The 44,506-nt window shown below is 63.0% G+C and carries 41 protein-coding genes and 6 pseudogenes; 26 read left to right on the top strand and 21 right to left on the bottom strand.

Annotation, left to right across the window (positions count from 1 at the left end; genetic code table 11):
* Nucleotides 1-429 precede the first annotated feature (429 nt).
* On the top strand, nt 430-621 hold the full coding sequence (locus BST13_RS34525; RefSeq protein ID WP_083170221.1) for a hypothetical protein: 192 nt from the start codon (nt 430-432) through the stop codon (nt 619-621).
* 72 nt (nt 622-693) lie between these two features.
* Here the strand turns inward: BST13_RS34525 and BST13_RS34520 are convergent, their stop codons facing one another.
* Nucleotides 694-1,104, bottom strand: a complete 411-nt coding sequence (locus tag BST13_RS34520; protein ID WP_142282920.1) for a hypothetical protein — start codon at nt 1,102-1,104, stop codon at nt 694-696.
* Between the two features lie 252 nt (nt 1,105-1,356).
* On the opposite strand from BST13_RS34520, the gene BST13_RS34515 reads away from it, so the two are divergent.
* Nucleotides 1,357-1,695, top strand: coding sequence for a hypothetical protein (locus BST13_RS34515; protein WP_083170217.1), 339 nt, complete (start codon nt 1,357-1,359; stop codon nt 1,693-1,695).
* Nucleotides 1,696-1,802: 107 nt separating this feature from the next.
* Here the strand turns inward: BST13_RS34515 and BST13_RS34510 are convergent, their stop codons facing one another.
* Complete coding sequence (locus tag BST13_RS34510; RefSeq protein WP_083170215.1) at nt 1,803-2,645, bottom strand: chemotaxis protein; 843 nt, start codon at nt 2,643-2,645, stop codon at nt 1,803-1,805.
* Nucleotides 2,646-2,706: 61 nt separating this feature from the next.
* On the opposite strand from BST13_RS34510, the gene BST13_RS34505 reads away from it, so the two are divergent.
* Nucleotides 2,707-2,997 (top strand): hypothetical protein, encoded by a 291-nt coding sequence (locus tag BST13_RS34505; protein ID WP_083170213.1) that lies wholly within the window; start codon nt 2,707-2,709, stop codon nt 2,995-2,997.
* A gap of 1,174 nt (nt 2,998-4,171) precedes the next feature.
* On the opposite strand, the gene BST13_RS34500 is transcribed toward BST13_RS34505, so the two are convergent.
* From BST13_RS34500 to BST13_RS34490, 3 genes are all read right to left on the bottom strand, one after another.
* Entirely contained in the window at nt 4,172-4,627 is a 456-nt protein-coding gene (locus tag BST13_RS34500) for a hypothetical protein (RefSeq protein WP_142282919.1), read from the bottom strand.
* A 205-nt stretch (nt 4,628-4,832) separates the two neighbouring features.
* Complete coding sequence (locus BST13_RS39220; RefSeq protein ID WP_158087251.1) at nt 4,833-5,003, bottom strand: hypothetical protein; 171 nt, start codon at nt 5,001-5,003, stop codon at nt 4,833-4,835.
* A 155-nt stretch (nt 5,004-5,158) separates the two neighbouring features.
* Nucleotides 5,159-5,860 carry a hypothetical protein gene (locus BST13_RS34490; RefSeq protein WP_142282918.1) on the bottom strand — a complete coding sequence of 234 codons (702 nt, stop codon included), beginning with the start codon at nt 5,858-5,860 and terminating at the stop codon, nt 5,159-5,161.
* Between the two features lie 143 nt (nt 5,861-6,003).
* Between BST13_RS34490 and BST13_RS34485 the strand changes: the two genes are divergently transcribed.
* Entirely contained in the window at nt 6,004-6,279 is a 276-nt protein-coding gene (locus BST13_RS34485; RefSeq protein WP_029371178.1) for a hypothetical protein, read from the top strand.
* A gap of 1 nt (nt 6,280) precedes the next feature.
* Here the strand turns inward: BST13_RS34485 and BST13_RS34480 are convergent, their stop codons facing one another.
* On the bottom strand, nt 6,281-6,802 hold the full coding sequence (locus tag BST13_RS34480; RefSeq protein WP_245839922.1) for a helix-turn-helix domain-containing protein: 522 nt from the start codon (nt 6,800-6,802) through the stop codon (nt 6,281-6,283).
* A 310-nt stretch (nt 6,803-7,112) separates the two neighbouring features.
* Here BST13_RS34480 and BST13_RS34475 point away from each other — a divergent pair, with 310 nt between their 5' ends.
* The 14 genes and pseudogenes from BST13_RS34475 (at nt 7,113) to BST13_RS34410 (ending at nt 20,828) form a co-directional block, all read left to right on the top strand.
* A complete protein-coding gene (locus tag BST13_RS34475) occupies nt 7,113-7,535 on the top strand; it encodes a WhiB family transcriptional regulator (protein WP_029371176.1) in 423 nt (140 codons plus the stop codon).
* A gap of 18 nt (nt 7,536-7,553) precedes the next feature.
* Nucleotides 7,554-7,811, top strand: a complete 258-nt coding sequence (locus tag BST13_RS34470; RefSeq protein WP_083170207.1) for a hypothetical protein — start codon at nt 7,554-7,556, stop codon at nt 7,809-7,811.
* Nucleotides 7,808-8,662, top strand: a complete 855-nt coding sequence (locus BST13_RS34465) for a DUF6551 family protein (protein WP_083170205.1) — start codon at nt 7,808-7,810, stop codon at nt 8,660-8,662. Before BST13_RS34470 ends, BST13_RS34465 begins: the two co-directional genes overlap by 4 nt.
* Before the next feature lie 18 nt (nt 8,663-8,680).
* On the top strand, nt 8,681-9,664 hold the full coding sequence (locus BST13_RS34460; protein ID WP_083170203.1) for an alpha/beta fold hydrolase: 984 nt from the start codon (nt 8,681-8,683) through the stop codon (nt 9,662-9,664).
* The gene (locus tag BST13_RS39215) at nt 9,661-10,263 is read left to right on the top strand and encodes a hypothetical protein (protein ID WP_083170201.1); all 603 of its coding nucleotides are present in this window, start codon (nt 9,661-9,663) and stop codon (nt 10,261-10,263) included. The genes BST13_RS34460 and BST13_RS39215 overlap by 4 nt, the downstream gene beginning before the upstream one ends.
* The gene (locus tag BST13_RS34450; RefSeq protein ID WP_083170199.1) at nt 10,260-10,571 is read left to right on the top strand and encodes a hypothetical protein; all 312 of its coding nucleotides are present in this window, start codon (nt 10,260-10,262) and stop codon (nt 10,569-10,571) included. Before BST13_RS39215 ends, BST13_RS34450 begins: the two co-directional genes overlap by 4 nt.
* The gene (gene tnpB, locus BST13_RS34445; RefSeq protein ID WP_083170197.1) at nt 10,568-11,974 is read left to right on the top strand and encodes an IS607 family element RNA-guided endonuclease TnpB; all 1,407 of its coding nucleotides are present in this window, start codon (nt 10,568-10,570) and stop codon (nt 11,972-11,974) included. The genes BST13_RS34450 and tnpB overlap by 4 nt, the downstream gene beginning before the upstream one ends.
* 403 nt (nt 11,975-12,377) lie before the next feature.
* Complete coding sequence (locus BST13_RS34440; protein ID WP_142282917.1) at nt 12,378-12,779, top strand: hypothetical protein; 402 nt, start codon at nt 12,378-12,380, stop codon at nt 12,777-12,779.
* 128 nt (nt 12,780-12,907) lie between these two features.
* On the top strand, nt 12,908-13,108 hold the full coding sequence (locus tag BST13_RS34435) for a hypothetical protein (protein ID WP_083170193.1): 201 nt from the start codon (nt 12,908-12,910) through the stop codon (nt 13,106-13,108).
* Nucleotides 13,109-13,383: 275 nt separating this feature from the next.
* Nucleotides 13,384-14,631: a helix-turn-helix domain-containing protein gene (locus BST13_RS34430; protein WP_245839921.1), complete on the top strand. Its 1,248-nt coding sequence runs from the start codon at nt 13,384-13,386 to the stop codon at nt 14,629-14,631.
* Nucleotides 14,632-15,354: 723 nt separating this feature from the next.
* On the top strand, nt 15,355-17,223 hold the full coding sequence (locus BST13_RS34425) for a COG1361 family protein (RefSeq protein ID WP_142282916.1): 1,869 nt from the start codon (nt 15,355-15,357) through the stop codon (nt 17,221-17,223).
* Between the two features lie 397 nt (nt 17,224-17,620).
* Nucleotides 17,621-19,042 (top strand): glycine zipper 2TM domain-containing protein, encoded by a 1,422-nt coding sequence (locus tag BST13_RS38515; RefSeq protein WP_142282915.1) that lies wholly within the window; start codon nt 17,621-17,623, stop codon nt 19,040-19,042.
* 143 nt (nt 19,043-19,185) lie between these two features.
* Nucleotides 19,186-19,333 (top strand): annotated as a pseudogene (locus BST13_RS39560) (ATP-binding protein); the annotation flags it as partial.
* A gap of 235 nt (nt 19,334-19,568) precedes the next feature.
* Nucleotides 19,569-20,828: a sigma-70 family RNA polymerase sigma factor gene (locus BST13_RS34410; RefSeq protein WP_245839920.1), complete on the top strand. Its 1,260-nt coding sequence runs from the start codon at nt 19,569-19,571 to the stop codon at nt 20,826-20,828.
* A gap of 445 nt (nt 20,829-21,273) precedes the next feature.
* On the opposite strand, the gene BST13_RS34405 is transcribed toward BST13_RS34410, so the two are convergent.
* The 8 genes from BST13_RS34405 to BST13_RS34370 all read right to left on the bottom strand — a co-directional run bounded on the left by BST13_RS34405 (nt 21,274) and on the right by BST13_RS34370 (nt 27,763).
* Nucleotides 21,274-21,810, bottom strand: a complete 537-nt coding sequence (locus BST13_RS34405; protein ID WP_083170187.1) for a hypothetical protein — start codon at nt 21,808-21,810, stop codon at nt 21,274-21,276.
* A 298-nt stretch (nt 21,811-22,108) separates the two neighbouring features.
* Nucleotides 22,109-22,330 (bottom strand): antitoxin, encoded by a 222-nt coding sequence (locus tag BST13_RS34400; protein WP_083170185.1) that lies wholly within the window; start codon nt 22,328-22,330, stop codon nt 22,109-22,111.
* A gap of 112 nt (nt 22,331-22,442) precedes the next feature.
* On the bottom strand, nt 22,443-22,802 hold the full coding sequence (locus tag BST13_RS34395; protein WP_083170183.1) for a type I secretion protein TolC: 360 nt from the start codon (nt 22,800-22,802) through the stop codon (nt 22,443-22,445).
* Nucleotides 22,799-24,427: a PPE domain-containing protein gene (locus BST13_RS34390; RefSeq protein ID WP_083170181.1), complete on the bottom strand. Its 1,629-nt coding sequence runs from the start codon at nt 24,425-24,427 to the stop codon at nt 22,799-22,801. Before BST13_RS34390 ends, BST13_RS34395 begins: the two co-directional genes overlap by 4 nt.
* Nucleotides 24,428-24,440: 13 nt before the next feature.
* Complete coding sequence (locus BST13_RS34385; RefSeq protein ID WP_083170179.1) at nt 24,441-24,746, bottom strand: type VII secretion target; 306 nt, start codon at nt 24,744-24,746, stop codon at nt 24,441-24,443.
* A 69-nt stretch (nt 24,747-24,815) separates the two neighbouring features.
* Nucleotides 24,816-25,121 carry a hypothetical protein gene (locus BST13_RS34380; RefSeq protein ID WP_083170177.1) on the bottom strand — a complete coding sequence of 102 codons (306 nt, stop codon included), beginning with the start codon at nt 25,119-25,121 and terminating at the stop codon, nt 24,816-24,818.
* 10 nt (nt 25,122-25,131) lie between these two features.
* A complete protein-coding gene (locus tag BST13_RS34375; protein WP_083170175.1) occupies nt 25,132-26,652 on the bottom strand; it encodes a DUF4226 domain-containing protein in 1,521 nt (506 codons plus the stop codon).
* Between the two features lie 235 nt (nt 26,653-26,887).
* The gene (locus BST13_RS34370) at nt 26,888-27,763 is read right to left on the bottom strand and encodes a DUF2637 domain-containing protein (RefSeq protein WP_083170173.1); all 876 of its coding nucleotides are present in this window, start codon (nt 27,761-27,763) and stop codon (nt 26,888-26,890) included.
* Between the two features lie 590 nt (nt 27,764-28,353).
* Here BST13_RS34370 and BST13_RS34365 point away from each other — a divergent pair.
* Entirely contained in the window at nt 28,354-30,309 is a 1,956-nt protein-coding gene (locus BST13_RS34365) for a hypothetical protein (protein ID WP_083170171.1), read from the top strand.
* Nucleotides 30,310-30,334: 25 nt separating this feature from the next.
* Here the strand turns inward: BST13_RS34365 and BST13_RS34360 are convergent, their stop codons facing one another.
* Complete coding sequence (locus BST13_RS34360; protein WP_083170170.1) at nt 30,335-30,589, bottom strand: hypothetical protein; 255 nt, start codon at nt 30,587-30,589, stop codon at nt 30,335-30,337.
* Between the two features lie 130 nt (nt 30,590-30,719).
* On the opposite strand from BST13_RS34360, the gene BST13_RS34355 reads away from it, so the two are divergent.
* The gene (locus BST13_RS34355) at nt 30,720-31,046 is read left to right on the top strand and encodes an ArsR/SmtB family transcription factor (protein WP_425437091.1); all 327 of its coding nucleotides are present in this window, start codon (nt 30,720-30,722) and stop codon (nt 31,044-31,046) included.
* Nucleotides 31,047-31,175: 129 nt separating this feature from the next.
* Here BST13_RS34355 and BST13_RS34350 read toward each other — a convergent pair whose 3' ends face one another.
* Entirely contained in the window at nt 31,176-31,817 is a 642-nt protein-coding gene (locus BST13_RS34350) for a hypothetical protein (RefSeq protein WP_083170169.1), read from the bottom strand.
* A complete protein-coding gene (locus tag BST13_RS34345) occupies nt 31,814-32,794 on the bottom strand; it encodes a ParA family protein (protein ID WP_083170168.1) in 981 nt (326 codons plus the stop codon). Before BST13_RS34345 ends, BST13_RS34350 begins: the two co-directional genes overlap by 4 nt.
* 1,664 nt (nt 32,795-34,458) lie before the next feature.
* Between BST13_RS34345 and BST13_RS39555 the strand changes: the two are divergent.
* Nucleotides 34,459-35,041 (top strand): annotated as a pseudogene (locus BST13_RS39555) (IS3 family transposase); the annotation flags it as partial.
* Here the strand turns inward: BST13_RS39555 and BST13_RS34335 are convergent.
* The 3 pseudogenes from BST13_RS34335 to istA all read right to left on the bottom strand — a co-directional run.
* A pseudogene (locus BST13_RS34335) lies at nt 35,032-35,511 on the bottom strand (IS3 family transposase); the annotation flags it as partial. The pseudogenes BST13_RS39555 and BST13_RS34335 sit on opposite strands and share 10 nt — an antisense overlap.
* 465 nt (nt 35,512-35,976) lie before the next feature.
* Nucleotides 35,977-36,788, bottom strand: a pseudogene (gene istB, locus BST13_RS34330) (IS21-like element helper ATPase IstB).
* Nucleotides 36,785-38,309, bottom strand: a pseudogene (gene istA, locus BST13_RS34325) (IS21 family transposase). Before istA ends, istB begins: the two co-directional pseudogenes overlap by 4 nt.
* A 529-nt stretch (nt 38,310-38,838) precedes the next feature.
* Here istA and BST13_RS34320 point away from each other — a divergent pair.
* The 5 genes from BST13_RS34320 to BST13_RS34300 all read left to right on the top strand — a co-directional run bounded on the left by BST13_RS34320 (nt 38,839) and on the right by BST13_RS34300 (nt 43,737).
* Nucleotides 38,839-39,267, top strand: a complete 429-nt coding sequence (locus tag BST13_RS34320) for a nuclear transport factor 2 family protein (protein WP_083170167.1) — start codon at nt 38,839-38,841, stop codon at nt 39,265-39,267.
* Nucleotides 39,264-40,181 (top strand): NAD(P)-dependent oxidoreductase, encoded by a 918-nt coding sequence (locus BST13_RS34315; protein ID WP_083170166.1) that lies wholly within the window; start codon nt 39,264-39,266, stop codon nt 40,179-40,181. Before BST13_RS34320 ends, BST13_RS34315 begins: the two co-directional genes overlap by 4 nt.
* A gap of 172 nt (nt 40,182-40,353) precedes the next feature.
* A complete protein-coding gene (locus tag BST13_RS34310; protein WP_211296257.1) occupies nt 40,354-41,169 on the top strand; it encodes a mycofactocin-coupled SDR family oxidoreductase in 816 nt (271 codons plus the stop codon).
* 67 nt (nt 41,170-41,236) lie between these two features.
* A complete protein-coding gene (locus BST13_RS34305) occupies nt 41,237-41,980 on the top strand; it encodes an SDR family NAD(P)-dependent oxidoreductase (RefSeq protein ID WP_142282914.1) in 744 nt (247 codons plus the stop codon).
* A gap of 263 nt (nt 41,981-42,243) precedes the next feature.
* On the top strand, nt 42,244-43,737 hold the full coding sequence (locus BST13_RS34300) for an APC family permease (RefSeq protein ID WP_158087250.1): 1,494 nt from the start codon (nt 42,244-42,246) through the stop codon (nt 43,735-43,737).
* A gap of 565 nt (nt 43,738-44,302) precedes the next feature.
* Here BST13_RS34300 and BST13_RS40005 read toward each other — a convergent pair.
* Nucleotides 44,303-44,392: pseudogene (locus tag BST13_RS40005) on the bottom strand (hypothetical protein); the annotation flags it as partial.
* Nucleotides 44,393-44,506: the final 114 nt, after the last annotated feature.

Here is a 44,506-nt window from a genome sequence, read left to right as displayed (position 1 = left end):
AGCAGACAACACACGATCGACCTGCGCCACATACGCACCAACCGACCCGCCACTCACCCACCAAAACTAACCACCACCCACACCCTTACACCGCACCCAAACCAACCCGGCTCCGAACCACTTGCCGATGGCTGTCGCATAACCCGCCGCGCTCTGAGTCAATGAGCGATGAACGCCATTTCATCGAACATCCGGGGGGAATCATGAAACACCAAGTCGTCGACCGCATCTGGCGCCGCTTCCGCCGCTCACCACAACCAGACCCCGACCCTGACCATCGCCACACCCACCGAAGCCCTCGACACCGCAGCCCAACTCCTCAACAACGCATGCCCCCGCAGCGTCGCCGCCGCTCTGTGGGCCAACACGGCGTGCCGGCCACTAGCCGCCCTGCTCTACACCGCCTCACCCACCGGCAACGCCGGCGCCATGCCCTGGGTCCGCTCCACCGCAGCCTCCCTACGTCACCCCGACGGCTGGAACGTCGCCACCGACGCGTGCGCCGCGGTCAATCCCCTGCTCACCGAATGGCTCGTGCCGACCGGGTTCGATCAACGCCAGCGCCTCAGCATCGCTGAGGCCCTCACCGAAGCAACCCACAGAACCCAGCGACGGCAATAGCGACCAGAAACGAGATACTTCGTGAGATATCGCACGAGATACCTGCTGATGCGGTTGTTTCCGCCGAACCGACTACGAACGACCAGCCAGATCGCGCTCAGCGCAAGCGATCACCATGTCCTCATAAGCCACAAGCGCAGCACCCGTGAACTCATCATCACCGTCCAACGCATAGACCGCCGCAGTGAACCCCGCTATGACCCGCCCCAACGCTTCATCACCCAACCGGGACACCGCAACCGGACGAACCGCCATCAACAGCAGCTTCTCACTCAACTCGCCGACCGTCACACAGCCCAACTCCTCAGCGGCAACCACCAAATCCCCATCACAGACCAGAACATCAGCAACAACAGCATCGGCCGGATAATCGGCAATCTTGCCCAAATACGTGGCCACCACCGAATCGACCAGAGCACGCAACGAACTATCGGCGCGCTCAGAAACGGTGGGCCGCTGCGGATCTGCGCTATCTACCATCACCCAATCATTCCTCGGCTGCGCGCCTGCCGCGACATCCGAAACGGATTTGCCTTGACTGTTGTATAACGGTGAACCTGCACATAACTTCGAAAGTGCAGCGGCTGGTCCCCTTTGCCGCAGCGCACCGAGGCCCCGGCGAAACCCCTCGTTGCCGGGGCCTCACTCATGCCTGGCCGGAAACTAATGCCGGGCTCTTGTTTTCTCGCTATCTGAAACCCCTTGCTGGCGAATCACGTCCGTAAAATAGATCTCATGATGCTGACTAATCGCGGTGCCGTCGTCGACACCTGGGCGTCCTGGCGCTTCTATAACCGCGTACGCCCCCAATTCCTCGCCTGGAACCACGCCATCCTCACATTCGAAAACGGATCCGCTGGCGGGGAGAAAATGGTGAAGTTCGTCGACGACGCCGGCAACATCCTCGAACTCCACGGCATCGCCTACGGCTACGACGGAGGCACGCCGGGCGAACTGGCCGAAAAACTGATCAAAGAAGGATTCCAGAATCCGGATCGAATTCGCCATCTGGTGTACAACACCGGCGGCGGGCAGAAATACCCGATGACCATCTCCCGCGACTCTAGGATATAGAGGTCAACCGCAAAGCCCACTTACTCGTTGGCTTTGTCACGTCCCCGTCAGCGGAGCGGGCAAACACCGCAGTCGGCCGTACTCCCGCGGCTACATCACACACACCTCTACGCGTTCACCGGCGCGAACGACGGTGTCGGCACCCCAGCACACCAAGCCGCATACACCACATCCGCCGGAGTCATGTTCTCCCAACAGATCAGCACTTCCAACCGCCGGCACTCCGCGAAATCACGCTGATACGCCACCGACTGCTGCGGATCCTCAATACCAATCACACCCGGCCGCTGCGAACCAGCCATCAACCGCGCAGCCGAATACTCATCACGCAACGCCGACCACTCACCCGACGACGGCCACCGACCCGCCACCACAGCCCTGGCCACAGCCTGAGCCGCCGACGACAATTCCGGCCCGCAATTGAACACCGCCTGCTGAGTCACATGACGCACATACGCTTCCACCGCACCCGGATCGCCCTCCGTCAAATCCTGATACAAGCCCGGCGCAACGGTTTCCAACCGATGCGACCGACTCCGCAACAACTGCGACGCTTCAGCCTCATCCGGACCCCCAGCCGCCGGCACGCCGACCGCCACATCCGCGACACCCTCATCAACCAAATCCGACCGCGACATAAACGTCGTCGCCACCGCCGACACCGCATCACCGCGCGCCTGAATCGCCCTCAACACCGTCTCGGCCGGATTGAACCAACCGAACCACCGAGCATCAAACGTCGAATCGAACCGCGCAGCCAACGGCATCGACCTCGGCACAAACACACCGGCCGGCACATACCCGGCGCCCTCGTTCGTCGCAATCCACAACTCAGGCTGACCGGAAACACCACGCGCCACACCCACGGCCCACTCAAGACCCGGATACACCACGCTCGACGCCGCCGCGAGATCCGCGACAACCTTGCGCGCACTCTCCAGATCCGTCATCGAAATATCGCGGCCCAACCGGCCACTGCCACCACTGCCACCACCCACAGGTAGCAGCCCAGTGGCACCAGCAGCTCCAGGAGGCGGCGGCGGAACCGCACCCGGCGGAGGAGGCGGAGGCACCGCACCACCACCCAACGCCGGGGCCCCAGCCCCCGCAGCTGGCGGCAACACCGATCCATACGACGTCATCTGGGCACCAGGACCACCGGCCGCCGGCACACCCATCGGACCACCGGCAGCCACCGGAGCCGACGAAACCGCCGGCGCCGCAGGAGCACTCATCGTCGCCGGCGCGGCCGCCGGCGATGCAGAACCCATCGGCGCAGCCAACGGAGACGCCGGAGTCTGAGGAACAGGTTGAACCGGCGCCGCAGGCATCGCGCCAGCAGCATTCGACGCCGCAGCTAGACCCCGACCGAAATCACCACCGAACGCGGCCCGCATCGCCTGCGACGACTGACCCTGCACAGACGACGCCGGGCTACCCACATTGCTCGCCATACCAGCCGGATTAGCGCCACCAAGCAATCCCGACATCGGACCCATACCGCCACTAGCCGCACCACTCAACGGCGACGCGCCACCACCAGGCGCAGACGGTGCAGACGGCAGCGACGGCATCTTCGGCGAAGCCGGCGGAGGTGATTGGGTCGGCAGAAGACTAGTCGACAGGTCTTTGCCGAACGAAGAAGGAGAACCCGACGAAGATGCGCCGTGCCCGCTACCCGCGCCGCTGCTCATTTCTTTGCCGTAATCGCCCGGCGAGTCGGGCTTACTAGGTTGATGGTCGCCGCCGCTGGAAGGGTCAGTGCCAAAACCGCCGTCGCCCTTCGGCGGAGCCTCTGGAGTCCCGAACTTATTGGTGAGGCTTTGTGTTTCGGTTGTGACGAAGCCTCGCAGCTCTGCGGAGTATGAGGTGATTTGAGTGCGGTAGGTTGTGAGGATTGGTGCAACGGCCGCGATCCCTACCGCCGTGTTCGTCTTCAGGACGGCCTCAATCTCACGGTGCGCGGTATCGTGCGCTTCCCGGATGAGCCGCTTGGTGCGGCCGACGTCTTCACTAAGTCGACGCATGCCGGCCGAGCCCGTGCTGAGGACGTCCACTAGATGTTCGTGAGCTTGATGCTCACTCCAGTAATGCGCCTGCGCAGCTTCCGCGCCCTCGCCAGCTGTCCAGCTGTTTGAAAAGACCTGGTCTGATTGGTTTTTCGCCTCAGTCGATGCAGTGGAATGATCCCTCGCCAGTTGTGCGAGCTGGTCTGCAGCAGCTGCGAGCTCAGTCTCTGATTCAGTCGGCCACACGTCCGGGCCAATCAAAGATGCCGTGTACAAGCCTGGTTGGAGCTGCACGTCACCGCCACCCGACATCCCGTAACCAGGAACGAACGAGTCAGGCTTCGGAGGTTTCGCCGCGATGACCCGCTGGAGCAGGTGATCCATCTGCTGCTGGGAGGCCCCCGAAAGCTTCGGCGGCGCAACGGTATCCGGAGCCGGCGGCGTCGGCTTCGGGGTGACGGCCGCCATCAGCGCAAACCGCAGGCATCAGCCAGAGCGTACGTTGCGTCATTCGACTCTGATGTCAGCCGATTGACGTCATCAACGCTCCGATTTCCGGTCGCAGCGGCGGTCAGATCAAGCGATGAACTGATATAAGCGCGCGCCGCTTCGGCTAGGTCGTCTGGCACAGCGGGAGTCAGAGTATTCTGAACGGCCACAACGCTATTCACTGTTCGTACGACCAACGGCAAATTGACGTCGCCATTGACCACAACGCCGCCTTGGCCGCGCTGGCCACGAGCCGTCGTGTCGAACACGCTGCACAATTTCGCCTTAGCCGCGTTCTGCTCGGACGCGGTGAAGTGAGGCTCCGCCGCCCTTGCGGCTGGCGGCGCCGATGGCGGTGCGGCGTCGTTGTTCCGCACGATGGCGTACGTGATGGCTGCAGTCGCGGCCACTGCGATGACCATCAGAGCAGCCATGGCCAGCACAATCACCCACAGCCCAGGACGCCGAGCTGGCCGCTCGACCGGAGGCGGCGGTGAAGCCGGTGACTGTGGTGGAACACCTTGGTTAGGAGGCGCGGGCAGTGGCCGTTGATCGGCCGAGCCTTGAACCGGCGCGCCGGTTTGTGGTGCCCACGGCGACGTGGTTGTCATTGTCCGCCCCCTTCAGAAGCCGCTCTCGTTACGTCGTCAGTACGCCTGCGCTGAGTTCCTCGGTCGTTTCCACCGAGGTCACACTCGCCACCGATGTAACAGCACCGAACGCCACCTTTGCTGTCAGATTCGCTGACGCCGCCGCCAGCAGCAACGCCAACTCCGCGGTGTACGGAGCGATGTACGTTCCGACAGGCAACGCCGGCAACCCAGCCCCTGCTGCGCTCCCCCGGGCCGCCGCAGCAGCAGCGAGCCCACCAACGGTGTCAGGAGCTGACATATGCACGGATAACGCCATACGGCGATGCTACCGCCGACTTTCGCCGCTCACAGCAGTCAAGCAGAGCGAAAATCTCAGCCGAAGAGCTTTGCCAGACGGCTGTCCCTGATCCACCGATCACCAAGCACCGCCGTTGCCGTCCACAAACACAACGCCGGCGCCGCCGGGCCCGCCAACCGCAACGGCGCAACCTTGCCATCAAAAGCCAGCGTCAGCTGCCAACCGTCGAGATCCGGATAGAACTCAGTGATGCCGCCGTAGTAGTAGCTCTCAAAGCCAGCATCAAGCGTGTTGCACAGTAACCGATGGTTTGTCGCTGTCACGCGAATTTGCTGATGATCCCGCCACCGCTGCTCGGCAGCATGCTGAGCAGCTACCTTCCGGCGATGGTTCACCGCAGCGCCAACTGCCAGCGCGCCAACCATCACCGCAGGCCGGCCAACCACCAGCATGCTGGTCTTCTCATACCGACCGTCACCGGCCGCGTACAACCGGCTGTACGCCAAATCAGCCTCAAGCAACCCGAACTCGTCAACACCGAGAACAGGCCCGAAAACCTCAATCTCAGGCGGCGAAATACCCCGAGCGAAACGGTGCGCCGCGCCACGCGCATACAACCACCACCGCTCCCACTCATTCCGCGGCGACGCCACCGCATTGTGCTGCCGCTGCTCAGGCTCCTGACTCCGCCGTTCCGGAACTTCCGGATCGTAAACATCCGGCAGCGGCCGGGAATCAACCCCGGCAACCTGCTCCTGCCACCATCCGTCCAACATGCTCAGGATTATTAACCGCACCACCGACATACGCGACAGCAAAACGGGCGGCGAGTCATCCGCCCGCGCGAAAGTCGAAACGCTCTAGCCCGATTTGTTTTCAATGTGGCATATCCTTTCGACGCGACGTCTCATCGACAACCATGGACAACGACAAGCACGGCTGGCACAGCGATCCCGACGCCGAACTGCCCGACGAGACCGACCAAGACCTGCTCGACCAACTCCACACAGACCTGCTGGAGCTCGCCGAACTAGCAGATGCAGAAGCAGACCGCTGCGATGAGGACGTACTCGCGGAACTCGAAGCACACGTCCAGGATTTCGCCGACTTCGTCAACTCAGGGCAGGCGTCGGCCGATAGGCCACTGGCCCAGGTGATCAACCTCGCCGACCGCCGCATGGACGGTCGGCACTAGCTCAGCTGTCGGCCCGCAACTCCGCCAACAAACTAATCGCTTCACCACGCTCAGCCTCATCCAGCCAAGGCATCAGCGCGATAATCCCTTCCTCAGCCTCCCTGGCGGAACGGGTAATTTCTTCCGAAAGAGCCTCGCGCGCAGTTGGTTCCATCTGATCGCGGTGCTTGGTGAAAGTGCTCTTCATCGCGAGAACGCGCTTGGCCAGTGCAAACCGGTCACCGCCGATCTGCGGTGGTTTGTCTCGGCGGCCGCCTAAGGGTTGACGAGGTGGGCCGGCCAGCTTCGCGGTGCCGCCCTCGAGGACGACGTCGACACTGCCGGGCTCCCACTCGATCGCCCTTTCGAGAGCACGTCTCATGCGAGGACTCAGTCGGCCAGCCCGATTGTTTTCGATCGCGCGGAGTGTCTCCACCGCTGGACCCCCGCGCTCGCCTACCTCGATCTGGGTCAAGCCGAGGTCGGCGCGTCGGTTCCGCACCTCCACTGCCAACTTTTCCCACATCATGATGCCCAACATCATGCCCGACCATCCGGTATTTCTCGGTGTCCTGGCCCCAAAAACCGGTAAAACCCGGTTCCGATTTGCCGTGATCTGCGATCTGCTCCCCGAGGTTCGGCTGGGTTCGATTCCCGCCTGACCTGCAGGTTCCTCGAAATGTGCCCACAGTTGTGTGGCTTGCTCGTCTGCGCACTCTCCGCATACCTCAAATTCCTACCGCCGAGAACCGGTAAATCCTGCTATAGTTCCCGGTTAGTACCGGTAAATCCCGCACGGGACCGGCGAATACTTCCAAGTCAAGCAGGCGCGAACCAAGGAATGAGGGGTCCAAATGAGCGCTGATACCGGCCACACACCAACTGCTCGTCTTGCCGATGACTTCGGCCAGGTGCCGGCCGCGAGGCTTTTCGAAACCACGGAGCCTCGGCCATGCACGGCCACCAAGCCAGGGCCCGGCAACGACCCGTGGTTTTCCAACGACCGCAGCCGCGAACGCGCTGCCCGGATCTGCAAAACCTGCCCGTTCATCGGCCGCTGCGGCTACAACGCAGTCGCTTCCAGGGCCACTCACGGTGTGTGGGGTGGCGTCGTCTTCCCGGGTGACAAAGCCGCAGCACTCGAAAAGATCTACGCACAACTCCTCGACCAGTTCGAGGAGCGTCGACCAATCGAGCTGGGCCATGCACCGGCCCCTGAATTGCCGGCGGCGACCGCGCATCGCCGGCGCCGATCAGCCACCGCCACCGCCGCCTGAAGAGCAGGCAGCAACGCCGTGGAAACCAGCCTCAACCACACCTGCACAGGCGGGTGCGGCGCGACCGTATCCGACCCACGGCATCCCTGCGATGCCTGTAGGGAGCGCATACCTTCCGGGCTCAAACGCGATCTGCTGTTGAGCCTTGCCGGCGTCGAAATCAACACCGCCGTCATCTCTGCCGCCGAATTCTTCGGCAAGCCCATCCCCCAGTTTCTGGCCGGTGACTCCGGCCTGCGTGTCAACCAACCACGCCAAGGAGAAACCACGCCATGAACACCACCACCACTACCCGGCCTGCGCCCTACATCGCCGCGCTCGCTGTCTCCGAACTGTTCGTCGACCACAGCTACCAGCGGCCGCTCGATCTGCCCCGGGCACGGCGCCTCGCCGAATCCTGGGAACCACCACTGATCGGCGTCATCGAAGTTTCCGACCGCGGATCCGACCAACAGCCGCGGTACGCGATCGTCGACGGCCAGCACCGCTACGCCGCAGCCAAGCTGCGTGACCCAAAAGCCGTACTAGTAGCCAACATTCACACCGGCCTCACCCCACGTGACGAGGCGCACCTGTTCTACGAGATCGACGCCAAACGAACCCGCCTCACCGGATGGGACCGCTGGAACGCCCGGCGCGGCGCCGGCGACCCCACCGTTCTCGCCGTCGAATCGGTCGTCGAGGACGCCGGGCTGCGCGTCGAGGATTCTCCGACCAACGGTTCGGTCCGCTGCGTCTCGACCTGCGAGAAAGTTCTCAAGCTCGGTGGCCAGCCGCTCCTGCGTGAGACGCTGAGTTTGATCACCGAGGTCTGGGGTGTCGAGGTCGAGGCCTTCGACGCACCCCTAGTGCATGGAACGGCGTTGGTGCTGTGGCACTACGGCAAGACAATCAACGTCGAGCGCCTCGCGGACGCCATGGTCGACGTCTCACCACGGCAGTTCAAAGCCAAAGCCGTCGCGCTCCGCGAATACGAACGCGGCAGCCTGCCGAAGCTCGCGGCCCTGGTCATCGTCAACACCTACAACCGCACCAAAGGACCGAAACTCGATAAGCCCAAAGACTTTACGAAGCGATCGCCGCAAGCCGGCGTCCGCCGGCCCGCATCGTTGGCCGCAGCGTCCTGAGCCCGGTTGTGACAGATCATGGCCACCACAACCGGCAGCCCCAGTGACGTAGACACCATTCCGCCCGTGATCGAACGGCACGTGATCACTGCAGACGGAACCGCACTTGCCGTGTGCGATTACCCGAGCTCGGCACCGACCCGGCACACCGTTGTACTTCTGCACGGCTTCTGCCTCTCACAGGTCAGCTGGAGCATCCAGATCCGGCTCCTGCGTCACGCGCGGCCGGACGTGCGGATCATCAGCTTCGACTACCGAGGCCACGGCCGATCCGCTGCTGCAGCACTGCGCACCTACAGCATCGAGCAGCTCGCCGACGACCTCGCTCAGGTACTCACCGCGCTCGACGTCACCGACCCCGTCACCTTGGCCGGTCACAGCATGGGCGGCATGACGGCCATCACGTACCTCACGCATGCGTATCTGCGGCGGCCTGTCGCCCCGGTCGGTCTCGTCCTGGTGGCCACCGCCGCCGGCCAACTCGCACAGCGCGGCATCGGCCGACTCCTCGGCCTCCCAGCTGTCGGGATGCTCGGCACCGTCGTCGACCATGCTCCGCACCGCGGCGCGGACCACACCGTACGGACACTTATCCGGCCGGCGTGCCGAACATTCAGCCGCCTTGCCGGCCTCGGCAGCGCTGAACGAGCCGCGTTCGTCGCTACCGCGGCCGACGCGGTCCAACGAACACCGCTGGCCACCGCCCTCGGTTTCCTTCCCAGCCTGCAAACCTACGACCGCTGCAGCCAGCTCGCCGCCATCGCTGCACGCACCGTGGTGGTCAGTGGCGGCACGGACGCCATCACCCCGGTTGCCCACTCTCACGAGCTCGTCGCCGGCATCCCCGGGGCGGTTCACCTGCACGCGGCCGCCGGCGGACACATGCTCCTGCACGACGCGCCTCGCCTCGTCGTCGACGCGATCGCGCGCACCGTCACTCCGGCGGCGAACTCCACCCTCACAGATTGCGTGGGTGTGCCAAAACTCTTGGAGGCGATATGAATACACCGCTATCAGCGAGCACCAACGGTGTCGACGTGCGCTCGTTCAACAGCGGCGCTGTCACACGGGTGCGGTACCGCGGCTGGATCGTCGACGTCGACCGCGCCGGCACTATCACCGTGCCCCGCCAAACCGTCACCAGTGCGGCCGAGGACCTAGCCGTCTGCCTCGACGCCGCCCGCACCATCTCCGCGAAGAACGCGGCCGACACCAAGGCCGCCGCTGAGGCCGCGCGCGCGGCTGCGGCCGCGGCCGAACCCGCGGCGCACATCGTGGCGGCCGTACCCGACCGGCGGCCCCAACTGCGGCCGCTCGTCCAGGTGCTCCAGGCCGCGTGTGCCATCGCTGACCAACACTGGCACCGGGGCCGCAACGACATCTACACGTGCACCAAGCAGGCCTGGCTCGACCACGAGATGAGCGTGCCGTTCGCCTGGCTCCTACGAGCCCTGCGCGAAGCCCTGCCACCGAACACGACACTCACCGACTACAACGACCAGGCAGACCACGCCGGCGCCGTCGGCCTGTTCGACACTGCGATCCAGAATCTCACCGGTGCACAACGCCGCCCGCCGACCCCGATTCAGGCCGCCTCATGACCCCGAGCTTCCCGCGGTGGATCCTCCAGGAGGCACGCAGAACCTGGCAACAGGCCTCCACCGCGACCAAGCTGAAGATCGATCTCCTGCTGCTCAGCGTGGTCCTCGCCGAGCGGCTCCTACCTCCGTCCATCACCGTTCTCGGTGCCGGACTGTTCCTCACCTACATGTACCGCCTATACCGACGATCCATGAATCAGATGGCACGCGAGGATGATTCACAAATCCACGCCGACATCGGCGACTCCCTCTCCGACGACTCACTGCGCTGGGCCCTCACCGCCTGGTCGCGGAGGTACCGGCCATGAGTACACCAGCCATCCCGGCCATCGACGCCGCACGACCTACTGTGCTGCGGGCTTATCGATTCGCTCTCGATCCGACCCCTGCCCAGGAACAGCAGCTGCGATCACACTGCGGTGCAGCACGATTCGCCTACAACCACATGCTCGCTCTGGTGAAAGCCAACCTTGAACAACGCGCCGCCGAACGCACCTACGACATGCCCGAACAGGAACTCACGCCGTCGTTGAGCTGGTCGTTCTACTCGCTGCGGAACCTGTGGAACCAAATCAAGAGCGACATCGCACCGTGGTGGTCGGAAAACTCGAAAGAGGCCTACGCCAACGGCATCGCCAACCTCGCCACCGCCCTATCCAACTGGTCCACATCACGCGCGGGCCAACGCCGCGGCCGCGCGGTACGGTTTCCCAGGTTCAAGACCAAACGGGCCCGCCCATCGTGCCGATTCACCACCGGAGCACTGGGCCTCGTCGAGCGCGACCGCCGACACGTCCGGCTGCCGAAGATCGGCATCATCCGGACCCACGAGTCGACACGCAAACTCGCCCGCCGCGTAGAAGCAGGCGCCGCGCGGATCAGGTCGGCCACCATCAGCTTCGAACGTGGCCGCTGGCACGTCGCATTCAGCGTCGAACTTCTCGGCGACCACACCCAGCGTCACGGCCGCCGGCATCGCCGTGCGGTTGTTGGTGTGGATCTCGGCATCACTCACCTCGCGGTCCTCTCCACACCAGTCCCCGGTGTCTCCGACGAGCAGGGCATGGTCGCCAACCCGGATCACTTGGAAAAGGCCCAGAAGCAGCTGCGCCGACTTCAACGCCAGGCTGCACGACGCCGAGGCCGCGACAAACGCACCGGGGCAACACCGTCAGCGCGCTGGCTCCACACCCAGGCCCAGATCAACCGGCTCCACGCCCGGATCGCCAACGCTCGCACTGATGGCCTGCACAAACTCACCACCGCCTTGACCGAGCGGTTCGAGACGATCGTCATCGAGGACCTCAACGTCGCCGGAATGCTCGCCAACCACCGGATCGCACGCAGAATCAGCGGAGCCGGATGGGGTGAACTCCGCCGCCAACTCACCTACAAAACCAACGATCGCGGCGGCACGCTCATCGTCGCCAACCGGTTCTACCCCAGCTCCAAAACATGTTCCAATTGCGGCGCAGTGAAAACCAAACTGAGCCTCTCCCAACGGATCTACCACTGCGAGTCATGCTCAATCAAAATCGATCGTGACAGCAACGCTGCTGCCAACCTGGCCGCTCTGGCGGCCTCAGCCGCAGCTACGTCCTCCCCGAGTTGCGGGGCGACGCAAAACGAGCCCGATGGAAACCCGCAGAAGACCAGCACCGCTGGCAGCGGGTACCGCCACGGGAAGTCCGAATCGGACAACGCCGCATGAGCAATCACGCGGCTGGAGCTTTCGCTCTTTCTGGGAAAGCTCCAACGGACCCATCGATGTGTGACGCCCCTGGCTTTTCGAAACCACGGAGCTCGCGTCACCTCACGGCGACACCTAGCCCCCTCGCTCACCCAGACGACGCGCTGATGCCTTGGCTGGATGAGGCGGTGCGCCGATTCGATATGTGGTCCGGCGGCCGTTGAGTGGTGCGGTTCGGATACGGGCGCCTCGCATCCGCCTGTGCAGGTGTGGAGGCTGGTGTTGCCAAAACCGCTGTTGCCCTTCGGTGTTCGCGCGACTCTGAGCGGAGCGCGCGATGGATCGAAACCTATCGCAATAGAAGGATATACGTGCAGTTCGAGAGGATGTGTAGCGCACGATGGTGATGAATGTTGGCGCGGTTGTGACCGCGACTCGTGACCAGTTGGCGGCCGAGTTGCGTGAGGCGGGCCGGCCGTTGTCGACGATGCAGTTGGCTGCGCGGTGCGGGATTCCGTGGCATACGGTGCGGCTCGTCGACGCGAGCTGCTCGTGGGTGCAGGGCTTCGCGGAGCACCGTTATGGTGTGGTCCTCGACTGCTGCGATGGAGTGCATACGGTGGCGGTGCCGCCGCTGCCCGGTCTGGTTCATCCGCTCCTGGTCGATCTGGAGGCCGCTGGCACCATCACCCGCGTCGCCGGTCGCGGCATCGGTAAGCAGGCTGTAGAGGGCTTCGTGCGGCAGGCCAATCACGGCTGGATGACATGGCGATACACCGGTCTTGTGTCGGATCCGGAGTTCGATGCGATCGTCGCCGGCTACTGATTAACAGATGATCTGCAGTCCCGGTGGATACCGAATCACATTGATCTGTAGGTACTTTCATGCCGATTCCGCCTTCTCGTCGGCGTGTCTCGAATCGGCATCCGCTTCGTAATGACAAGGTCACACTCATGCCACAGCCGTACAAGGGCGAGCGCCACAAGATTCCGGTGCGTCCGGTCGATCGCGTTTACCGAAAACTGGAAGAAATGCGCGTCGAGGCAGGAGTCAGCTCCATGTCCCAGTACATGAGTGACGTCCTTGCAGTGTGGGCCGGGATGCCGGAACTAGCCCGCGAGTTGAATCAGGAGGTGTTGCAGATCAGCGCATAGCTCGTGCGGGTGAGTTTCCCGCTGCCACAGCACATCTGAATAACGCGCGATAACTGCTTCACAACGACGAACGCCCCCGGCTGGCGGGCCGAGGGCTTGCGTTCGTTGCGAGTGCGAAGTTCCGAGTTTGGCGGCTCGGTCCTTCTGTAGGCGACTCGCGCGCCTCTCCCCGAAGGGACTGTCTCTTGCAGGACAGGTCTCACGGTAGCGCACACCTCCGACAAGGTCCAGAGGACGCGCGACCGTGCTCTCAGCTACCCTCGCGGCCACCTGGTGTGGCCGAGCGTTTACGGCGGCCCTACCAGGGCTCCAGCCGTACGAAACGTCGCCGCGGTGTCATCCGTACCCGGCCACGGCCCACCTCGCAGCGTCGACGTCGCACTGCCCGGAAACCAGTCGCCCGCAGCCATGTTTGGCTGGACGGCGAGCTTGTCTACCTGGAGCTTCCCGAGGACGCCCATCTGGGCGTGCCGTGCTGGACCGGCAAGGCCGCCCGCTGGGTGCATTTCACCGTGGCGATCGCCTACGACCTGCACTACAGCGATATTCGGCCGCAGATGGTCAACGGCGGCATCAGCAAGCCAGCACTATTGGCGATCGCCGCGGCCCGTGCGCGCTACGCCGACCACGACACCGGACGCAACTGCCGGCCCACCAACGAGCAGCTCGCCGAAGCCACCGGGTTCTCTGTGCGCCAGGTGCAGCGGGCCAGCGAGGCGCTGCGGTTGTTGTCGGTGGCCACCGAGATCCTGCGCGGCAGGCAACGGACCCTGAGCGAGCGGTTGGCGTCATGGCGGGTTGGTGATCGCGGCCGCGGGTGGGCATCGGTGTGGGTTCTGCACGATAGTGCCTGGTTGGCGCCAGTTATTAACAGGTTGTCACCCCACCTCGGAGGGTCTCTTTTACGTAGTAACAGTTCTTTTAAGAACCCACTCACTACCTCAAAGCGGACGCCTGACGGCGCCCGTGGTCGCGGCGCGGGGCGCCGCAGATGCCCCGACGCCAGGGGTTCGGCCCTGGCACGGTCCTGGAGGGCACATCCGGGGGCCCCACCGTGGGCCAGACGCTACTCAGCCGACGCCTGGGCGGCGATCTTGGCCGCTCCGGCCCGGCACGGTTGGACCGCGCGTGATCTCAACCAGCTCATCACCGACTGGCTCGGGATCACCGGCCGTCGAATTCCAGATGCGCCGTACAAGCCGATCGGGCTGCTGGGAGCGATTCTGGCGTGGCACGGTAGTGAGAACCTAGACGACCGGCCGACGGCGGCTGAGGAAGCCCGTGAGGCCGAGGAACTCGCCGCTGCGGCCGTGCGGGTGGCCAGGGCCCGGCAGGTCACCGAGGTCACGCCCCCGTGCGGTTCGGGTGCAGGCGGTGCCGGCCGAGTCGCCGCGCATATCGCCGCGGCAGAAGCGGTGCGCAATGCTGCGCGCAAGCGAACCGAGAAGGCTGCGCGTCATGCCGCTCAGCTCGCGATTGCCGTGCGGCGTGCCCGTGGACTTGAGCAGGATGTTGAAATGTAGATGCGCAGCCGGCATGTACATCCGGTTCACGCTGGCAGACGCACCAGTTCGCACCTTGACTGGCGCCGAAAGCTCAACCGAGCCAAGGGCATGAGCCAATGGCGCTCCCGGTTACCTCGCCATGTCACCGCCGTAGGAACTGAAATACGCACAGCTGCAGCACAAACCGAAGATATGAGCTGGCTGTGGGCATAGCGGCAATATCCCCGACCGCGGCGGCTGACTCGGGAGCCCATTGGGGAGGAGCTGATCAGAGCCGCGCCCCAGCCCTGCAATCGGATTCGATCGCAGGGCTGCGTCCGTTCCCGGATCGCACCGCAATTCGAGTAGTGAACTACGCAATCGCCGCAGAGTGCTCAAATCTACGGTTAGACGATGACCGCCACCATGACAGGCGACCACGTCGATTTCGGCGTGGCCTACGGCACCACCGAGACTTCCTGGCACCAGGTCGAGGACCTCCCGACGCCGGTCACAGTGACCGCAGTCGCATCACAGGGATTCGGGGTGGTCCGCGTTGACCGCAGAACCGTCATGGTCCCGATTCCTCGAGATGAGTGGCCCCCGGAGTGGACAATGCCAGGGCACCACCCACCGAACCCACTGCCGAAGGTGCCCGACGTAACAGACACCGACGTTGACGCCGCAATCCCCGCGACCGTCGGCGGGAACACACCGCTGATCTACATCGTCAGCGCGGGCACCGACCCCACACCACCCTGCGTGCAGGTAACCGGCAGCCTCACGGTCACCGACGAGGCCGGTCAGGTGTTGCGCACCTGGCAGCTGAGCTATGTCAAGGGACCCGACATCACCCTCGACCGCAGCCCCATCACCGTGCGGCAAGGCGAGGCGTTCGAAGTGGGCTTCCAGGCCCGTTCTGCCTCGGGACAGCCACAACACTTCATCCTCGAAGCACCCGGTTGGGGCAGTGCAGCGGTCGACATCCCACCCAATACAACGGTCACCGGCAAGCTTTTCTTGACCGTCCCCACGGATGTCGCGGTCGGGACTACAGCGATGCCCGTGACGACTGTGCCTTTCGTGTTGAAAGGCGTGATCGCCGGGGCCACAGCCGATGGCACCACGATCCCCGCCACGATCGATGTGACGGTGACACATGCCCAGGCCTCGGTGATCGTGGTGGGATCCCCCGTCATTTCGGCCGCACCAGGCACGACCGTCCCGGTCACCGTCGACTTGTCTCTCAATCAGACCACCTCGAACACCACCATCGTGGTCGAGCCCTACTCATCCCCCTTCGCCAACATCCCCGGCCACACATTCGAACTCAACAACTCGGACTGGGTGCAGAACGGGATCCCGTTCGTCCGGCACACACGCAACCTCGACGCCTCCGGGACCCTGCGTGGACAGATCAACCTTCTGATCCCACCGGACACCGCCGGCTGCGCCCAAGACACGACAGTGCGGGTCAAATGGTCGGCCTACGACGGAGAACAGCAGGGTGAAGTCGACCTAGCTGTCACTGTGCCGTATCCGGAAATCACCTTCGACGCTCCGATCGTCAGCGGAGGACTGGCAGCGCTTGGAGGCCACATCTGGGTGACCCTTCACGGCGACGGCACCGTCGAGTGGAAAGGGCATGCACACGACAGCGGCGCTGATGGCTACGACTTCACTGTTAATGCGGTCGTGCCCGGTCCCGCTGGCGTCGCGGTCGCGCTAACTCATTCCGGACACGTCGGCGGCACGGTCACGACTGGCGCGCGAGATCACGACTGGGACGAACAGTATCCCAACGGCTTCGTGCGAGACAGCTGGCCGATCTTGGTAAAGGCGCAGCTGCAGACGGATCTCGAATACACCAGTGACATCGGCGAAGCATTTGAGTCGCTGCTGGATTGGGCGTTGAAGAGCGCTTTCGATGGAGCGTTTCCCGGAGGCGGCGCAATCATCTTCGTAGGCACCGAACTTGGCTCACTGTTCACAACGGGGTCGCTCGTTCCCGGCGCCCGCATCGTCGGCCCCGTTCTGTGGCTGGCCGGTCCCTCCAACACCTTGTTCGCAATGACCGCAGACGCGATCGCCAAAGTCGGGTCGTCTGAGCGGGAGGTTCACCAGGCGGAGTATGACTGGGCCAATAACGAGGTATTCGGTGGGGCGCTACCGCCTCGCGACACCCTGCGGATCACCGACACTGTCGGTGCCGGAGATCGCGCCTTCACGTTCCCTCGCTACGACGGCGCGACGGTGCTAAACCTGCGGCCGGACGGGTTCGCCGCAATTTACGATGGCGAAAGCGGGGCAACGCCGAACGCATATCTACAGCACACGTTCCTTCATGAACTGGTGCACGCCTGCCAGATTGCGCACAGCCATAACCTGTCGTATCTGACCAGTGCGCTCGCCGCGTCCGGCAGCTACGCCTACGGGCCGCCCGGACCGGATTATTCGAGTTTCAACTTCGAACAGCAGGCCCAGATCGTCAGCGACTGGTGGCTTGGACAAAACACCGCCACAAGCAACACGTCGGGGAACCAATCAACGGTCGCCAAAGATAAGAACAGTCCGTACTTTCGCTACGTTCTCGACGCAAGACTGGGCAGGTTCGGGTGGGAAAACTGGTAGGTGACACTCGCTGAACCCGCCGGTGCGGAGGCGCTGCGGCGGGCCCGTTGCTCGACGTGGTGTGGTTCTCGCCAGAGAGTTCCAGCTGCCGGGTTTAGCACTGAACTGACCGCGTGGTGCCACTCTACGAACCTAATGGCGAGTCTGCACTGCTTACAAATGAAATTCGCGTAGTCGGCTACTCTATGCCGCCCGTGGTCGATGTCGTTCGATGGAGTTGAGCGATCATAAAGCGTGGGTCGAGGGACGACATGGAGGTTATTTGCGCGTCCTTCCATAGCACCAGATAGTCGCTGCCGGCCCAGTCGTCACGGCCACAGCCGCTCATCCCGATACCTGAATGTTCCTTGCGTCTTTGAACAAGAAAAACGGTACGGCTATTACTTCTGGAGGTGCCATGCCGACCCAAATCGCGTTGCCGTCATGTCTCATGGATTGCTACAAGGTTATTTACCCCAAGCTCGACTTCTCTCGCATCCTCTTCTACGTCGGCACTCCGCCGGGCGTAGGCGCGCCCGGCTTCACCATGTCATCAGGTGGTCCGTCGCCCGATATCCGCATCTACGTGCAGACTTATGACTGCACAGAGGAAACCTTTTTGACCATCGGGCACGAATTGGTGCACGCCCTGCAAATTCAGGGAATGACCGGTGGTGGCCATATCCCCGGTTCGTGGGCCAGTTACTACATGTCGCACTACATAGGCTGCGTCGGGCATGGATCAGGGTGCAGTAATGACCTGGAGAAAGAAGCCTACGTCTTCGCCAATGGCCCTGTCCCCAGTGAGGGCTGCCAAGAAGTTGGACAGCTCCGCAATTTCATTGATACCCAGTTGAGGGGCAAGCTGCCTTGCGATTGCAGCGGGGCGTGGCCTGTTGCCACGACCGTCGGCGCGCAAAGCTATGTCGATGCGTGGAAGGCCGCTTCGGGTCCGACCAAGTCTGAGAGCGCAGTGGGGCGCACCTGGTGTTCGCTGCTCTGGTTTCCCGTGTTGTTTCTTGCCGGCGGCTACTCCATCTTCGGGTTCACCAACACAGGCGGCGCTATCGGTTCCGGCATAGGTGCTGTCGCGGGCGGGATCATCGGAGGGATTCTTGGAAGCGTCCTGGGTCCCTGGGGTGCTGTTCTCGGCGCGCTGCTCGGCGCCTATCTCGGCAGCATAGTCGGCGGCGCTATCGGCGCTGCGATTGACGGTTTGTTGTCCGGTCCATCGGCCCGCATCTGGTTCACGGCCTTCGACGGCAAAACCTGGGTCATCCCCGATATCCCTATTTCGAAACAGGGACACACGAGGACAAGTGCGAGCCCGACGGCGGCCATGGATAACAGTCTCAGCGCCCTCTATTTAGCCTACAAGTCCGCCAGCAATAACGATCTCTGGTACAACGTGTTCGACGGCGCATCGTGGCTTACCGACGACATCAAAATTTCTAAGCACGGTCACACGCAAACCGACGCGGCACCGACCCTCGCCGTGTATAACGGCGTGCTCTATTTAGCCTACAAGTCTGCCAGCAACAACGATCTCTGGTACAACGTGTTCGACGGCGCATCGTGGCTTACCGACGACATCAAAATTTCTAAGCACGGTCACACGCAAACCGACGCGGCACCGACCCTCGCCGTATATAACGGCCTGCTCTATTTAGCCTACAAATCTGCCAGCAACAACGATCTCTGGTACAACGTGTTCGACGGCACATCGTGGCTCACCGACGACATCAAAATTTCTCAGGGCGGACACGTGCACAGTAGCGCGGGGCCATCATTGGCCACAGTCGGGCAATATCTGTTCATGATCTACCGAGACGACAGCTGAGCCTCGCGTACTCACCCGGCTACCGAGGGTGATCACGGATAGTCAAAAGCGGAACGGGAACCGCACAGTCACGTTTTAGGGATTCGGGTGTGATCCATTCCTGTCTCACTCGGTAACCACGCTCAACCGGAAAGTGTGGCGATGATTTCGACGCCAACCCGAACATCAACCCCGGCCACCATCCACCCACTAGCCACCGGCGACTGGATCAGCAGAGGCCAACCGCTGTGCCTGATCGGCGACTCCGGCACCGGCAAATCACATCTACTCATCGCCTTGGGCACTGCCGCCACCAGGCGGCCACTCTGCCGTGTTCGGGGCGAGGACAGCCTTCCAATCGGTGTACTCATCGATGAGATGCTCGATCGTCGGGTGGGCCTGGGCCGGCTGCGCGGGCTATGCCATCACCGCATCGTATGACGTTCGCTCGACATCGACTTCTCGCCAACGCCTCGACCCGCCGAAAGAAATTTCGGATCAGTGGAACGGATCGTCGCCGAAGTGTCGTGAGATAGGTATGAGCATCATGTCTGACGACACAGCAACCGACTGGGGCCAAGACGACCCCCGCCAGGAGATTCTCCTGGACCCCGACCATGAACTTGCCAGCCCCGACAGCTATCCACGCATGTGGAACCTGTCCGCTGGCATGGCGTTCTTCCAAGCAGTCATCCGACCAGACATGCCCGAACGGCCCGAATTCGTACCCATCTTCATGCCCGCGATCGCTTCTGCTGACCGAGATACATACGGCGCCAGAATCTTCTCCATCGCACGCTGGAACTCACTCTGGGAAGCCGCCCAATACCGCCGCCGCTTCTTCGCCGATGACACCGACCCCGACGCCTCAGATTGGCAACGCCTGCCTGCCGACCTCGCACGCATCGCCGACCTCGGCGACAACAACATCGTGTTCATCCCCCGCACCAAAACTCGCTACTACGACTACGCACCCCTTTTCCATCTGCTGTCGCGCGCGACCCTCGACCGATTCGGGCTGCCGTTGCTCCATGCCGGCCAATGGCCATTCTGGACCGAGCTCGTCAATCCCGACCCCTACCTACCGGCGGACTTTCATCAGCGCCTCACCGACGCCTGGGGAGCTACCGTGTGGCGTCACCTGATGCCGAGTTCTCCCATCTCCCGGTTCACCAAAGATGACCCCATCCGAATCCTGGCGCACAACCTCGACTTCTGGATCCCCGCAGTCGCCGAGGCCATGGAAGACGAGATGCGCACATGGCCCATCGTCGATACCGGCATCACACCCGGGCCGGTGACGCTGAGCAACGGCGAGATCCTAGAAGGAACCACCATGGGCGGCCCCCGGAAAGGCTCCGATATCTGGTCAGGTGAGGACGAAGCTGCCGAATTCGTCGATCGCACTGTCGAGGCCGCCGACCACACTGGTCAGCTGCGCGGCATTCTCGATGCCGTGCGATCCCACCGCGCCCACGACGACTTCTCCGATCGATGGTCACACGCCAAAGAAGACTTCGAACGCAAGCTCAACCACACCCGCTCCAGAGTCAAAGTCGCCTTCATCGAGCTCGACGACACCACTCCCGTCCACGGACCCGAGACCGAAATCGTCGGTCAGCTCGCGTGCAGCGACTTCCTGACATTGCTCAACCCCAAGGACCGCGAAGTGGTCGTGGTCTTGCGTTCCGGTGTCACCTCGCTCACCGAGGTCGGCGACATCCTCGGCTACAGCAACCACAGCGCGGTCTCCAAGCGGCTCACACGCATCCGTGAGCAGGCCGCCCGCTACTTCAACGACAACTAGATATAATCAGCAAAGCTGCTGGACTGAGCCCGGTAAACCTGGGCTTGGCACTTGCCATGGCTGTGGCGGCTGTAGTTCTCAACGTCATTCCCAATGCCATCTCGCGGCTGCGAGACAACAAGCGGAAGGAGACGGTGCGTATGAACAGTGACTCCACAAAGAGCGTGGTGCTAACCGCATCTACATCTGTTGGTTCGGCCTTGATGACAAACATCGCCGCCACAGCTGTAGTGCCGAGCTGAGTCCAGCAGCACGTCAAGCCAGTTTTCAGTGAATACTGATCTCCGTATATGCGGAGATGCGTATCCCCCGTTGTGACTCAAGCATGCTGATCGTGGTGCTTGAGTCCGGTTAGCTGTAATATCAAGACAGCCTGTTGCGTTGAGCTTCAGGAAGTGAGCCCGAGACCCGGCCGGACGACCGTGGCGCTCGGGCTTCGCGCTTTCTACAGCTCGTAGACACCCGTGATAGCTGGCCTGATGAGTTGGCGCCAGCTCCCTCCTTTGCCCCAGCACCAGGCGATCGCGTCGGGGATTCCGAGCAACAGTTCAGTCTTGTCGCTTCGATGTTCGTAGCGCAGCGTGCCCCGACAGCCGGCCCTGCGGGTGAACTCGATGAGCTGCTGATTATCGAAGCTGACCAAAGTGTCGTCGCGATCAATAATTAGCAGGGTTTCCGGGCCGCTCGCGTGGTGTTCGACAAGCGCTTCAAGGCACTTAGCCCGGCGCTCGTTATTAGTGCGGTAGCGCTTACCCGCCACATAGACGTTCGCCTGGACCTGCGCGGCGACGATCTCCGCGGCGATCTCACGCTTCCGTCCCTCGCTCTCGTCCTTCATGTGCAGGTACCGCTGACCTGGCAGCAACAGCCTGCGAACGACCTGGCGCAGCGCCTGAACGTCGTCGGCGCCATGCACACTAGCCACAACTACATAGCTGCTCCGTGGCTTGGTTTCATCGACGTAGATGTGTCGGGCGGTCATCGGTTCTCTCTCATTGTCAGCGTTAGGCAGGTCTGTCCAGTCGCCCCTTCCGGGCTTCACTGGCCTGCCCGAATGGCTTGCCAACATGAGGTGGTGCGAGGGCCACGCCAACAGATGACGCGGAACACAAAGCCTGACAGCTCCTCAGAAAACCGATCCCGCCAAGCACCGCAATATCACCCCAGAGGGTACAAGACGGCCTACTTTCCGACTTCCTACGACGCGCCGAGAACGCACCCGATCCGGGTACCCGCTCTCCATCGTTGAATATGCCGGACAGGGAGATCCCTTTGGCTCGTCACAGGCCCGCAGCTTGGTTCGCTTGATAGATCTGCTGCGCGTGGTCGGCAATGTTCAGTGCGGGTACGGTGTGAGCTGTGTAGTCCTGCAGGGCAATTCGAAGATGCTCGTGACCTGGTGCCTGTTGATACTGCTCTGGCCTGTCGGAGCCTTTGGCCTCGGCGGCGGCGACGGCGTGCACCGCGCCATCCGACGTGACGGGCATTCTTTCCTTTGGCATACCATTCATCGTGCTAACAGTCGGACCTGTTCTACGTTGCGAAAACCGGGACATCCAGGGTCGTTGGGTTTGTGTGCAATGAACGGCGCGAGTGCCTCCGCCTAGGGAGGCGTCAGTCGGGTAGCTCGACGTACGGCACGCCAAGCACGTCCGGTTTGAACCGAGGGTCGCCGGGCGAGAGGTATTCCGCGTAGAGGTTGCGGACCTGCTCGGCGAACTGTGCGCGGGTTCGGCGCAGCGCTTCGGTCATGATGCGTTCGAGCTCGGTGTTGGTGTATTTCTGCAGGGCGTCGTCGTCGACCTCGAACACTTTCAGGTCGCCGTTCTCGTCGAACCGGACCGTCACATCGGGGTGGACCTGGTCGAGGGCGATTTTCTCGCACGCATCCATCCAGGCGCGGTTGCGGGCGCGCCAGTGCGCGATCCCGTCCTCGATGCGCGCTACGTACTCGTCGTCGGACAGCTGCGTCATTTCTTGTCCCCCTCAGACTGTTTGACACTGCGTGCCTCGCGGCGGCCTTTTACCGGTTCGGTGTTCGGTTGCTCCTCGATGTGTAGCCGACGCTCTGGATAGAGGCGTCGGTCATCGTCGGAGCCGCCGCCGCGGCCGCCGGGGGCTCCCATCATCGGTGGCATCATGCCGCCGCCCATCGGTGCCCCGGCCGTTGGGGCGCTGGCCGGTGCCGGTGGGCTGACCGTGGCCGGGGCCGCGGCGATGGGTGCGGTCGTGCTTGCGGTGGTGGCGGGTGCTGTCAGCGGGCCTGATGGTGCCGATGCTGGTTCGGTGTCGCCGGGCATTCCACCACCGCCGCCCCCGCCGCCGAAGCCGCCGAAATCTGGTGTGCTGCTGGATAGTTCGTCTCCGCTGCCCAGTTCGGGTGCTTTTGCGGACATGGCTGAGGTCAGGGCGCTGGCGCCTTGCGTGACGCCTTGGACTGCTTGGTTGCCGACTTCCTGGAGTTTCTGGCCGGCGCCGGTCACGGCCCCGAGTACTCCGCCGATGGCTCCGGATACGCCGCCGAGGACCGCGGGTAGGACGGTTTGCATCATTTGGGATGCGGTGTCGGTGGTGCCGTCTAGTGCGGGATCGGACAGCGGATCTGTCGCCGATAGCGGGTCAGCGGTGTCTGTGTCGGTGCCGAGCTCGTTGGCAGGGTCTGCGCCCGCGGTGGTCGTGTTTGGTGCGGCTGCGGTTTCGTGAGGCTGGTTTCCGGGTGGTTGTGGCGTGCCCGTCGGGCTGGTGTTGGCGGCCGCGGTGTACTCGGCGAATCCTCGGGTGGCTTTCTCGTTGGCTTCGGCGAGTTTGAGTTGCAGTTCGGTGATGGTGGCCGAGTAGCGGCCCATGCTGCCTGGTTGTGAGTTGGCGACGTTGGCCGCGTGCAGGCGGCGTTCCAGGTCGGTGAACGTTTCCGGTGTGGGGATGGTGGCTTTGGCTTGGCGGAAGTTCGCTGCCTGCGTCCGTGCGTGTGAGGCCAGTGAGCGGGCGCGTTCGGCGTGTTCGGTGTAGCGGGTTTGTAGGCCTGACATGTGGGTGTCGGCTTGGTCGGCGGCGGTCGACGACCAGTTGTTGGTGGTGTCGGTGCGTGCCGATCGGACGGTCGTTGCGGCGTTGTCGAGTTCGGTGGCCCGGTTCTCGAGGGTGGTCGCTGCCTGGTCGAGGCTGTCGGCGCCCGGGCCGCCGTGGATGAGTTGGGCGATCTCGTGGCCGGTGGTGGGGATGACTCCGGCTGGTGCCGGTACTGCCGGCGGGGCCGGAAGGTCGGGGGCGGTGAACGTCGGAATGTTGACCGAGACAGGGGCCGTCGACGCGGGGGTGCTGCTGTAGGACAGGCTGCGCGAGGACGCGGTCTCTTGTTCTTCGTATGTGGCCGCGGTGGTGGTCAGCCGCGTCGACGCGGCGGCGGTCCGCATGTTCGACGATGTCGTGTCGATGTCCAGGCCGCCCATCAGAGTGGCTAGTTGAGTGGTGACCAGCACCGAGGTCGCGTCCGCGGCCGGCGGCGTGACTGTCGCGCCGGACGGGGCGGTGGGTGCCTTGTCGAGAACGGCGCTCGCGCCGCGCACCCCGTCCGGATCGATATCGACGTTGTTGCCCATACGTTGCGCCGATCTAGGTCGACAACGCCTTGCTGTTGGCGTCCTCGGTGTCGCTGTAGCTTTGCAGGTCGCGGCGAATGTGCGAGGCGACACCCGAGGCGAAGGCGCTGAATCGGTCGCCGGCCTCGCTGCGGGCCTTGAGTGCCGCGGCGTACTCCTGCCCGATCGAGGACGAGCCCAGCCTGCCGAACGCGCCCTTGGCTTCGGTGATCGTGTCGTCGTCGACGTGCAACCGCTCACGGGCGGCGTCTGCTTCGGAATCCCACCACGCGGCGTGGTTGTTCCACTCGTCGGTGTCGAGGTGCAGCGACTTGCTCATCGGTTTCCTCCTGCCGTGCTCATTGGGCGCATTTACCTACCGTAACCACGGGTTTCTGGTTATGCCGTATCAGAAAGTGATGTTGCGGCGGCGGTATTCGTCGATCTCTGAGGCCATGGGGTAGGCGGCGGTTCCCGGGGCGATGTTGGCGCCGCGCTCGTTCATCGCCGCCAGTGCGTCACAGCGCACCCGCATCAACGCCACTTTGTACAAGTGCAGGACGCGTTCGGAGAGTTCTTCGGCGGTCCAGGTGGCGTTGACTTCGGGCTCGATCTGCACACGAGGCACTTCGTTGGCGTCGAGCTCGACCATGAGCGCGCCGTCGCGCGAGGACTCCACGTAGGTTTGCTCGGTGGTCGTGGCTTCAGGGTGCATCGGCGTTCTCCTACACGGATCCGGCGCCGGTGGGTCGCGCGGATGCGCCCGGCGCCTGGGTCCAGCCTAGAAAGTCTGTGCGGCTGCCGAGTGCACTAAGTGGCTGTACCTGCCCATCCAGCCAGATTTTTCGGTTGCCGAGCGCCAGGATCGGTTCCTGGGCGTCGAAGTAGCCGAGCTCGCCGCCCTTCATCAGGTTCGGGTCAACTGGTGCGGTCACGGCGGTGCCCGGGGGTGGCAGCTGGATGTTGTGCGCGGCGTACGCCGCGGTCACGCCCATGCCCTTGTTGATCACGTCATCCATGACCGCTTTGGTGGTGGGGTCGGGTGCCTTGAACACTTGGTCGCCGGCTCTGACGGTCAGGTCGGGCTCGGCTGGCTGTGCCTTGGCGGTTTCCGGTGCGGCGGTTTCCGGTGCGGTTTCGTTCTTGGCCTTCGGGTCGCCGGCGAGCGGGTCAGTCGGTTTGGTCGGCGGGGTCGGCGGCTTGTCGTCCTTGAACTCTTCTTTGGGTTCGTCCGGTTTCTTGTTTTCGTCGTCTTTGAAGTCGTCATGAGGTGACTTCGAGGCCTCGTCGGCCGGTTTGTCGGTGAAGCCGTCTTTGGCGAGGCCGGCCAGGCCGCCACCCAGCGACCCGAGCAGTGAGCCGAGATCGCCGCCCGGTAGGCCTCCGCCGCCCATTCCTGGCATCATCTGCGGCAACGAGCTCAGTCCAGCCAGCGCCGGGCTCAGCGCTGACAGCGGATCCATCATGCCGCCGCCCAGTGGGCCGAGGCCGGCCAGCGGATCCTGCACGGGGTCGCCACCGCCCGCCGGGGGTGTGCCGCCGACCGCCGCGGGGTCGCCACCTCCCCCACCGGAACCGCCACCGCCGCCAGAGCCGCCGCCCTGGCCGCCGCTGCCGCCGGGGTCGTCGTGCTCATTGCCCTTGGGCCCGGCTGTGCGGTATTCGTCGCCCAGTTCCTTGAGGATCTGAGCTTGTGTGGCCGAATCGACGTGTGCATCCGCGAGGATCTTCTGGACCTCGGCGAGTTTCTCGTCGAGGAATTTCTGGAAGGTCAGCAGTCCGGCCGGGTTGTTCAACGCGTCCGGGCCCATCTGGGTCTGCTTGTCCTCGATCTCCTTGAGGATGCCCATCACCTTGTCGTACGAGGCCTGATTGGCCGCGAAGATCTCCTTGAGCTTGGCTGCCAGCTTCTCATCGATCGCTGAAACGCCCGCGGTGCCCTTGCCGTAGTCGTTTCCGGCTTGATTCGCGCCAGCTGGGAGGCCACCGCTGGGCTGGCCGGGCGCCGCGGGCGGCGGCGGAGGTGGTGCGGCTGGTGGCGGTGGAGGGGTTGCGACCGGAGCATGGCCCGGGGGCAGTGGATAAGTCGGATAGGTCGTCCCCCCTCCCCCGCCGCTGCCGCCCCCGTCGATCGTTGGTGCGACAACCGGTGACTGTGGAGGTGGTCCGAACAGGTTCCCCGCCGCGCCCACCAGCTTGGTCACATTCGAAACGGAGTCCATCACGACGTGGTCGAACGTCACCACAGACCGTCCTTTCGGCTTAGACAGACCAGCAACCGACGAGCACCGGTGCTGTTGTCATGACGCTAAGGACACATCACGGGTTATACGACAGTCGTCGACCACGAACTTTCGAATACTCCGCAGCCAGGTTGACAGATAAACACGTAATCGCCCGCCGTATCTCATGAGACGTGGCGCGCAATAGCTTTGGTGGTGCGGTGGCCTGGATATCGCCACGGATCCTGCGTGTGATTTGTCAGTCGGCAGCCTCTGCGGCCATACCCACCCCCAGCACGGCGGACACCTCGTCGCGCACCCTGCCCACCACGTCATGGTGCCGATCGACCATCCTGCCGATCTCGCGCAGCTTCAACGGTGGTTCAGTCTGGAAAAGCAGCCGAACTATCTCGGCGACCTTCTCCTCTGGATAGCTGGTCAGCCTGCCGCCAGCCTGAATCCGCGCCGCCACCGCGTGTGACAGTGCCGTCACTGCTCCGGCTGAATCCGCCACGACAGTGTGCGCAACGGCCGCCGCCGTCGCGAAGTCCTCATCCTCCGGGCTGAACGCCCACAGTCGAGCCAGCAGATGGGAACACGCCAGAAGTGCGATCGGAGGGATGCAGGACATGCCGGCCCCCAGCCACATGCCCGCCGTCACGGGCCCCTGCGCCTGTCCTGTCATATGCGGCAACAACGGGTGAATGAAGTTGGCGCCCATACTGACCACTGCCCCGAAGACGAGGACGGACCACGAATAGACCACGTTGGCTTTCTGTCCGGTGTATCCACCGAAGGCCACCAGCGACATCGTCGCGACGATGATCATTCCGTCGACGATCAGCGGCCACATCCATGCGATGTAGGAAGGCCATGCGAGCTGGGACGCCAAGTCCCACAGCGACCAGAACGACAAGAAGAACGACCCGGCCGCGATGAACACTGTCACCGTGACCGCGCTCTTGCGGGCGCGCCGCAGCATCAGCAGCTTCTCGGCTGCCCGGTCGACCTTTCGCGTGGCTGCCGCCGTCGGCGTAGCGTCTTGCGGCGTCGCTGCGGGCTTCGCGTGTGGAGACGGCGTCGGTTCTGCCGGAACGTCGAGTGCCGGTGTGGGCCGCTCATTGAGGAGGGTCATTCGGGCTTCCCTTGCGTAGCTCTGATCTCGACTCGAAGTGTCAGCTGTAACCCAGGCTTACGCGACAGCCAAAGCAGATCTGCAGCGTTCCAATGGCGGCCGTGATGAGTTCGGGTTCCTGGGCTGGTCATCCCGCCGTTGCTGGGGCACCACGCGAAGGAGCCCCAGAACCCTCGGAGCGGGGGCTGCGTACGTCCCCTGTTCGACAATTAACGGGCATGACCAGCGTGTCTGACCGGTTTAACCGGTAATTCGTGCCAAACTCTGCGTCAACACGAGCACCAGGAGGCACACCTATCACTTCACGATGCGCCGAACGCGGCCCCCAGCGTACGGCGCCACAGGGTCCAAAAACCAGAAATCCCCGCCGAAGCGGGGAAATCCGAAACCTGAGCTGAAGCGCCAACTTCCGTTCAGGCGACCCGTCACAACCGAATTCTCAGACACCGATTTTGGGGCCAGCCGCAAAAGGCTGGCTCCAGGATAAAGGACGCCCTTGTGAGCCGCAATGAACGACACTCCATCGTAATACTGGCGCGGTCAGTTCGGCCCAATCAGCCTGCCCCGCAACCGCTTTCCGTCACCAGCCCGTGACCACGGCGGTCCTCCCAGCTGACCGCAGGCCGCTGGCCTGCCCGCCGGACCTCGTGTGGAAACGGCTGGCACGACTCCTTGCTGCGCCCGGGCGCAGCCGGATGCGACTGTGGAATCCCGGCACGGGGAAGTTCAGCGATACCGCGAAACACTGCGAGCGACTTCCGAGCCGGCCCGCTGCGCTCTATCTCTACTCACGTCGCCGTACGCAGACGCTGTGGTTGGACTTCGATGCCAAAGTGCACGGTCCCGCAGCCGTGGCCGCAGACCTGGCCAAGGCCGCCGAATGGATCACCGAATGCGGCGGTGTCGTGCTCACTGATCGATCCAGCAGCGGCGGCCGACACTTGATCTGCCCACTGGCCATCGGAACATCCGCGTCACTCGACGAAATGAACCACCTGGTAAGGCATCTCGCCGCCCGGCTCCCCACTCTCGACATCACCCCGAACACCAACGCCGACACAGGGTGCATGACGCCGCCGGGATCACCATGCCGCGAAGGTGGCTACCGCCAGCTCGACGGAACCCTCGACGCCGCGGTCGAGGCCTTCACCACCCGATCCGATCCCGCCCTACTGCCACGGTTACTCGTGCTCCTAGGTGCTCTGAACCCACCAGAGCGCCAGCGCGCGACAACCACCCCAGACACGCCGTCCGGCGCGATCGAATACACCGTGGGCGCCGGCGACGACCAACGAATCAGTGCACCCTACGTCCGCCACGACCCACTGCCGGCCGACGTCGCCGCCTACGCCACGCACGGAACCATCAACCCAGCGCGAACCACATGGCAGTCCAACCACGAGGCCCGCCAATCCGTGGTCGTCAACGCCATCGCCCGCGGCCACAGCCTGGCCACCCTGCGCGACATGATCAGACCGAACGGCCCCTGGAGCCAAGGGCTCGGAGCCGCCTACGGCCGCTACGACCACCGCGGCGACCAGGCCCTCGCACGCGATGTCGCCAAAGCATTCGACTGGTTGATCAATAACGTCTTAAAGTCCTCTCCCCCGCGGCACAAGACAAAGAACTCACCGGGGGGATACACCCTCGGACCGCGCGGACCGAAGGATCTTCGGGACTGGCTCGCCAACGCAACCGCCTGGGCGGACCGTGAATTCGCGGGCAAGAGGTATCGCTGGACAGTGCACGCCGTTCTGCAGAGCGTCGCCTTCTATGCTGTGGTGGCCGGAGAACAACGATCAGGCACCTGGCTGGTAGGTGTTGGCGGCCGAGCGCTCTCATTGAGCTGTGGACTCCTGAGCGAAGACACCATGTGGCGCGTCCTCGCAGACCTTCGGGAAAGACCCGGCGCGCCCCTAGTCCTGGTCAGACACCACATTGGCACCGAGGCAGACGTCTACGCCCTGACCACCCAGAACCGCGTAACCAACGACCCCGCCGCCGCGGAACGGATACGCATCGAACCAGTGCATAACGCATGGCTCGTCCTGGGACACCACCTGCGCCGGGTCTACGAACTCGTCGCCCACCACGGACTGACCAAGAAGGCCGACATCTACGCGGCGGCCGCGGTGCCCAGAGCCACCGGCGACGCCATGGTGATCGACCTGGAAGTAGCAGGCTTACTCAAACGCACCGGCCGGGGCGCGGTCACGCGGGGGCCCGTCGAACTCGACACCATCGCCAACAGCCACCATCTGGACGAATACCGGACTGCTCGGCTGCAACGGCATCAGGCAGAAAGAGCCGCCTGGAAAGACTGGCTTGATCAACGCGAGCAAGCCCGCAACGGCGCACCCGACGCGGACACCCATGAACACATGGTCGCCCCTGGAACGTCGCAGGTTCACGACGAACCAACTGAACACGCCTACCTAGATCTCATGATGTCCAACGGTCCCCCACCGATGGACGACATCGACATCGAGCGAGAAGCGATACACATGATCGCCGACCTGCTAGGCGGCCGCGTCGTCGCCGCGTAGAAGACTGGGCTGACCCGCTCGTCTTTCAGGACGCCTTGGCCGTCTCCAAGGCTTCGCCGTTCTTCTCGCAATACTCGTGAGCCTGCTTGATCAGCTCCGTGACGAACGGTTCGAGCAGCACAGAGACCTTGACGCCCTGGGCTTCTGCGAACTTTGTGAGCGCCTGGTGATCGAGTGCGCTGACCCGCTTCGCCACCGTTTTCTCGCTGGCACGAGTCTCGTTGTGTCGCCAGTTCCTCCGGCGACGCGGCGCCTTGGCGACGCCCGGTGTGTCCGGCATATGCGCACTCCCCGTTCAAAGTCGCGATACTCTGCGTAATACCCGCTCTGAACAGGTATTACACGATCTGTGTAACAGAATATCAGTAACAAGTAATCTGTAACAGAAATCCTGTAATAGCATGTCAGGCGTGTCGTCGTACGCCCAGTCCGAGAGAGTCCAAGAACTCTCCCGGGTGGTGTTCGGCCAGAAACATCGCCTCGCCGTCATGGCCGCCATCGCCCAGAGCGACGGCCTGGTCAACCCCAGCGACCTCGCGATGGAACTCGGATTCGCCGCACAAAGCGCCATCCAGCAGCCACTCAAAGACCTCACCACTGCCGGCCTGATCACCCGACAAGACGGGATGGGCCGCGTCTACTACCGCCGAAACCCACACACAATCTGGGACGCCGCCATCGAATTGCTCGGCCAAGCCCTGGCCGTCGACGTCAACCCGCACGCCGTACAGGGTTGATCGGCCCGGACGCAAAGCTCATCCGGTAGATACGACGCCTGATCCAGATCCGTCGACAACCTCAAACACCCATGGGCGACCGGATCCAGCCCGCAGCCCAAAGGGTAGGCGGGCCGGATCCCCCTGGGCTCACTGAGCTTTCGCGTCTTTCTTGCCCGGCAAGAACGCGTTGAGGACCGGGGCAATCCACGTCGAGCGCGTATCGAACCCCAAACCTTTGCCGATCTGGTCGATCACCGCTTCCTGCTCCGGCGTAGGGCTGAACGAGATCTGTGAACTCCCCCCGCCCAGATAACGCACCGCCGACGGATCAGCCGGGAACAATTCGTTCACCGGAGCAGTACTGTAGCGCGACTCCCTAATGATCTGATCGAGCTTGTCGGCCTTGTGCATGGCACTGATCGCCTCCAAGACCACCTGCAAATTGGTCGATTTGTTGTCATGCCGGTACTTCTCGAACCGCTTCTTAACACCGGCCGTCACGTACACAGCTGAGGCCGGCTTCGTCCGCGTCCGGGGCCGGCCAGGCTTACGTGTGGTCGGAGCTTGAGGTGGCACCCGAACCGGCGCCACTGCTGCAGGCGGCGGCAAGACCGGTTCCGGATCTACTTCAGGAACCGGCTCACTGCGCTCCCGACGGTCCGGCACAGGCGCCAGCGGAGGGGCCGCAAAGTCTCCGACAAGATCAGCCAAACCGGCACCGCGGCTCTTCGGTTTCGTGATGTCGCCGAGGTCCTCCGCAGGAAGCTCCTGCCGGGTCAACTTACTCATGGCCAAACTCCTTCTTGGATCATTTCGGCGCGGATCTGCGACCCGCGTCTGAGAATCTCGCCCGTCAACTCTGCAAAGTCCTCGGCCACTCCGACAGACGTCTTACTCACGACGGCATTGGCGTCGGCCTTCCCTCTCCGGATAGCCGACCTCGACGGATTGTTCGCGACTTCCAACTCGAGTTCGTGTGCCAGTCGACCAAACTTCGGCACGTCCCGGCCGACAGCTTCCGAATGACGAATGAATGCTTTGAGCATCACATCCTCGTTCTGCCCCAGGTCCGCCGCGACATTCTTACCGTGTTCTTCGCGGATCTTCTTCGACGAGATCCCTGACGCGAACACGCAGCAGCCCAACAACATCACGTACGGGTTGAGCTCCCGCATCGCCCGCAAGTCACCGGCTACCTCCCGCAATCCAATTCTCGACAGGTCATCGGTCTTCATCGGGATTACCACGAAGCGTGCCGCACATAGAGCTGCCTGTAGCAACAGCTGGTTCTCCGGCGGCGAGTCGATGAATATAACCCCGTACCGATGACTGATCTCCTGAAGGGCCATGGCCAGTGACATCAACACTTGCTTGGCTGACTGCGTGTTGCCCATCTCGGCGGCCATGACTGGCGCGATGCGCCGGACATAAGGCCCGCCAGGAACCACGTCCAGCCCAGGCCGAACATCGCGCACCGGGCTCAGCGCAGCGCCAGCAGTGATAGCACTGTAGAGATTTCTGCCCTTGTCGTCAGCCTCAGTATTGGCGAAGCCCAACATGGTCGCGACATTGCCCTGTCCATTGAGATCGACCAGGAGAACCCGAGCGCCGTCAGAGGCCAGAAGCGCCGCGCCGTGCGTCGAGCATGTCGTTTTGCCTACCCCACCCTTGCCGTTCGCGAACAGATAAACGTTGCCTAGCCTGCTCCAATTGACCGCGGGTTCTACGGTCCCAGAATCATCCCAAGGGGCTACGCTGCTAGTCATGTGGGCGCCTCACTCTGCGAATATCGGGAGTTCCGCGCGCCTGCTGAACCGCACCACCGAAGGTGCTGCACACCATTCACGCTCATGGTTCACAAAGTCTAAGGCCACAAACGCGACACACCGGGCGACGCCACGCGTGCCTCAGTGCATGACATCGGACCAGACCGCCAATCAGTACTCGACTGTTGCCTTGCCCACGTCGCACTGCAGCAAACATGACGGCCAGCCACGTGAGGCCCGACATGACCAGGCATGTACGGGCACCCATCGCAGCCCACATGACGACGCCGACCCGGGTGCGTATCCGTCGAAGGCCTCGCATCCATGCCACGCCACGAGCCTCTGTGTCCACTCCCAGGCGCACGCAGCGCTCAGTTCGATGCAGTGCCTGATCCAAAATCATTGGCAAATCCCCATGTCACGCCACGTGTGCAACCCGGAACGATATTCAGATACATACCTGACTCAATACCTGACCAGATACCAGCACTCATACCCGCTCTCGGGTATGGCCACATACCTTCGGGGATACCGGGCGCATCGGTCGGTTGCCCACCTTTCTCCATGTTTGGCGACGCCTGGCACAGGGTGTCGCGATGGATAACAGCTATCAGATTTGTCATCGCGCATTGGATGCAGTCGTTGCTGCAACAGCGTGGCGGGTATTCGGGAAGATACCTTTTACAATTCGGCGTGTCGCGTGTGTTGCAACGCCGGTCTGCGCCGTTAGGAACGCACTGCTCGTCACCCATCTAGCGATGTCCATTCCCATCCGTATTCAGACTTGCCAGAGAATCCCACAATTGATAGTTGACCCGACCACGCCGCAGATACTGTCTGGCACCTGCACAGCGGTATTCGGCGCAATAAGAGGACGGGCAGGCGACGCGGTTCGGCTGCTGATGGCATGCGATGTGCGCTCGTCCGCTGCGTGCCTGACACGGCATCACGTCGCGCATCGCAGTGAACGCGCAATGCGACAGCCGGTCCGGATCCATGTTGTTCATCACGCCCGTGTGCCTACATGGCGCGCAGTCCAGCTACACATCCGGGTGGACATCAGTGCAGCCATATCATGGTTTGTGCGCCGAGCCGACCGACACGAAATGTGATCCGAGATTCGAACCGCCGCCTTCGCCAAAACGGGCGACTCTGCACAACAACGCGTTGTGCAGACCGTCTGCTGGGCTAGGGGAGTGGCCAGCACTCTGGACGGCACCGCCCACTCCCACCAGGCCTTTTGTCAGGAACGGGCACTCCTCCAGCCTCCTGTAAAGCACGGAAAGGGTCCTGGCATGCCCTCAGCCGCGCCGAACAGCTCGCCGGGCATCAGCTATCACCCACCGCGACGTTTGGGCCTGTACGTGGCCACCAGAAAGTTTTCCCAGGTTGCCGGAGCAGACCCTCGGGCCGGCATTGGGTCGGCAGCCGTCCCGAATCAACTGGTGGCAGGGAACGAATGAGCGTGCGGGGCGCCCTCTGCGCATCCTCTGGGGAGGAGGGGAGCGGCCCGTCACGCGACGTGCTCCAGGTCGTACCCATCCCACGCGCCGAAATGCAGCTTGAATTCGCCAACAGGACTTCGTGCGAAAGAACGGGACCGGCCCCCGGTTTGGTTGACTCCTGACCTTTGAAGATTCGTCCTTGCTGGAAGGATCAATCTCGTGTCGAAACCGTTTCCCGCCGAGTTCCGTGCTGACGTGATCGCTGTGGCCCGCAAGGGTGAGGCGCGGTTGCGTCAGGTCGCGAAGGACTTCGGGATCTCGGAGGCCTGCTCGCATCGCTGGTTCTAGATCGCTGATCGTGAGGACGGTGTCGATAAGCCCGGGTCTGAGCTGCGGGAAGTGCACAAGCGATCGAGCAGGATGCCGAGGTGATGCGTCGCACAGCGTGCTACCTGTCCCGGGGTGCCAACCCAAAATGACGTACCCGCTGGTTCTCGACCTTGCCGACGACGGTGTGCCCGTCACGGTGACCTGCCGGGTCCTGGGGTTCTCCGCTCAGGCGTTCTACAAGTGGCGTAAAGCGCCCGTGTCACACGGGGGTTGGGATATGCGCACTCGATCAACGCCGCGCGTGACATCCATGCTGATGATCCCGCTTTCGGGTACCGGTTCATCGCCGATGAGTTGCTCGGTCGCGGGATCACCGCAGGCGAGAACCGCGTTGCGCGGGAGTGCTCCCAGGAGCGCATCTGGTCGATCTTCGCCAAGAATCGTGGACTGAACCGTCGATCATTGCGGGCGGCGCCGGTGGTAGGTGCGCTCGATCCACGACACGATCGCCAGACGCAGTTCGGCTCGGGTAGCCCAGCATCGTCGGTCGAGTACGTTGCGTTGTAGAGGGCGAAGAACGACTCCATGGCGGCGTTGTCCCCGCACGCGCCGACACGACCCATCGATCCATGTAACCCGTTGCGCGACAGCGCTTGAACGAACTTTCGTGACCTGACCTGACTGCCCCTGTCGGAATGGACAATCGTTGCGACCGGAGAGCACAATGCCACGGCATAATCCAGGGCCGCCACCGCCAGTGAGGACTTCATCCATGAGTCGATCGAATAGCCCACAATTCGATTGGAGAACACGTCCTTGATGGCGCACAGGTAGAGCTTTGCCCTCACCGGTGCGGTGCTCGGTGATGTCGGTCAGCCATACCTGGTTGGCAGCCTCAGCGCTGAACAGACGCTCGACGAGGTCGTCATGGACCGATGGGCCCGGCGCTCTCGGCAAGCTCATCCCGGTAGAGTTCGAACAGCTCCACACACCAGTCGCAACCGGCGACCTGAAATCACACCCCGCGAGTCGACTGAAGTCGGGGCAGTCCCGGGGCTGATCACAATCGTCTAGCGGGCCCTTTAAGCTGGGCGGCCGCTCGCGCTGGCGCCGACCACCATGGGGGAGGCCCGGGATGTTCGGTCCCGCCCGCAGACGAAGCCCACGGCCGCCGAAACAAACAGTTGGGCAATGCGTGGTGGCAGGCGAGTTTGAGGTGTGAGCACCCCAATGCCGCTGAACCAGACGTTAGGTGTCAAGTTGCGAGACCGCTTCGGGGCCAACCAACGAAGCCAACAGAATCGAACGAAAAGGAGCGAGGGAGTGGTGGAGCCGACTCGGTGTCAATGGCCAGGTTGAAGTATCCGCTGGTGGCCAGATGAAAGTATCCACCCCGTGCGGTAGTTCCTAAGTTGGTGTGGGCTGCTCCTTTCGGTGTTTGGCGTCTTTCATGCGGTAGGAGTCACCGTTGGTGAGGATGACGGTGGCGTGGTGCAGCAGCCGGTCGAGGATGCTGACGGCGGTGGTCTGTTCGGGCAGGAATCGGCCCCACTGTTCAAAGGGCCAGTGTGACCCGATGGCCAGGGAGCGGCGTTCGTAGGCGCCGGCGACGAGTCGGAACAGCAGTTGGGTGCCGGTGTCGTCGAGCGGGGCGAAGCCAGTTCATCGAGGATGATCAGATCGACTCGTAGGAGTGATTCGATGATCTTGCCGACGGTGTTGTCGGCCAGGCTGCGGTAGAGGGTTTCGACGAGGTCGGCAGCGGTGTAGTAGCGCACCTTGAGCCCGGCGTGGATCGCCGCAGTCCCCAACCCGATCAGGGTGTGGGACTTGCCGGTGCCGGCTGGGCCTATAATCGCCAGGTTCTGTTGTGCCCGAATCCATTCCAGACTCGACAGGTAGTCGAAGGTCTTAGCCTGGATCGACGAGGCGGCCACATCGAAGGACTCGAGGGACTTGGGAACGGGAAACGCCGCGGCCTTGAGACGGTTGACCACGTTGGAGGCGTCACGGGCCGCCAGTTCGGTCTCGACCAGGGTGCGCAGGACCTCCTCGGGTGTCCAGCGTTGGGTCTTGGCGGTGATCAGCACCTCTGGTGCGGTGCGCCGCACCGCGGCCAGTTTCAACCGCCGCAGCCCCGCGTCGAGATCGGCAGCCAACGGTGGAATTGATTTCGGTGCAACGGGTTCGGTGTCTGTTATGGGTTGGGTCTTGGTCACGGGATCACCTCGCCGTCGGTCACCGCTGGTGTGATCTTGTAGGCGTCCAGGGACCGGGTCGGGGCGACGGGCAGGTCCAGGATGAGCGCGTCTCCGGCGGGGCGGGGCTGGGGTGCTCGGGTCCCGGCGGCCAGGATGGAACGCACGTCGGCGGCCCGGAACCGGCGAAACGCCACGGCCCGGTGCAGCGCCGAAATCAGGGCGTCGGTGCCGTGGGCGGCACCCACTGCGAGCAGGATCTCCAACTCCGAGGCCAGCCGGGTGTTGCCGATCGCCGCGGCACCCACCAGGAACGCCTGAGCATCGGCACCGAGGTCGCAGAACTGCTTTTCCACCGTGGTCTTCGGGCGAGGGCCGCGGATGGGAGCTGGCCGTGGTCCGTCGTAGTGGTCATCGAGGATCGAGGTGCCGCCGGGTGCGACGAGTTCGTGTTCGGCCACGATCACCCCGGTCGCCGGCTCCAGCAGGACGATCGCGCCGTGGTCGAGCACCACGGCCACCGTGGTGCCGATCAACCTCATCGGCACCGAGTAGCGGGCCGACCCGTACCGGATACAGGACAAGCGGTCGACCTTGCGCAGCACCGACGGTGCCCCGATCTGCAGCCGCAGTGATGGGAGTGGTTGCAGCAGTTCACGTTCGACGATCAACCGTTCGTCGGGGATCGCGCAGATCTCCGAATGGGTTGCGGCGTTCACTTCGGCGCACCACACCCGCGCCGCGGCGTTCGCATCACGCGCAGAGTAATCGGCCTCCCGGTGACAGCGCCCTCGGTCAACAAGGGCACGGCCAGATCGTCCTGGGCGTACCCGCACAGGTTCTCCACGATGCCCTTGGACTGCGGGTCGCCGGCGTGACAGAAATCGGGGGCGAACCCGTAGTGACCCGCCAACCGGACGTAGTCCGGGGTGGGGACGACGACGTTGGCCACCACGCCGCCCTTGAGGCAGGCCATCCGGTCGCGGCCAGCACCCGCGCAGGCACCCCGCCGATCGCCGCCAGCGCTTCGGCGATCAAAGCCAACGTGGTGGACGCCCGCTGATCGGTGGCGAAACACACGAACCGCCACCGCGAGAACGCCAGCACCGCACAGAACAGGAACAGCCCCGGCGCGACCTGGGCCCAGTCGATCACCAGATACTCACCCGGCTCCCATACCGCCGGGCGCCGGCCTCGATGATTAGCGCTGCGCCACAACGCTTTCGCATCGGCTACCAGGCGGCGGAAGTTACGCGCGGACCCCTCGTAACCAGCGGCCCTCGCGATCGGCAGTAGCCGCTTGGCCGAGATGCGACCCTTCGATTTATCTACACGCTCGGCGACCAGATCGGCCACCGCATCGTAGTTGTGTGCCCGTTCGGTCCGCGGTCGCGGCGGCACGCCGGCCTGATCGGCCTCGAACCTGTCCACGACCTTCTTGACAGTGCGGTGGGTGGTGCCGCACGCCTCGGCGGCGGCTCGGTAGGACCCGAGCTGGCGATAGGCAGAAATGATGTCCATACGGTCCCTCGCAGACTTCAATGGAACTCCCCGGTGGTGATGGCAATTGGTTGGCGCCTTCACCGTCACCATCGGGGCCCGCAGTTCCTGATCGACATGACGAACACGGGATGGCCACTTTTACGTGGCCAAAATCGGATACCTCGACTTGGCCACCAGTGGGTACTTTTTCATGGCCACGGACACTCGGGGGCGGGTGTCCACACGGATACGCGCAAACAAACGACATCCGATCGCGCCCGACGGGAACTACCGCTCCACGCACTCACCGAGGACAAGGCTGCACTCGCTTTGCCGCCCAGTTCGGTAGATCAACCCCATTTGGGGAGGCGACCTGGCGGTCGTGCTTCATCTTGTGAGTAAGCGCTTAGTATGGTACCGTGAAGCGGTCAGGCCACGCGAGCAGCGTTGGCTAGCTGATACGGGGGATTCCGGCCGTAGTCGTCGATTGGTGCAGGGCAATTGCATGTATACGTGATGGGAATTAGCGCTGAATGGTGACAACTGAAAAACGGAACCAAGATCGCTACCGCAAATAGGAGAGGCGAGGATGGCTGACCAGTCAGTGATTGAAACTTTCAAGGCCCAGATCTCCGCAGTCGTGACTGAACGGGACCTCGATCTATTCAGCACACTGATCTCCCCAGGCTGCGTGTTTAGGGATATCGTCGAATCTGAACCGCGGGTCGGGCGTGATAAGTTCCGCGAGTACCTCAGCGGATTCCTGAACGATCTCAACGACATCAAGTACGAGTATGTGAGCCTATTCTGCGAGGGCGAATTCGTCGCTGCCGAGATAGACGTTGACACGCTATACACCGGGGAAGGTGCAGAGCCGGGCGGTACTCGGGTGACCATTCGTTACTGCATTGTTGATCAAATTCGTGACGGGCTGGTGCAGCGCGAGACGGTGTATTGGGACCCGGAGCAGTTGGCCCGCCAGCTTCCCGCGACGACAGATAGTGGAGGAACCGCATGACGAAAGTGCAACAATCGTCGGAATCGAACACCAGCGTGACGGTCCTCGGGCTGGGGGCGATCGGTGCCGCCGTAGCGCGGACACTGGCCTCCGCTGGCAAGACGGTCACCGTGTGGAACCGGTCGGCGGACAAGGCGCAGGCACTCGCCGAAGCCGGTGCGACCGTTGCCGCCACGCCTGCAGAGGCGATCGCCGCCAGTCCGATCACGGTGGTCTGCCTGTGGGACTACCAGTCAACTGATGACATCTTCCAGCAAGACGGTGTGGCGGAAGCGCTGAGGGGCAAGGTGATTGCTCAGCTGTGCACCGGCAGCTCGGAGGAAGCGACCCGTCAGGCGAACTGGGTCGAGGCACGCGGTGCGTCCTTCCTGGCCGGAGGAGTCATGTGTTTTCCTCGGGCAATCGGCGCTGAGGACACGCGCATCCTCTACTCGGGCGACCCGGCCGTGTTCCAGCAGCACGCTGATCTGCTGAGCGTAATCGCGCCGGCGCAGAAGCATGTTGGCAACCGGGCGGGAGACGCAGCGCCGGTGTACCTCGCACTGTGGACCTTCTATTTCTCCGGACTGGGCGGATTCCTCGACGGTCTTTCCCTTCTCGCCGCTTACGATCTGACGAAGGACAACATCCGGGAACTGGTGGCGCCGATGGCCGCCAAGTTGGTCGACGGAGTCCAGGATCTGGTTACTCGACTAGATTCGGGCAACTTCGTCGGAGACCAAACGAACATCTCCAGTATGGCCAGCGGACTCAGCTTCTCATGCGATCAGATTCGAGAGAAGGGTATCCAGCCCCGGATGCTGGATTCCTTTGTGGAACTGTTGAAGGCCGCAGAAGATCTCGGACGAGGCCAGGAGGACGTCGCCGCGGCCGCGGACTCGTTCGTGTCCCAAGCCGCCAGTGCACGAGTGTGACCCTGATCTGACGGCTGGTTAACTCGGTTGCCGTGCGGCCGGGCCGAAATGCCGACGGCAGACTCAACGATGCATTTGCCGTAGGCATTTCGATATCCGCCACGACGCTAGCGGTAGCCAGGCATTGCCGAACATTGTCATTGCTGAATAGTTCCGTGACGAAGCTGAGAGGATCTTCGTGGGGCGAGTCGAAGGCAAGGTCGCGCTGATCACCGGTGCGGCGCGAGGCATGGGGCGCGGCATGGCACTGCGACTGGCCGAAGAAGGCGCGGACATCATCGCCTTCGACATGTGTACCGACTACGACGTTCTGACCTATCCAATGTCGACCGAGGAGGATCTCGCCGAAACCGCGCAGTTGGTCGAACGGCGCGGGCGCCGGGTGATTACCCAGAGGGTCGACACCAGGAATTTGGAGCAGCTCAAAGTTGCGGTTCGCTCAGCGGTCGGACAGATGGGAAAGCTGGACATCGTCTGCGCGAATGCGGGCATCTGGGGCTGCCAAACCTGGGATGGTGTAACACCGGAACTGTGGACGACGTTGATCGGGGTGAACCTCACGGGCACGTGGCATACGTGTCAGGCCACGATTCCTCATTTAATTGGCACAGAGCCTGGTTCGCTCATCATCACCGGGTCCACCTCGGCGGTAAAAGGGCAACCTTTCCATGTGGCCTATGCGGCGTCAAAGCACGGCGTGGTGGGCGTCATGCGCTCGCTAGCCAATGAGCTTGCGAGTAAAGGAGTCCGGGTCAACTGCGTGCATCCGACCGGTGTCAGTACGCCCATGCTCGCCGGTGGCGCATCCCTCGAAGAGCTCATCGCAGGTGACCCGCACATTGGGCCGATCTTCGCCAATGCATTGCCCGATGTCGAGGTGGTGGAAGCAATCGACGTCAGCAATATGGTTCTGTATCTCGCCTCCGACGAAGCCCGTTATTTGACTGGCGGCGAATACCGGGTTGATGCGGGAAATCTGAATCGATGACAACAGGACCCACTTGGCATCAGGCCGAGGGCCGCACTATCCGTAGACGCCAATCGAGGTGGATGCGATGAAGGTTGCCCTGGTTACTGGTGGAACCAGTGGCATGGGCCTTGCCATCGCGGAGCGGTTGCTCGCTGACGGGTACTGTGCTGCAATCGCCGGTCGCGACCCGACTCGGCTCGAGAGGGCGATCCAACAACTCGTCAGCGAGCACCTGATCGGGATCTCTGCAGATGTCGCCGTCCCAGCCGACTGCGAACGGATCGTGGCAGATACTGTGGCTCGGTTCGGACGGATCGATGCAGTGGTCAACGCGGCCGGAATCTACGACTACGCTGCGCTCGAAGAGATGACCATTGACACGTGGGACCACGCTTTCAAAGTCAATGTTCGAGGCAGTTGGTTGGTTAGCCAGGCAGCGCTTACGCATCTCCGCCATGCCGGTTCCGGTGTGATCGTCAACATCTCATCGATCAACGGGCTGATGGCCGAGCCCAGATCGTCGGCATATAACGCATCCAAAGCGGCATTGATATCGTTGACGCACAGTATGGCCGTGGAATGGGCGCCCTACAATGTCCGCGTCAACGCGCTGGCGCCTGGCTTGATACGTACGCCGATGAGCCAATCCTGGATCGCCGCTATGACCGATAGCCAAATTGCTTCGATGTTTCCCATGCCGCGCCTGGGGGAGTCCGCTGAAATAGCTGACTTGGTGGCGTTCCTGTGTTCTGGTCAGTGCCAGTACCTCACTGGGGAGGTCATTCGTGTGGATGGCGCGATGCTCGCCCGTATTCCCGGGATTCATTGACATGTTCTGGGGTGGGAGAAGTTGTTCGTTGGTGCCGAGGCTAGAACCCGTGCATCGAGGGTCAATTGGACGATTGTCGCGTGGAAGTAGAATTTCAGCAAGTAGTGACATAATAAGCGCTCAGTGCCGGATGGCTGGGGGTTCATCGTGGCAGCGGAACTCGTTCCGCCTAATCGCACAGGCAGATCGCTCGAATTGCATATCGGTGGGACCCGGATCGGGCCATAGCGGGACTAAAAATGAGCGATAGCCGCCCGAGAGCCGTGTGCCGATCGTTCAGTCCAGAAGGAGAGTTGATGGAGTTTACTGGTGCTGTTGCCAACGGTGGGCCCGCGGCCGATGTAGATGTGAACCCGCATGCACTCCGCGGAAATCTCAGCACATTCCACATCCTGTTTGGAGTGCTTGCCTTTCAGGGCCCGCTGGTGTGCGTAGTGGCGTTCATACCGGTGGTGATCGGGTACGGCAACGGTCTCGGCGCACCGGTCGCGTACCTGTCTGCGGGAGCCCTAATTGCTATGTTCTGCGTCGGGTTCCTGAAGATGTCACGGCACGTCAAGAATCCCGGGGGGTTCTACTCGTACGTCACCGAGGGGCTCGGGAAAGAGCTCGGCCTTGGCGCCTCGTTCTTGGCGATTGTCGGCTATACCGCATTCCTCCTTGGATTCTATCCGTTCGTCGGCGTGCTGCTCAACAGCTTCGTGACCGAGGTCTTCGGTGGGCCGGACATCCAGTGGTGGGCCTGGGCAATTCTGTCGCAGTGCCTGGTGGGCATCCTCGGCTACTTCAATATCCAGGTCGGGGCGCGAGTACTCACTGTGCTCATGGCCTTGGAAGGCGTCGTGATCGTGGTCTTCGATGCCGTGGTGATCGCCAAGGGTGGCGCGACCGGGCTGTCGGGGGAGTCATTCCTTCCGGAGAACGTGCTCTCCGGAAGTATCGGTGTCGCGCTGATGTTCGCCGTGATCGGCTTCAGTGGCTTCGAGGTCACGGTCGTCTTCCGCGACGAGGTCCGCGACCCCGAGCGCACCATTCCGCGCGCAGCGTTCCTGTTCACCGCGGTGGTTGCCGTGGGTTACAGTCTGACCGCCTGGGTGCTCATCGAGGCGGTGGGGCCGGCGAAGATCCTCGCGGACGCCGCGGCCGACCCAGCCGGTACAGTCCTCGGTGCGATCGAAACCTACCTGGGGACCATAACCGTGCACCTTGTCGCTGCATTGCTCTGCACCAGCGCCTTTGCCGCGCAGTTGGCGATCCACAATGTGGTCGCGCGCTATGGGTTCAATCTCGCGGTGGACGGCGTGGCACCCAAGCGTATGGGCTTCCCGCATCCCCGGCACGGTTCCCCGCATCGCGCATCCATCGTTCTGTCTGTCCTGATTGCGCTTGGGTTTGTGACGACGGCTCTGTCTGGTGCCGACCCGACGTCGGTCTACGCTCAGTTCTCGGGTGTCCTCAGCTATGCCCTCATCATGTTGCTGGTCATGACTGCATTGTCGGTGCTGGTGTTCATGAAGCGGAATAGTGCCGCTGCCCGTGGGTGGCGCCGTTGGATCGCGCCGGCACTGGCGCTGGTCGGTCTCGCAGTTGTGCTGTGGCTGGCGACTACCAATATCTCGCTGTTGATCACCGGCGGTCCTGGAGTCGTTGCGGTGGTGTTCGGCATTCTCTACGGCTGCCTGGTGGTGGGTGCAGTATATGCCAGGGTGCTGAAGCGCCGGTGCCCCGAGACTTACGCCAAGATCGGCCGACGGTAACTAGGGGACCGTCCCGACGCGGGCGGCCCATGGGTTCTGGGCGGCGCAGCTTCACCGACTGCAGACGACGGTTCGGCGTTGTGGCTGGGTGATCGATTTTTGCGAGCAGGTCACACTGAGGCGTGGCGAGCAAGCTCCGATAGATCGACTGCGACGACGTCAGGTCAACCGAGACCAGCGAGGCCAATGGATCGTTGAAACCGGCGAACCGTCACGTCGTCGGCACGCGGCGATCAGAACGCGATGCCGCGCGTTGCCAGCGGATCATGGAACGCAGCCAACCGCTCCGACCCCGGTGATCGTTTCAGCCGGTCCGGCTACCACTCCCATCCACATGTGACCTAGCTCGACCAACAAGTCGGCTACCAGTCGCGCCCTTCGGCACTGTCGGGGGACGATCGCCGACCAGGTCGCCAAGGTGGCGTTAAACTCCTGGTGACGTGGCCCGGCAGTGGACTCGACACCATTTCTGCGTCGTGGCACTGGCGCGCCGGGCTCTGAATCAGGCCAGCGACTCGGTGTTGATGGCAAATCGGTAGCGCACGTGGCTGGCCAGCACCCCCTCTTATGCCTCGTTGATTTAGTTGGGTTCGATCACTTCCCTATTGGCCTGAACGCCGTGTTCGGCGCAGAAGTCCAGCAATTCCTGGATTTCTGTCGGCGGCAACTGAATACTGACCAGAGCGCGGCAAGGTGAGTTCTAGTCAACGTCGCAACAACGGCGGACCACTGGAGGCTAACAGCGCCGCGAATAGGTCTGCGGGGCAAC

Source organism: Mycobacterium aquaticum (genome assembly GCF_002086485.1).
Taxonomy (GTDB): domain Bacteria; phylum Actinomycetota; class Actinomycetes; order Mycobacteriales; family Mycobacteriaceae; genus Mycobacterium; species Mycobacterium aquaticum.
This window is presented reverse-complemented; position numbering and strand designations above follow the sequence as displayed.

Excerpts from the sequence above, each read along its gene's own strand:
- BST13_RS34525 (WP_083170221.1), top strand. The coding sequence starts at position 430 with ATGCCCTGGGTCCGCTCCACCGCAGCCTCCCTACGTCACCCCGACGGC.
- BST13_RS34515 (WP_083170217.1), top strand. The coding sequence starts at position 1,357 with ATGATGCTGACTAATCGCGGTGCCGTCGTCGACACCTGGGCGTCCTGG.
- BST13_RS34510 (WP_083170215.1), bottom strand. The coding sequence starts at position 2,645 with ATGACGGATCTGGAGAGTGCGCGCAAGGTTGTCGCGGATCTCGCGGCG.
- BST13_RS34500 (WP_142282919.1), bottom strand. The coding sequence starts at position 4,627 with ATGGCTGCTCTGATGGTCATCGCAGTGGCCGCGACTGCAGCCATCACG.
- BST13_RS34490 (WP_142282918.1), bottom strand. The coding sequence starts at position 5,860 with ATGTTGGACGGATGGTGGCAGGAGCAGGTTGCCGGGGTTGATTCCCGG.
- BST13_RS34485 (WP_029371178.1), top strand. The coding sequence starts at position 6,004 with ATGGACAACGACAAGCACGGCTGGCACAGCGATCCCGACGCCGAACTG.
- BST13_RS34480 (WP_245839922.1), bottom strand. The coding sequence starts at position 6,802 with ATGATGTTGGGCATCATGATGTGGGAAAAGTTGGCAGTGGAGGTGCGG.
- BST13_RS34475 (WP_029371176.1), top strand. The coding sequence starts at position 7,113 with ATGAGCGCTGATACCGGCCACACACCAACTGCTCGTCTTGCCGATGAC.
- BST13_RS34465 (WP_083170205.1), top strand. The coding sequence starts at position 7,808 with ATGAACACCACCACCACTACCCGGCCTGCGCCCTACATCGCCGCGCTC.
- BST13_RS34460 (WP_083170203.1), top strand. The coding sequence starts at position 8,681 with ATGGCCACCACAACCGGCAGCCCCAGTGACGTAGACACCATTCCGCCC.
- BST13_RS39215 (WP_083170201.1), top strand. The coding sequence starts at position 9,661 with ATGAATACACCGCTATCAGCGAGCACCAACGGTGTCGACGTGCGCTCG.
- BST13_RS34450 (WP_083170199.1), top strand. The coding sequence starts at position 10,260 with ATGACCCCGAGCTTCCCGCGGTGGATCCTCCAGGAGGCACGCAGAACC.
- tnpB (WP_083170197.1), top strand. The coding sequence starts at position 10,568 with ATGAGTACACCAGCCATCCCGGCCATCGACGCCGCACGACCTACTGTG.
- BST13_RS34435 (WP_083170193.1), top strand. The coding sequence starts at position 12,908 with ATGCCACAGCCGTACAAGGGCGAGCGCCACAAGATTCCGGTGCGTCCG.
- BST13_RS38515 (WP_142282915.1), top strand. The coding sequence starts at position 17,621 with ATGCCGACCCAAATCGCGTTGCCGTCATGTCTCATGGATTGCTACAAG.
- BST13_RS34410 (WP_245839920.1), top strand. The coding sequence starts at position 19,569 with ATGTCTGACGACACAGCAACCGACTGGGGCCAAGACGACCCCCGCCAG.
- BST13_RS34405 (WP_083170187.1), bottom strand. The coding sequence starts at position 21,810 with ATGACCGCCCGACACATCTACGTCGATGAAACCAAGCCACGGAGCAGC.
- BST13_RS34400 (WP_083170185.1), bottom strand. The coding sequence starts at position 22,330 with ATGCCAAAGGAAAGAATGCCCGTCACGTCGGATGGCGCGGTGCACGCC.
- BST13_RS34395 (WP_083170183.1), bottom strand. The coding sequence starts at position 22,802 with ATGACGCAGCTGTCCGACGACGAGTACGTAGCGCGCATCGAGGACGGG.
- BST13_RS34390 (WP_083170181.1), bottom strand. The coding sequence starts at position 24,427 with ATGGGCAACAACGTCGATATCGATCCGGACGGGGTGCGCGGCGCGAGC.
- BST13_RS34385 (WP_083170179.1), bottom strand. The coding sequence starts at position 24,746 with ATGAGCAAGTCGCTGCACCTCGACACCGACGAGTGGAACAACCACGCC.
- BST13_RS34380 (WP_083170177.1), bottom strand. The coding sequence starts at position 25,121 with ATGCACCCTGAAGCCACGACCACCGAGCAAACCTACGTGGAGTCCTCG.
- BST13_RS34370 (WP_083170173.1), bottom strand. The coding sequence starts at position 27,763 with ATGACCCTCCTCAATGAGCGGCCCACACCGGCACTCGACGTTCCGGCA.
- BST13_RS34360 (WP_083170170.1), bottom strand. The coding sequence starts at position 30,589 with ATGCCGGACACACCGGGCGTCGCCAAGGCGCCGCGTCGCCGGAGGAAC.
- BST13_RS34350 (WP_083170169.1), bottom strand. The coding sequence starts at position 31,817 with ATGAGTAAGTTGACCCGGCAGGAGCTTCCTGCGGAGGACCTCGGCGAC.
- BST13_RS34345 (WP_083170168.1), bottom strand. The coding sequence starts at position 32,794 with ATGACTAGCAGCGTAGCCCCTTGGGATGATTCTGGGACCGTAGAACCC.
- BST13_RS34320 (WP_083170167.1), top strand. The coding sequence starts at position 38,839 with ATGGCTGACCAGTCAGTGATTGAAACTTTCAAGGCCCAGATCTCCGCA.
- BST13_RS34315 (WP_083170166.1), top strand. The coding sequence starts at position 39,264 with ATGACGAAAGTGCAACAATCGTCGGAATCGAACACCAGCGTGACGGTC.
- BST13_RS34305 (WP_142282914.1), top strand. The coding sequence starts at position 41,237 with ATGAAGGTTGCCCTGGTTACTGGTGGAACCAGTGGCATGGGCCTTGCC.